Source organism: Parachitinimonas caeni (assembly GCF_030129945.1).
Classification (GTDB): domain Bacteria; phylum Pseudomonadota; class Gammaproteobacteria; order Burkholderiales; family Chitinimonadaceae; genus Parachitinimonas; species Parachitinimonas caeni.
In genome coordinates, this window is record NZ_JARRAF010000005.1 from 1 (window position 1) to 56,569 (window position 56,569).

The following is a 56,569-nucleotide window of genomic DNA, read 5'->3' on the forward strand; positions in this document are numbered from 1 at the left end:
TAAGGATTACCGAGGGCAGCCGGGCGGATTGCAGCCAAGCCCAGGCGTTGATTGAAGGGATTTCGGCTCAGAATCTGATCGGTGATAAGGCTTATGACAATGACGCTATTGTGCAGCAAGCCCGTGAACAAGGGATGAATCCGGTTATTCCGCCACGCTGTAACCGGAAGGAACAGCGGCCGTATGATGAGCACCTATACCAGCACAGGCATTTGGTCGAAAACGCTTTTCTCAAGATCAAGCGATGGCGCGGGATTGCAACCCGCTACGCAAAACGACTGAAGTCGTTTGTCGCGGCCGTTCAAATACGGTGCCTTGCTCTTTGGCTGGAAATCTCATGACGACACCATCTAGAGGGTGTCGTCACAAGAATGTTTTGGCATTAGAATTTAGCAATAACATTCGAATCCACTGCAGTGCAGGCGCATTGTCGCCATGGCATATCCGATGCTACTTGGTAATCCCCCCAAAAAACTGCAGAGATTCTTAAGTGGAATTTTCTCGAATAGAGGGAGTTCCCACAGTAAGCTTAGACGCGAATTTCGGACACCAATAGTAGCCGGTTAAACTTGTCCACAGTGGTTCCGAATGTACGAAATTCTCCAACAAAGCCACACCACCGAATTCAAACAGGAAGCGATCCGTCTGGTTGAGGCTGAAGGCAAGAGGCCGGCCCAAGTTGCACGCGACTTGGGTATCTCAGAGCAGACACTAGGCAACTGGCGCAAGGCCCATAAAGCCGGGAAGCTGGCCACCGGCTCGGGTAAGCCGGGTTTGCCCGAGCAGATGGAGTGTCCCACCTGCGTGCCGAAAGCTCCTGTCTCAAGACGTAGATCGAAATCTTGGAAAATGCCACGGCGTACTTTGCAAAGAAGTCGCAGTGCAGTAAACCGTGATAATCCCGAGGGCATCCGGTGAGTAAGGTGCGTATTGATGCAGAAGCTGGCATCCGGGCACACCACAAGTGGCGCTACAAGGCAACGACCAACAGCAAGCATTCAATGCTGGTGGTGCCCAATGTGTTTAAACGGGAGTTCAACACCACGGCGCCGGGCACGGCCCGCCCCCGATTTCTTTCACTTCAATTGATCGATGCGACAACTAGCTTGACATCAGGGGGCAGCCACTCGTCGATCGGTTACCAAACCCTGGTGCAGCGATGCGCCGAGTCGATGACAACACTAAAAATGGCGGCTTAAATGTAAATATGCCGGCTTAGATGCTACGTTGGTATTCGAAAATCGTGACCAAGCTCAACTGGCCGATGGGCGCCGTTTCTCGTTACTGAACATCATTGATGACTTTTGCTGCGCGGCGCTGGATATTGATCTGTCCTTGCCAGCCGAGCGGGTTGTACGTGCCCCTGGGCAGTCATCGAATGGAGAGGTAAGTCCGTTGCCATCCGCAGTGACAACGGCCCGGAGTGCCTTGGTAAGGCGCTGACCGACCAGGCGCAACAAAGCGGTATCCGGCTGGATCGTATTAAGCCCGGCAAGCGTAGCAAAACGCATACATTGCGCGATTTAACCGCATCGTCCGTTATGATTGGCTGGGCCAGCGCCTGTTCGAGTCGATCTCCGAGGCTCAGGAGTATGCAACTCGCTGACTCTGACTTTACAATCATGAGCGCCCGAACATGGCCTTGGGCGGCATCACCTCAAAGCAGCGGCTGGCCATGGCTACTTAGCTCTACTTCTGACCCCAAAAATGGGGGGATTACTATAAATGTCAGCCTGATTTCTGGATGATACCTTTAAGGGCATCGGCAACTTGTTTTACTACAGTACTTTGCATATCGGTCATCATGGTCCAACTTTGAATCTTTTGTTGCATCCCAAGTAGATCTGCTGTTGACGGGTTGCTACCCAGCGAAGTGATCTGCGTTTTGAGATCCGTCTCGCGGGTTTGAACATAGGTGTTCAAGGTGCTGTTGATGTAGTCAAACGTGAGTGACATTGTGCTCTCCTTTAAGGACGTTGCCGCAGAGCGGAAAGAGGATGAGTTGAGGTTCGGTTGCTGCCGGCTGCTTTCCCAGCGCGTGTTGTAAACACAATCAAGCTCGGATGCTATTTGAAAGGCGCAATTAAAGTATCGAGTGCGGCATTAACTGCCTGGTTTGCTCCAGACCATCGTTCAAAGTCAGCTTTTGCCATGCCATGCGATAGTCGTCGATTGAGTTTGTCCTGCAAAGACGATAGCTGCTTAATCAGTTCGGCTTTTATTTTTCCATCAACATCTCGTTGCAGCTGCTTTTCCAGGTCGCTACTTGCAAAGTGTTCTAGCTGCATATTCATGCTCATTTATTTGAGTAACTGTCATGGGTATAGAGTTCCCAATATTCATGACTATCTTGCCACCCGCACTCTTTCCGGACCTTCAAAAATGATTTCGCTGTCAGAGACCGATGCAAGTCGATAAGCACCGATTTTACCGCCCGCAATTATCTTTTCCCCTGACTGCGTGATCACATATGGCATGTCTCCACCTACTACACTACGAATCCCAAAGGGTAGCGGGCGGGCTAGGCGGATAAAGCTTGCCTTAATCGGCAGCATCGAACCATATCGCTGGGTGAAGTCAGTAAACAATTTCTCCCAGCGGTCAAAGTCGTCTGCAGATAGTGTGCCCGACAAGTCTAGTGTACGTTGGTTGTCTCGTGTCGCGGCGATGAGTTTGACTTTGCTAAGTAGGTCAGCTCGACCGAGTGCAGCCTTTAGCTGACTGATTAGATCGTCAGGCAGCAACACCTGATTGTCGATGTGGCGAATACCGGGTACTTCCTCCTGCAGCGATTGTAAGAGTTGCTCCAACCGATCAGATCCTGGTGCCGCCCCTGTTATTTGAATACTACCGCCTCCCGTTGCTGTCACTTTGATCGGTAGCCCACTTTGCTCAATGATAGGTTGTGCGCCAGCCAGCAGGTTTGCATCCGTGGTAATTCGAAGAGTTGATTTAACCGGTAGTGAGAGCAACTGGCGTGCCAAGGCAGCTCTGGCAGCGTCATCTTTAACGTGAGCGTTTACTATGAATCCATCGCCAACCGCTTGGAGTTTGTAGTGGCTGCTCAGGTGACTAGCCTTGATGGCGTTCAGTAGTTGCTGTTTCGGTTCAAGTTTAGCTTGCTGCGGTTGTTCAGATGGTCGCTTGCTGAATACAACAAATAGCACGGTGCCGATTACAACAATCGCAATGCTTGACAGAAGAATGTGCTGAAAAAATGCCTTCGGCCGCTGGTTGTGTTGATGGTCTGCGGAAGGAGCGGCGAGATCATTTTCCGGCAATGTCCCTAAAGCAGGTTCGGTTCGTGGCGGAGGGGGGAGGGCAGGCTGATCATTGGTTTGGTCGGCTGAGCTATCACGGGTAGCTGAATCTATCGGAGCCGGCGCAATCAATTCAATTGGCGCTGGCCAGGCGGAAGCGGGCTCATCTACGCATAGCCAAATACCCCCCAGACAAAAAGTTGCACCGATTGCCAGGTCGTAGGCAGATTGAATGTGACTGCCATTCGCTAAAGTGATGGGGCCATTGCCGGGTGTTAGCGTAATCTGGTTCGCGGAAATGGTCAGCGTAGCGTGCTCCTCGCTGATTGCTGGGCCGCGCAACACCACGTCCGCTCGTTCGCCGCTACCGAGCAGATAGCTGCCTTCTGCCAGCGGAAGTCTGGCCCCTGCCTGTATGCCGTGGATGACTCTTAATTCTAAAGCTACCGTTGTCATTGAGTTACCTTGTACCACTGCACGGATTCAATTGAATTGCGTATGTGCAGGATCTTGTTGCATCGCTGAGGTCTAAGGGTTGAAGTGATGAGCCAAATGAAATAGCCCTAATCACTCTCACTCCAGCCGTTGGCGCCTATGCGGGAATTAAAACTGCCACTATCGGCTTTGGTTTGAACAATCCCTATGATTCCGGCCTAGGGTTGATACCTGTCTGTTTCGCTGTCGAAACCAGCTAAAATCACAACTGGCTTCATTGGCGCGATGTGTGTCTGATCGTCGCTGATGTCGATGGAGCAATAATTTGATCAGATTCCCTTCAATTTCCGGGGCTAGCCCATGACTATTCATCTCGAACATCGCGATTCTGTTGCAATCTTTCGCCCTACTGGCCGCCTGGATAGCGCCAGCTCCCCCGAATTGGAGCGCATGCTGACTGCAGAGCTGGATGCTGGCACCAGTCGCTTGGTGTTCGACTTTGCTGATCTCGATTACATCAGCTCGGCGGGTTTGCGCGTCGTCCTGCTTGCAGGAAAAAAGCTGCGCACATGCCAAGGTAAGCTGGCGCTGGCGGGTCTGCGCGAAAACGTACGCGAGGTTTTCTCCATGTCGGGCTTTCTGGCCTTGTTTGCCGTGGCACCCAATCTTGAAGAAGCCTTGAAGAGCGTCGCGTAAGCCGGTCACCATCATATTTCTATACGTGACAGGGGCTGAATGTTGATTTCCTGCGTCAGCTCCTGATACGACAGCACGGGCAGGTCGTAAAGATCTTGCTCAATCATCTTGCGAACGTACCGACGGATATCCATTGACGTCAGTAAAACCGGTTTCTGGGCGCTCGCATTTAAATCACCCACAGCTTTCTTGACGTTTTCCACCAAGCGCCGGGTGACTTGCGGGTCCAGTGCCAAGTAGCTACCTGCTGAGGTCTGACGAATCGCGCCGCGGACGGTATCTTCCACATTTGGTGCAAACAGATACGCTGGCAAGATGTTCTGCCCGCTGGAGTATTTGTAGCTGATGTGACGCTTCAGGCTGGTTCGTACATATTCCGTTAGCAAGACCGAGTCTTTTTCCTTCTGGCCCCATTCGATCAGCGCCTCCAGCACGGTGCGCAAATTACGGACGGAAATTTCTTCCGAAACCAGACGCTGCAGAATCTCGGCGATTTTCTGGATGGGCAGAACACGCTGCGCCTCCTTGACCAGATCTGGGAAGCGGCCTTCCATGGCGGTTAACAGGAATTTCGTCTCCTGAATGCCGATAAAGTCTGCCGCGTACTTTTTCAGGACGAATGCAAGGTGGTAGGTGAGCACCTGGCCCGGCTCCATAAAGGCAATGCCCGCTTTGGCTAATGGCTCGCGCAAATTGGCGGGAACCCAGATGGTTGCCAGATTGGGCAGAAATTTCTTGTCCGTTTCAAAGGGGATGGACAGTGCCTTCAGATTGTCGGGATGCTCTCTGACCAAAAGATAACCAGGTCGGAGCTTGCCCTGTGATACCGGAACCTCCGACAGGTGAATTGCATAAGTTTCTGCGGGAAGGCGATCGTTAAACCGAAGCTGGATGCCGGGAAATGGCACGCCCAGATCAAAATACAAAGCGCGTCTTACCTTGATCAGTTCATCGTTAAGCATCTCTGGATCAAAGCTGGACTGCAGGGCATCGGCTACATCCATGATCAAGGGGACGGTTGGGGCAAACTCTTCCGAACCATCCTGTTTGGGCTTGGCTGCGGGCTTCTGACCCGCAGCCGCCATCGCGGGCACCGTGGTGACCTTGCCGGTCTTTTCATCAACAACCTTACGTTCGCCACGGCTTAGCGTGTAACCGACAATGCCAACGAGCGCTGCCAATACCAGAAAGGTAGCGGTTGGCATGCCAGGAATCATGCCAAAGCCGAGCATGACGACCGTGCCGATCATGAACGCTTTGGGTTGAGACAGCAGCTGTGCGCCAATGTCCTTACCCACGTTGGAGGGGCCACCTTCGTCGTTACTGACTCGGGTAACGATCATGCCGGCGGTAATCGAGATGAACAAAGCGGGGATCTGTGCAATCAGCCCGTCACCGATGGTCAGAATCGAGTAGACCTTGACGGCATCGCCAGCCGTGAGCCCGCGCTGCAGCGTGCCGATCAGAATCCCGCCGAGCAGGTTGACGGCCACGATGATCAGGCCGGCGATGGCGTCACCCTTCACGAACTTCATTGCGCCATCCATCGAGCCATAGAGCTGGCTTTCCTTCTCGACGATGTTGCGACGACGACGTGCTTCGTCCATATCGATTACGCCAGCGCGCATATCCCCGTCAATCGACATCTGCTTGCCTGGCATGGCATCCAGTGAAAATCGGGCACCTACTTCCGCCACCCGCTCTGCACCCTTGGTAATCACCACAAACTGCACGATGGTCAGAATCAGGAACACCACCAGACCAACCACCAGATTGCCGCCGACCACGAAATTACCAAAGGTATGGATGATGTGGCCCGCATCTCCCTGTAACAGAATCAAGCGCGTTGTGGCGATACTGATACCCAGACGGAACAAAGTCGTGATCAGCAGTACCGTTGGAAAGGAAGAGAAGGCCAGCGGGGAAGGAAGATACATGGCCACCATCAGCAAAATAGCCGATAGGCACATATTGATGGCGATAAGGCCATCAATCAGCGGGATCGGCAATGGCAGAATCATCATGAAGATGATGCAGACGATGACCGCCGCCAGTACCAGATCATTGCGGCCCGCGATGGCCATGACGACACGTTGGATTTTTTCCACTTCTTTAAGTAATCCTGATCAAGATAGCGTTACGCAAAACACCCGGCCGCCCTCATGCGGGGGGCCGGGTGTCATGACAACTAAAAGTATATAAGGCGCTCAAACCTTGTTGGCCGGGCATTGCTTGATGCCGCCATGCAACCAAACGAACTTGGGCAAACAAGAATCTGCAAAGTACCGGCATGCTTGATGATCCCTTGCGATACATTGCCCTCACGCAGGCGCGGCCAAGGTTGCTACGACGTTTCACGTCTCTATGGCCCTGGCGGACATATACGCCTGCATGGCACGGCTGGCCTCGGACGTGCGATTCAGCTGAGCCAAGGCTTGGCCACGCAGCAAGTGAACCATGGCACCGATCTCTCCTTGATCGAGTAGTCGATCCAGAATCTCCAATGCGGGTTCGGCCTTGCCTGACCGGATCTGCGCACAGGCCAGCCCCTGCGCAAACCGCGTATCACGGGGGGCCAGTGCCGATAAGGCGGCAAAGATGGTTTCCGCTTTGTCGGCCTTACCATGTTGCAGATAGAAATAGCCCAAAATATGAAGAAGGTCGCGTTGTTCTGAATTCACGCTTATCCCTGATAAAGTGCACTGCGGTACATCTGGAGCAAATCGCGCAGGTCGGCTTCTTCCCCCAGCAGGCGGGCGGCCCGATTGAGCTGCTTGGCGCTGGCAGGATCCTGCTCGGCCGCATCGCGTAGCATCTTCAGAGCGCTGTCGAGGGCCTGGCGAAAGCGTGCCGGGGACAGGATGTCCTTGTTCAGCAACTCCGGGCGCAAATGATTTTCCAGATAGTCCGCAAGATTCGGCATGGCCAGCAGCTGTTCCAGCTGGGGCCTTGAGTTGAGCTCGGCCGGGGTCAGATCCTGGTGATCGGGCAGGGTGGTGACAGAGACATCCTGCGTATGGACGATCTGCTCAATACCCCGATCAAAGCTCAGCCCGTTGTAACGTAAGTCGGCCATTTCATGACTCCTTGTTCAGCTCAGCGGCCATCCTGGGCCATCTGATGCAGGCGGTTCAACAGATCCAGCGCCTCCTCCAGCGCGGGTAAGGTAAACGATCGCTCTGGCAGGCGGGTGAGGAAGATCAGTTTGTTGGCTCCCATGCAGCCAACCTGGATGGGCATTGACCAGCCTTGGCGACGGTCTGCCAGCCGCAAGGCTTTTTGTCGGGCTGTTTCACCATGGTAGCCAAGCGGCCGGATCAGGTAAATCAATACCACTTCGCTTTTCAGCTCAATGCCCATGCTGCCGCCATCGGCAAAGTCGAACCTTGCCACGCCATTGTGGTTGAAGGACAGATCTTCCATGCCCATTTGGCGACCGAAGTCAGACAAGGTTTGTGCGGACCAGCTCATGCTTCTTCCTCTTTCTCGATGGCAATATCCAATGCATCCTGCACGGCTGTCAGTAGCGCCTGCCGTGTATCCGTATCTGCGAAAATCTTTACGGGCATGTCTCGCAGAGATTGCTTGACACCGCTGATGAACGATACCTGTGGAGTGGGTTCTTTCGCACCGTGTTGGTCTGCCAGCGCCGTGAAGCGGTTGGAGTTGACCCAGCGCTCGGCAGTGATGTTGACCAGATCTTTCATCAGCTTCAACGAATCGACCGTGGTCAGGCCGTGGTCTTTCTTGAGCGTGGCGGCCAGATCCTTGCACTGATCCAGAATGGTAACGGTGACTTCCAGTTGATACAGGTCTGTCAGAATAGCCTGCAGCCTCGCTGGCTCTTTTGAAGGCCGTGCGGCGGCGAGGTCATCTCCCAAGGCTTTGATCAACCCAGCAACGGCACGCGGGAAGTCATCTTCACCAAAACGCTCCAGCACCGAACGCAGCGTGTTGGCCAAAGTGTCCTGTCCGACGACGATGTCCTGATATGTATTACGCAGTTGGGCGGCCGTCGAGGGGCTGCTGTGAAATTCAGCCGATGCCGCATTGGCACTATTGAGCGTTGCGCGAATCTGGGGGCCGAAATCGGTCTCCATTTCTGCAATGGCGTCATGAATGCGTTCCAGAATGGCCGGATCGGCACCATCTTCTTCCCCCCGCCGTGCGGCGTATTGCAATGCCAAGTATTGGCCAGCCAGATCGCCGAAAGACTGGCGGGCGGTTTGGCGAGGGCTGGCCTGGTTGTTCTTGTCCAGCATCCGTTTGGCGGTGGCGGCTAGCTTTTCCGGGTCATTCTGGTCCTGCATCGCCTGCAGATACGCCAGAATCTCCTCGACCTTCATCACTTCCATCTGGTGATGCGATTCGAGTTGGCGTTCCTTCAAGTCTTTCTCTTCGGCTTTTTCCGAGAAATGCATCGAAATCTCTTCAACTGAATCAGTGTCGAGACCTCCCGCGTCCTGATTCAACGTTACGGCTTCTCCCCGCAAATTGCCGGTTTTCTGGTTGCCGGTCTGCGCATTGGGCGCATTCCCTTGTGAAGCCAATCCGGACATGCCGAGATTGGGGTTATCGATTCGAACCATGATTCAGGCCCTCTAAAAATGTCTGATGTATCGGGTGAGTAACAGAGGCGGCGCATTCATTCCAATACTAATTACGCAAATCTTGGATAGCTATTACCTGGGGCGAATGTGGGTGCTGCTGGACGTGGCCTGAACCGTTACCTGAGCATATGGAGCATATGCAGGATTACGGGCGCGCGTTGGTAACAATGGCGATCCTTGGGTTCCCTTCGGCGCAGGTGTGAAAAATGAAGAATCTATAAAAAACGCCTATAAAACAAAGCAATAAGAAGTTTTTGGCGAAACATTTCATGATTTTTTGCTGATTGTGTGAACTGCCTTCTCTTGGCGGTCACTTACCCGGTGTAGCGTGACTGAAAACGAAATCGGAAACGCTGAAGGCTGACAGTAGGTCCAGGGGCACAACAAGATCTGGATAAATCCAGTAGACCTCCGAACGCTTCTGGTCAGTATGAATACGGCGCAGTGCCTTTTTACTTATGAGCAAGTTTTCAAAGGAGTATTTGAAATGACTACAGGCGTAAACGCAGCAACCGCAGTAGCTCCACAATCTTTCGAGTCACTGAACCTGGAAGCCGAAATGATGGCCATACAGATCACCCGTGCCAATCTGCTTGAGGGTTCGCTGGTTGATCAGTTGAACGAAGTAAAGAACCGTAACGCCGAAATCGCCAAGCTGAATCAGACCCTGAACGCACTGCGTAGCGTTAAGGGCGACAAGAAGGATGATGCGGAAGTCAAGATCAACTCTGAATTGTCGGCCGCAGATCGCGCCAATCTGAATTCCCTGCTGAAGGATGCCAATGTTAAGGATATTCCTGGCTCATTGGCTGCAGGCAGCGAAGTCAAGACCAACGGTGCCACCATCAATACCTGGATCGAAGCGATCAAGGGCAAGATTGATAGCCTGAATAGCACCCAGCAGCTGGCCATGGTTCGTATGCAGAGCCTGATGAACAAGCGCAATGAAGCCTTCGACCTGTTGAGCACCTGCCTCAAGAAGTTCGCAGACGCCAACAGCAGCATCATCCAGAAGTTCTAAAGCAGTGCGGCCGGCCTGGGGCCGGCCCCGCTCGGCTCATCGGATGGCTGGGGTTGTCGATTTTCGGTGTGTGCGGAATTTGCTGTGCTGTGGGTTTGCCCGGGCGGGCTGGATGCTTCGATTGTTTATCGAGGATTGCCACGTGCACCGTGCTAAATCTACAGTGGCGTAGTCTGCAGTCTAATTTCAACAGCTCAACAGGAGTTGAACATGGGCCCAAATTCTGAACAAAACAGCGCTGAAATCATTGCCGCAGCCGAGCGGATGCTGAGCGAAGTAGAGCGTGCCTTGGCTGAAACAGCCGATATTTTCGAGTCGCACGGTACGAGCCGTGAACGAGTGGAGCAGTTCATCGGCCCCTCGGTGCGCAGTACCGGCGAAAACAATGCCCAGAAAGCCTTTGCCGAAGATATGGCGGCCATTGATGAAGAAGTACATCAGGCCAGGTTACGGAATGAATTCAGTGCAGGTGCAAGCGCACCGCCCAAGGTAAAGCGCCCGCGCAACATGGTTTGACCAAACATCACGCGAGACAGTGCCCAACAAGCCGCTGCTCGTACGACCGAAGGAGTATTAGTCATGACAACATCAGTAAGCGGTAACACCGGCACAGCTGCAGTCAATGCAAACAGCTTTGAATCTCTGAATCTTGAAGCCGAAATCATGGCTACCCAGATCATCCGTTCTAACTTGATCGACGCCTCGCTGACCGATCAGCTGTCGGATGTGAAGAATCGCAATAGCCAGATTGCGGCCAAGAACAACGAGATCAATGCCCTACGTGCCAAGGGGCCGCAGCTGGAAGCCAAGATTGCACAGATGCAGGAACTGCAGGCGATTCTGGAAAAAGGCAAGCCGGGTAATGACAATAGCTGGCACGGCATCAGCTATGGCATGGGCGACGATGGTCCCAAGTCATATTCGATGTATGAGGACTTGAAGAAATTGGGCTGCACTGACCCAGGTACTGCTGGTGTACGGAATGTTGACGGTAACCATACCCTCGACGCAAAAGGTAGTACCTTCAATACCTGGATTGCAGAGCTGAAGACCAAGATTCAGGAAGCCAAGACAGAGATTGATACATCCAAGTCGCAGATTGATACTCTGAAGTCAGATGTTGATAGCCTCAACAGCACCCAGCAGCTCGCGATGGTCCGCATGCAGAGTCTGATGAACAAGCGGAACGAGTCGTTTGATCTGCTGAGTACCTGTCTGAAGAAGTTCTCCGACGCAAACAGCAGCCTGATCCAGAAGTTCTAATTTGGCAGCATACCTACACCAGATCGGCCTTCGGGCCGATCTTGCTTTGAAGATCTAGATTTCCAGGGAGTTTTGGCATGAACACAGAACCGATTACCGATGAGCAAATTGAACGTCTGGCATCCGATCTGACCGAGCTATGGTCAATTGGCGGTACGCTCAAGGATGTTTATGGATTCACTCCGGAAGAGTGCGAAGCCGTCTACACCCTGGGTTACAACCTCTACAACCAGGGCAAATTCCTTGATGCGCTCAAGGCATTCGGCTTTCTGTTGATGCATGACCATCTGGAGCGTCGCTACTACAAGTCGTTTGCCTCGGCCTTGCAAATGCTCAAGCGCTACGAGGAAGCAATCAAGCATTACAGCATTGCGTCGATGCTTGATCTGTCTGATCCCGAACCGACATTCCACACCGGTGAATGCATGGTGGGCATCGGCATGATCGAAGAAGCCAAAGAAGCCTTCGATCTCGTGGTGCGTCAGACCGAGAAAAAAGAAGCCTATGCCGTGATGCACGAGCAGGCTAAAGCCTTGTTGGCATTGCTGGAAAAGCGCGAAGAAGCGACGTCGTAACAAAATATGCGATTGGGTTCCCACAATAAATTACGGAACCCAAATCGCTGCCGTGTCACTCAAGCAGTGTGTAGGTTGAGTGAACCCCCAGGAGAAAGAAACCATGACAATCAATAGCGTAAACAGTAATACCCAGCCTTTGACGCTGAACACCACTTCCGTCGATGGCTCCGGTACTCAAACCCAGGCCAACGGTGTTGTGGCGGTTGACCCGGCAAAGCTGCTGGCCGATCTGCTGAATACTGTTGCGCAGATCGCGTCGCAGGGCAAAGACGGCAAGGATGCTGGCCGCCCTGGTCCCAAAGGCGCACCGGCTCTTGAGCAGCCGACAATGGAATTCAGTGCAGACCAGATGTCGTTGTTGCTGGGCGCACTGCAGACCAAGAGCGCAGAAATGCAGCTGGCCACTGCCAAGGAAGGCATCAAGATTTCTGCCGACCAGAAGAAAGCAGCACACAACGACGCCATCAACAAACTGATGGAAGCCGCACAAAAGATTGCAGAGGCAATCGAAAAGCAAAAAGCCAACAAGATTCTCGGCTGGTTTACCAAGATTTTCTCCTTCGTTGCTTCGCTGGTTGCTGTGATTGCAGCTGCTGTCGCAACGGTGGCAACCGGTGGTGCCGCAGCGCCACTGTTGGCCCTCGCCTGTATGGGCCTTGCTGCAACGACAATGGATTTGGCGAATGCAATCAGCAAGGAATGCGGCGGGCCGGATATTTCGATCAGTGGCCTGATGACCCAAGGCATGACCAAGATGCTCGAAGCGTTTGGTGTGGACAAAGAGAAAGCCGAGCAGCTCGGCAAAGTGCTGGCGGGTGCCGTCGCACTGGTGGTGGCTCCGGGTGCTGCCGCCATCATGGCTCCAGATCTGATCGGCAATATGGTTGGCGGTATCGCTGAATTGTGCGGTTGTGACAAGCAGACAGCCCAGTACATTGCCATGGGCGTGACGATGGCCGTGCAGTTGGCAGTCGCTGTCGCCATGATTGCCGCAACGGGTGGTGCCGGCGCGGGCGCAGCAGTGTCTGGCGCAGCGCGCGTGGCGCAGAACATCGGCAAGATCACCAGCATCGTGGCTCAGGGTGTGGGTGGTGCGCTGAACGTCGCCCAAGGTGGCATCAAGATTGATGTAGCCATGGTTCAGCGTGACGCCGAGAACGCCAAAGCCGACAAGGCCGATATCGACAAGCTGATCCTGAAGCTGCAGAAGATGATGGAAGATGATCAGGAGCGGGTGAAGGAAGTGGTGCAGCAGCTCGAGGAATCGATGCAGCTCGTCAGCCAGATGATCAACTCGACCGCATCTGCCAACGTTCAGACGGTTCGCAACTTTGCCTGATCACGCGTGGCGGGAGAACCCGCCACCGCCTGAATCGCACTAGAGATTTGGAGAATTTAAAATGACTATCAATGTAAACAGCTCACAGGCCGCTTATCAGCAACTCGTTACCGATACTTCTGGCGATGTATCGGCCAAGATCGACGAACTTGCCAAAGGGCTCAGCCCGGAAGAGGCGGCCAAGTTCCATCAAATTGCAGATGCCTTCATGGCACAGCTCGCCAAGCTCGGCGATGGCATCAAGCTGGATGAGCCTGAAGTCAACAAGAATGGCAGCCTGGAAGGCTTGAAGGGCGGCTTGTCGAGTGCTCAGGATGGCATCCTGACCGACATCTACGCTTTCATGACCTTGTTTACCAAAATGGCGCAAGAGTCACGTCAGTCCGCCCGCATCATGCGTGAGGCCGATCTGCAATCACAGATCAACGACCTGAAAGAGGCTGCTCAGAAGATTCGGGATGCTGCCCAGCAGCGCTTTGTGTCGGCCGTGGTACAAGGTGCTTGCCAGATTGGCATGGGTGCACTGCAGATGGGTTCGGCAGCAGCGTCGGGCTATCAGATGGGCAAGAGCATTTCCAATTCGAACAACGCAGCTGACTTGAAGCAAGGTGCAAGTTCTATCAAGGAAGCTGCGAAGACCGACTCCAGCCTCAAGTCAGAAGCAGCGAACTGGACAGCGGCCTCAGACAAGGCATCGGCCAATGCAACCAAGTTCAGCAACAGCGCAGAAGCCTACCGTATGGGTGGTCAGGGCCTGGGTCAACTGGCAGATGGTGCTGGCAAGATTGGTGCTGCTTATGCAGACAAACAAGCGGCTGACGAAGAAGCAATGCGTTCTGAGCTTGAAGCTAGCTCCAAGGTTCACGAGGCCGCTCGCGACAAGGATAATGAGCTGATGCAGCAAATGATGGATATCATTCGCGACATCCGCGACAAGTTGGCCGCAATCGAGCAGTCGAACAGCGAAACCAACCGCAAGATCATCAGCTAAGCTGACTGGAAGACCAACCCGGCATGCAGTGCCGGGTTGGTTAATTGGATTGTGTTGAATTGACAATAAGTCCGAGCTATCGGAAAGGACGATCGTATGAGCACCGAAACTGTTACCCCTACGAACTCGATTGATGCCGTATTCGAGGAGTTCGCCAAAGAAGCCGCTCAGTTGCCCGGTGCTCGACGCTTTCATGATGAAGACCTCGAAATGGTTTACATGATTGGTTACAACCTCTACATGCAAACCAAGTACACCGAAGCTCTACGCTATTTTGCCTTGCTGACCACCTACCGCCCGCTGGAAACCCGATATCTGATGGGTCTGGGGGCTACCCAGCAGATGCTGAAGAATTACGAAGGGGCCATCCAGGCCTATGCCCTGGCGACCATGGTCAAGCCAGAAGAATCCGAGCCGACTTTGCATGTTGCCGAGTGCCTGGTGGGCATGGGGCAGTTTGGGGAAGCGCGCGAAACCCTGCGCATGTTGATTCATGTCTGCAATCTTTCCGGCAAAGTTGAGTTGCGCGGCCGGGCGGAAGGATTGCTGACCCTGATCGAAAAGCACTGATAGCCCGATGTGGCTGTCTGCTGCACCTGCCGGCGAGCCGCTGGCACCTGACGAAATCCGGCTTCTTACCGAGCTGGGTTTTGTCGCTTCTGGGGCCGGCAAATTGGTGGAGGCTGCCGCCATATTCAATGGCTTGAAGGCGGTACGGCCCGACCGGAGCTTTGTCTATATTGGACTGGCAGTGACCTTGCTGAATGGTGGCAAAGCGGCCGAAGCCGCGATGCTGCTGGAACGGGAAGGTTTGCAGGCTTGTCCCGATGATCCGGAGATTCGGGTATTCTTGGGCCTCGCCCTGCGGTTATCCCGTAGAGCGCAGGAAAGTACCAAGGTTCTTGAATCGGTGCTGACTGCCGAATGCTCTCCCGAGATCCGGGCGTTGGCCCAGTCGTTGTTAACCACCCCTGTTGTGGTCTGATCCTTTCCACCCGGAGATACCCATGGAGCCGATGCTCATCACCCTGACCGGCGCTGCCGGTGTAACGGCCGCGCCAGCTGCAGTACCCGCCACGGCCAACTCGGCTGATGTTGCGCGCTTTGCCGAGGCCATGGCGCCTCAGGCCGGTACTGGCGCACCACAAGTTGCCGGACCTGTTGCCACCACCGTTACCGAGACGGCCCCTCCTGAAGTCAAAACGGTTGGGGATGCCATTCTGGATAGCCTCCGATCAGTCAATCAGGACGTCCAGTCGAAGTGGGGGCAATTGCAATCCGATCTTTCTGATCCGGCACATATGTCCTCAATAACCGACATGCTGCGCATGCAGATGCAACTGACCCAGATGTCAGTGCAATTTGAACTGGTAGGCAAGGCCATCAGCCGCTCTACCCAGAATATCGAACAGCTCATCAAGATTCAGTAAACCCATGATTGCAACGTTTGCACGCTGGCGAGCGGCCTGCCTGGCCCTGATTGTTACCCTGGTTCTGACGGCCTGTGGCAGCTCGGTCGAGTTGATGGCCGCCATGCCTGAGGCAGAAGCCAATGAAGTCTTGGCTGCATTGCTGGAAAGCGGCATCAAGGCCGAGAAAATTGCGGGCAAGGAAGGTATGGTGGGCTTGTCCATCGACAAGGACAGCGTTGCCAAAGCCGTCGAGGTATTGCGTGCCCGAGGGCTGCCCAAGGAGCGGTTTGCGCGGATGGGGGAGGTTTTCAAGAAGGAAGGCCTGATTTCATCCCCGCTCGAAGAGCGGGCGCGTTATCTGTGGGCATTGTCGCAGGAGCTGTCATCTACTCTGTCACAGATTGATGGCGTCTTGACGGCGCGGGTGCATGTCGTATTGCCCGAGCGGAGTGCGGATACCGATACCGCATTGCCCTCTTCTGCAGCGGTTTTCATTCGCCATCAGGAGTCCTACAGCCTTGATGGGGTGATTCCGCAGATCAAACGTCTGGTTACCAACAGTATTCCCGGACTTTCCACCGACAAGGTGTCGGTGGTGCTGGTGCCGGCTCAAGCCAGCAATCTTGCCGGAACCAGCAAGGTTTCCATGGCGGAGGCGTTTGGCTTCAAAGTGTCCCCCGAGTCTGCCGGAACCTTGAAGGCAGTCCTCATCAGCCTGATCGTCCTGTTGCTGGCTGCTCTGGGCGGGGCAGGCTGGCTGGCTTGGCGTTATATCGGCAGGGATTATTGGCAGACCCGCCAGGCAACCCAGTCCGGCAAGGCAGATCACTGATCGCTATGGCCCAGACCCCGTCCGCAACTGGCAAGGCTGAGCTGCAGCGCTGGCTGGCTCGGCCAGCGCTTTATCCGCGTTACCACGAGCTGATGTTTTTGCCTTCACGCAGTTTGCACGCGAGCTGGTATGCCCAGGTTTTTCCGGAAATGGTCGCGACCTGGCTGCAGTCTGGCGTTGAGCTGGGGCTGGCTTCCCATCGCTGGTTGTCGAGCTATCTGATTGAGCAGACCGCACGACCCGGCCCGGAGCATCCGGTTGATCCGCTGACCTTATTACCAGCAGACCGCCTGCAGCGTTGGGTAGCTCGTCTAGGCGTGCTGCTGGTAGGCCGACATATCCGCCAGGCGCTAAGCCGAGCCGACATTGAGGCGCATCGAAACGCGTTGGGCAAAGAACTCTACGAGTTTACGATGGGGCCGGCCTTGCTGCTGAGAGATAGCGATGTTCCGCTCCGCTTGATTGCGGCTGAGGATACCCGGCAGATGGTAGACCTCGCAGGAATCAATTTTTTTCGTTGGATGCTGGCCGAGCCCGATTGGTTACGCATCCGTCTGTGTTTTCCCAAACCCTTGGTGGATGCGGCGGAAGCCCTTGGCGAAGACAGCCTGCCCTTGGGTGATGATGCCGTCCGTCTGGCCTGGCGCTTACTGAGAGAGACAGATACCCAATGGTATTCATTGCTCGCCCCAATGCGGGCATAGCCCGCACCTTTGCCGGTAGCAAGATCATCAAAGCTGCCGATTACCAGGCATGGCTGGATGCCGAAGCGTTGATCGCCGCCGCCCGGCGTGAGGCAGAAGCCATCATTGCCGAAGCTAAAGCAGCGTATGAGGCCGAGTGCCGACGCGGCCATGAGGATGGCCTGGAAGAGGCGCGCATGGATTCGGCGGAACGCATGATCGAAACGGTCAGCCGTACCGTTGACTATTTCGCCCGCGTCGAAAGCAAGATGGTTGATCTGGTGCTCGAATCCGTAAAAAAAATCGTCACAGACTTTGACGACCGCGATCGGGTGACCATTGTCGTCAAGAATGCGCTGTCGGTTGTGCGCAACCAGAAGCACATGACTTTGCGTGTGGTGCCAGAGCATGTCGATACCCTCAAGCAGCGCATGCATGAGTTGCTGGTCGATTATCCCGGCATTGGTTACGTGGATATCGTCGCCGATGGTCGCTTGTCAGCAGATGCCTGCATTCTTGAAAGCGATATCGGTCTGGTCGAAGCGAGCATGAGTGGTCAGATCGAGGCACTGGGCAATGCCTTCCGCCGGATTTTAGGCAGTCGTACCTGAGCTGAGCCGACATGAAGCAATTTGATTACATCACCGAGATGATGAGCCTGGCACTGCAGGACACTCCGGTTCTGCACATCAAGGGGCGGGTGACGCAGGTCATCGGGACCATCATCAAGGCCGTGGTGCCGACGGTGAAGGTGGGTGAAGTCTGCGTCTTGCGCAATCCCGGTGATACCTTCGAAATGAAAGCCGAAGTCGTCGGGTTCGTACGTGATGCGGCGCTCCTCACGCCGATTGGTGATATGTATGGCATCTCATCGGCGACTGAAGTCATTCCGACCGGGCGTGCCCACATGGTACCGGTGGGCTTTGGCCTGCTCGGCCGGGTACTCGATGGTTTGGGGCGGCCGATTGATGCTAAGGAGCGAGGCCCGTTGGAGGCAGATCGCTTTTACCCGGTTTATCAGGAGGCGCCTGATCCGCTGACTCGCCGCATGATCAATCAACCTGTCCCTCTGGGCGTTCGCGCATTGGATGGCCTGCTGACCTGCGGGGAAGGCCAGCGTATGGGGATCTTTGCGGCAGCGGGCGGGGGTAAATCGACCCTGATGGGGATGTTGGTCAAAGGGGCGGCCGTCGATGTGACCGTCATTGCCCTGATTGGTGAGCGCGGTCGCGAAGTTCGCGAATTTCTTGAGCACGAGCTGGGTGAGGAAGGGCGACGCAAATCGGTGATTGTCTGCGCGACCTCCGATAAAAGCTCGATGGAGCGCGCCAAGGCTGCATATGTGGCGACGGCGATTGCCGAATATTTCCGCGATCAGGGCAAGCGAGTGTTGTTCCTGATGGACTCGGTTACCCGATTTGCCCGTGCTCAGCGTGAAATTGGTCTGGCGGCGGGTGAACCACCGACTCGCCGTGGTTACCCACCTTCTGTATTCGCCACGTTGCCCAAATTGATGGAACGGGTGGGGATGAATGACAAGGGGTCAATCACAGCGTTGTACACCGTGCTGGTAGAAGGCGATGACATGACTGAGCCGGTGGCTGATGAGACGCGCTCGATTCTGGATGGCCATATTGTGCTGTCGCGCAAGCTGGGGGCGGCGAACCACTACCCGGCGATTGATGTGCTGGCTTCGGCATCGCGGGTGATGAACGCCATCATCAAGCCCGAGCATAAGGCGGCGGCCGGCCGTTTGCGCGAGTTGATGGCGAAATATCAGGAAGTGGAATTGCTGGTGAAAATCGGTGAATACAAACGTGGCGCAGACAAGACGACTGATGAGGCCATCGACAAATATGAAGCGATTCGCAACTTCCTGCGACAGCGCACTGATGAGCGGGTGACGTTCGAGGATACGCTCAGCGCCATGCAGGCGCTGGTCAGATGACCATCTTTCGCGAAATGCTGCGAATCAAGCAGCACCGCGAGAACAAGGCTGAGTTGGAAGTCTCCCGCAGCCGGACCGCGCTGGCTGATGCCATTAGCGCGGAAGAGCGGGCAAAAGATGCCCTCAAGCAGTACAAGCAATATGCGATTGACCAGGAACGGGCGGTTTATGCAGAGCTCTGCACCAAGGTGGTCCGCCTGCGGGACATCGAAGATGTGCAATTTGTCGTTAGTGAGCTGCGTAGTGGCGAACGCCAGTATGAGGAGCGTTGTGTGCAGGCCGCGAAGGCCCATGAAAAAGCCATCGAAGTACTAGATGGTGCGAAGTTGGCACACAAGGACGCCAGCAAGATGAAAGAAAAGTTTGTTGAGCTGGCCCGCAGTTTTGATGAAGAACGACTGAAAGAACTGCAGCGCCTGGAGGATCTGGAGATGGAAGAAGTGCGACTGGTTAGCCAGGATCGCGAGGAACGCGAAGAATGGGAACGCGATCACGATGAGCAATGAACGCAAGGTTGATCTCAACATCGGCGGCATGGGCATGCCCCGACTGGATGAAGACCGCCAGATGCCGCGAGAGAAACCGGATGATGCCCTGACCGACCGCTTTCGAGATGCGCTGAATCGCGGCGAGCAGGACCGCGAGCAAGCAGCAAGCGACGATCAAGCCCAGTCATCAGACCAGGGGCAGGGTGAAGAACAGCAGGAGCAGCCAGAGTCCGCGCCAGTGGCCAATCCTTTCAGCCTGTTTGGCGCCGGGTTGTTCAAGCCTGCTGCGGTGGCTGCAACGGAGGGAAAGCCCTTGGCACCCGCCCGTCTCGATGATGTGCAGGACAGCGTACAGAAGCTGTTGGTCTCGCAGGGGGTGGATGGTAGCCGGGAAGTGCGCCTCGAGCTGAAGGCCGAGGTGTTACCCGGCACCGAACTGCGCATCGCTCAGCATGATGGCCGCTTGCAGATCGAATTTGTGGTGACTGACCCGAACAGCCTGAGCTGGCTGACTGCCCAGGCAACCAGTCTGGCCGAGAAGCTTGGCAACCGGTTGAACAAACAGATACGCATCCGGGTTCGCCATCCCGAGGCAACTGGCGATGCCGCGGCGATTGATGGTGATCCGGGCAATGTGCAGGCCACCGAAGAGCGCTCCTTGGGAGGGCCGGCATCCTTGTTTGGCCGCTGGTCGGATGGAGGGCGATCATGAGTTCGCGTCTGGTGTTACCCAAGCTGACGCGGGAGGAAATGGCCTACCGCAATTTGATTTCCCTGTTCGGGGCGGGGTGTCGCTTCAAGCTCGGGGCCGGCGACTGGCGCTTGAGTCTGGAAATCGCACGCGAGGCATCCGGGACTTACTGGCTGGATACAGACTGGGGCGGTGGCCGAGTGCTGTTGGGAGCAGATACCGCCCTGTTCGGCCGCTGGCTACGTCAGATTCTGCCTGAGGCGGAGTTGGCGGTGATGCCGGAAGCACTGGCGTTGGCAGTGCTGGAGCATTTGCTGACTACTTTGGCGGCCAGTTTTGAGAAAGCCGGCAAGCGGGCGCTGAGATTGAATGCCGCAGGCTTCGAGCCCAAGCCATTTCAAGGCGCCCATCACTACCGCTTCCGTCTGGAAAGCCTGACCAACGGCGAAACTATTCAAGGAACTTTGAGTTTTGACATTGTTTCCCTGTCGTTTCTGGCCGCTTGGCTGAAGGTTGGCCAGCTGGACATTACCTTGCAGGACTGGGACACCCTGTCTGTACCCTTGCGCTTTGAAGCCGGCTGGCTGGAGCTCAAGGCTTCCGAACTGCAGGGCCTGGCCGTTCAAGACATTTTATTGCCTGACGAGTGCCTGATTCAGCGCAATCAGGCTACCCAGACGCTGACTGTGCGGGTGGCAGATCGTTTTGCGTTTAACGCAAATCTTGATGGCTCCCGTCTGACCGTAATCGAACCTTTGAGAAACATCATGGCAGAAAATCCGGCCCCGACCGATTCCGAATCCGTTCCGCTAGACCAGCTTTCCGTGCGTATCAGCTTTGATCTGGGCGAGCGCAGCCTGACGTTTGCCGAGCTGCGTGCCTTGCAGCCCGGAAGAGTATTTGATCTTGGACGGGACGTCCGGCGTGCCGTGACCATTCGTGCCAATGGCCGGCCGGTGGGCGAGGGCGAGCTGGTGGAGGTGGATGGCAGGGTTGGTGTGGCGGTACTGCGGCTGAATCCACCCGCTGCGGAGCACGAATGAGTAATTTCGATCCGATTTCACTGGCACTGGCCCTCGCGCTACTGGCGCTGGTGCCAATCCTGGTGGTGACGACAACCGCATTTCTGAAAATCTCGATTGTTCTGTCGTTGGTACGGAACGCGCTCGGCGTGCAGCAGATTCCACCCAATATGGCCTTGTACGGCTTGTCGCTGGTGCTGACGCTCTACGTCATGGCGCCGGTTGGGCAGAAAGTCTACGAGGCCGTTCATGCCGAACCCGCTGGCATGACCACGGTGGATGGCTTGATCAGCGGTGTGCAGAAAGGGGCTGAGCCCATGCGCGCTTTTCTGATGAAGCACAGCAAGCCGGAACAGCGCGGATTTTTTGTTCGTACGACGAAGCGGTTATGGCCTGCGGAAATGTCTGCACAGGTCAAACCCGACGATTATCTGATCCTGATGCCGGCCTTCGTGGTGTCGGAACTGACTGCTGCCTTCGAGATTGGCTTTCTGCTGTACCTGCCGTTTTTGGTGATTGATCTGGTGGTATCAAACATCCTGCTGGCGATGGGGATGATGATGGTGTCTCCGGTGACGATTTCGCTGCCACTCAAACTGTTTCTGTTTGTGATGGTGGATGGTTGGACCCGGCTGATTCAGGGTCTGATTCTGACTTACATATAAAGGACAGACAGATGGAATCCGTTGATCTGGTCAGTCTGATCACCAAGGCACTGATTCTGGTGCTGTGGTTGTCGCTGCCAACGATTCTGGTGGCGTCAGTGGTGGGGACATTATTCAGTCTGCTGCAGGCGCTGACGCAGATTCAAGAGCAAACCCTGTCTTTCGCGGTCAAACTGATTGCCGTGGGCGCAACCATCATGCTCACCGCCCGCTGGATGGGGGGGGAAATTTTTAATTACACGGTGTCCTTGTTCGACGCCTTTCCCATGCTGTCGCGCTAAGGGGGAATGGTGGGAGCGGCCGATTTCAGCCAGTTGAAAGAGCTGACCATGGGCATGGCATTTGCCTTGCCACGCATGCTGGCGATATTTCTGGTGCTGCCGCTGTTCAACCGGCAACTCATTCCCGGCATTTTGCGTATGGGGGTGGCTTGCGCGCTGTGCATCATGCTCGCGCCACTGCTGGCACCCAAGGCGGCACACTTGCAGCTGGGCCTCGGCGTGTTGGGCATCATGGTGAAAGAAGCAATGATCGGATTCATTTTCGGTCTGTTTGCGGCAATTCCCTTCTGGGGCCTGGAGGCTGTCGGCTTCATCATTGATAACCAGCGAGGTGCCAGTATTGCCTCTACAGTCAACCCGCTTACCGGGCACGATAGCTCGCCTCTGGGCATGCTGTTCAATCAGGCGTTCATCGTATTTTTTCTGGTCAGTGGTGGTTTTGTGCTGTTGCTGTCGGCCATCTACAGCAGTTACCTGATCTGGCCGGTCTTTGACTGGTTTCCCAATCTGCGCATGGATGCGGCGCCTTGGCTGCTGGATTTGCTGGATCGTTTGGTCAAACTGGCGATTGTGCTCGCCGGCCCTGTGTTGATTGCGATGTTTCTGGCCGAGATGGGCTTGGCGCTGATTTCACGTTTCACACCGCAGTTGCAAGTGTTCTTTCTGGCGATGCCGATCAAGAGTGCGCTGGCCATGCTGATCCTGGGTCTGTATGCCGGTACCTTGTTCGAGTATGCGCGGGCCGAACTGGCAGGCTATGGCGAGCTGGCAACCCATATCGACCGTTTGCTCGGTTGGGGAGGGGTGCGTGAGCGATAAGACGGAACAACCCACGTCGAAAAAATTGCGCGATGCGCGCAATAAAGGCCAGGTTGCCAAGAGTAAAGACTTTACCCAGACCGTGCTGATTCTGGCCATGTTTGGCTATTTGCTGGCGGCTGGGCCCAGCATCATTCGCTCGATGGCCGAGATGATCGTGCTGCCATCGCAACTCTATGGCATGCCGTTTCGCAATGCCCTGGCTGTGGCGATGGAGAAGCTGATGCGTGATGGCATCACGCTGTTGCTCCCCTTTATCCTGATTGTGCTGGTACTGGGTATTTTCTCGGAGATGGTGCAGACCGGCGTGCTGTTTGCGTTCGAGGCGATGAAGCCCTCCGCCAAAAAGCTCAATGTGGTTGAAAACGCCAAGAATATGGTGTCAAAGAAGAATCTGATGGAGTTCGTCAAGAACTGCCTGAAGGTAGCGTTTTTATCTGCATTGATATACGTGCTGGTCAAGAACGCGATTGACCCCTTGGTCAAGATCCCGCCTGCGGGCATTGCCGGCATTGGGCTGGCCGTCGGATCGTTGCTTGGCAAGATGCTGGTCTACGTGGCGGTGGCTTATCTGGTGATTGGCGTGGCGGATCTGGGATGGCAGCGCTACCAGCACATCAAGGGCTTGATGATGAGCAAGGAAGAGGTCAAGCAGGAATACAAGGAAATGGAAGGGGACCCTCACATCAAAGGCAAGCGCAAGCATCTGGCGCAGGAGCTGGCGATGGGCGGCATGGTTGAGAAAACCCGGAAAGCGAGTGTTGTCGTGACAAACCCCACGCATATTGCTGTTGCCCTGTTCTACGATCAGGAAGAGACGCCGTTGCCTGTGGTGCTGGCCAAGGGCCAGGATCTGGTCGCAGAGCGCATTGTCGCCATTGCCAAGGAAGAGGGCATTCCCATCATGCAGAACATTCCGCTGGCGCGCGCATTGCATGCCACGGCCGAGTTGGACCAATACATCCCATCCGAATTGATAGAGCCGGTCGCTGAAGTCCTGCGGCTGGTACAGCAAATGGCAGCAGAGCGCGATCACTGATCGCCCGGTTTCATCAGGAAAGATCCGAACATGACACAAGTACACCCGACAGTCAGAGAATTCCTCACCCGCCAGGGTTTACCAATCGAGCCTCGGGCGGATGGCAGGATCGTGCTGACGATTGATCAACGCTACCGGATTGCCTGCACCCCTGCAGCCGGTGATTTGCTGCTGGAAACCCGGATCGGCAACCTGCCACTGGATGCCAAACGCAAGGATGAAGTGATCGACCGCATCATGCAGTTGTCGGGCAGCCGGCTGAACGAGCATGCCGATGGCCCGGTACTGCAAGATGATCAATCCACCGTAGCGCTACAGCGCCACGTTCCACGCACCGTCACGCTGTTTGAATTTGAGCGTGCCCTGGGTGAGTTTGCCAATGGCGCCGCCTATTGGAAAAGCGCCATGAAGGGCGAACTGGAATGAGGCTGCACCCATCTGTGCGCCGTCTCTGCGCACCCTGGTTACTCAGCCTGGCCATGGCGCTGCCGGCAGCAGCGGCCACTCCGCCCTGGCCGATGGCGAGTTACTCGTACTATGCGGACAATATTTCGCTGCAGAAGCTGTTGGAAGATTTTGCCACCCAGTTTGGCGTCACTGTTCAGATCAGCGCGGCCGTCAAAGGTAATGTCAATGGCCGTATCGTTGCCGCCAGCCCTAGTGAGTTCTTGAATCGCCTCTCCAATAGCTATGGCCTGATGTGGTTCTACTATGGCGGTTCGCTCTACATCACCAAATCAACCGAAATCGTGACCAAGCCGGTGTCTGCGGCAGGAACCACGCTGCCCAGCCTCAAACAGGCACTGACGGATCTGGGGTTGGTCGATAGTCGATTTGGTTGGGGGGATTTACCCGAACGCGGTGTCGCGCTGGTGTCTGGTCCGCCACCCTATGTGGAGTTGATTGCCAAGGCGGTGGCCGATCTCCCCGCGATACCGGCAGATGAAAATGTGACCGTTTTCAAGCTGAAGCATGCGACAGTGGATGATCGCACCATGTATTTCCGGGACAAGCAGATTACCACCCCCGGTGTGGCGACCATCCTGAAAAACCTGATTTCCGGCAACAATGCCGCCTCCGGCACGCAAACCCAGGTTCTGGAACTGGCCGCTGCGCTACGTACCGCCCCCGGCCTTGCACCCAATGAGCCGGCTCCGGCCAATGGCGCTGCGGCGGGAAGTGCTGCGCCCTCGGGGGGTAGCGCTCTGCCAGCCAAGGCGATGCCCAATGGCGGTGGCGGCAAGCGTGAACCTTCCGTGCAGGCTGACCCGCGCATCAACGCCATCATCGTGCGCGATACCCCGGATCGCCTGCCGATTTACGCCAAGCTGATCGAACACCTCGATGTGCCGGTATCGTTGATTGAGATCGAAGCCATGATCGTCGATGTCAACAGTACCAAGCTGAGTGAACTGGGTATTGATTGGGCTGGCCGCGATGGCAAGGTGGCGGGTGGCTTTGGCGTTGTCGGCAGTGGCAATGAAAAAGGCGGCATCACCCTGAATCGTGGCAATGGGGTCAACCCAAGCACAATTTTGCTCGATAGTGGCAATTTCCTGGTGTCGCGCATCAAGGTGCTAGAGGGAATTGGCGATGCGCGGGTACTCTCTCGGCCGTCGATTCTGACCGTTGATAACCTTGGCGCGTTGCTTGATTTGTCAGAGACCTTCTACATTCGTGTAGCGGGCGAGCGGGCCGCGAACGTGGTACCAATCACTACCGGAGTGTCCCTCAAGGTGACCCCTCATATCACCGAGCGCGATGGGCAGAAGCTGATTCAGCTGGTGATCGATATTGAAGATGGCGCAATCCAGGAGCAGAAGATTCAGGATCTGCCGACCGTGCGCAAGAGTGTAGTGAGCACCCAGGCGGTGGTTGGCGAGAACTCCAGTTTACTGATCGGGGGGTACAACTCGACGGTGGATGTGACGCAGGATGATCACGTGCCAATACTCGGGCAGATTCCGCTGTTCGGGGCTTTGTTCAGCCACAAAAAGACCGACCGGCAGAAGCGCGAACGTTTGTTCATGATCACGCCGAAAATTGTGACCTTGCCGCCTAAAAACTAGCTGCTCCGGCAGGGGTTGCACACCGCAAAGAGCCGTCCCGCAAGGATGGCTCTTTGCATTGGTGTTTGGCGCTGTTGATGTTTTTTCCGGACCGGCGACAAAACATCAACAGTGTCTCAGTCAGAGGGTGGGAGTCAGGGGCAAAAAAATAGCCCCAGCTTTCGCCGGGGCTGTCCAAGTACCCAAGGTTAACGCAGAGAAACAGTGTGTTACAGGTGCAGCGCAAAATGCTCGCTGTCCAGAGCCATCAGTGGCTTGGCCCCAGCCTTGAGCTTGGCGGTGAGGCTCAGATGCTCAGGGAACAGCTTGGCAAAATAGAAACGGGCGGTGGCGACCTTCGCCTGGTAGAACGCATCGCCAGTGTCGGCTTTGGCTTGCGCGGTCTTGACCATGCGTGCCCAGAAATAGCCGTACACCAAATGCCCCAGCAGGCGCAGGTAATCAACCGCCGCAGCGCCGGCTTCATCACGGTTGCTCATCGACTGCATGCCAATCTGCATGGTGATGTCGAGGATCTGCTTATTCAGGCTGGCCACTGGCTCAATGAACTCTTTCAGCTGTTCATCATCGCCATTGGCTTCACAGAACTTGTGGACGATCTTGGTAAACTTGCGCAGCTTGGTGGCCTGATCCATCAGCACCTTACGGCCGATCAGATCCAGTGCCTGGATGCCATTGGTACCTTCATAGATCTGAGAGATTCGGGCATCGCGCACAAACTGCTCCATCCCCCATTCGCGGATATAGCCATGACCGCCAAACACCTGTAGCCCCAGGTTGGTGGCCTCAAAGCCATTGTCAGTCATGAATGCCTTGGCAACCGGGATCAACAACGCCAGCAGGTCTGAGGCATCCTGTTTCTCGGCTTCATCCTGAGACTGGGTTTCAATGTCGAGCAACAGACCGAGCCAGGTCGAAAATACACGGCCGCCTTCGGCGTAAGCCTTCATGGTCAGCAGCATGCGACGGACATCGGGATGGACAATGATTGGATCGGCGGGCTTGTCGGGGAACTTGGGGCCAGCCAGCGCACGCATCTGCAAACGGTCTTTCGCGTAAGCCAAGGCTTGCTGGTACGACACTTCGTTCAGCCCCAGACCCTGCATGCCAACACCGAGTCGTGCCGCGTTCATCATGGTGAACATGCACTGCATGCCCTTGTTCGGCTCACCAATCAGATAGCCGACCGCGCCGTCGAAGTTCATGACGCAAGTGGCATTGGCCTTGATGCCCATCTTGTGCTCAAGACTGCCGCAAGCCAACTTGTTGCGGGCACCTACGCCGCCCTCTGCCGTCGGGATGAATTTGGGAACAATGAACAGGCTAATGCCTTTGACGTCTTTCGGAGCGTCGGGCAGGCGGGCAAGCACCAAATGCAGGATGTTGTCAGTAAGGTCGTGTTCGCCAGCCGAAATGAAAATCTTAGTGCCGGAAATCAGGTAACTACCGTCGGCTTGAGGATCCGCCTTGGTACGAAGAAGGCCCAGATCCGTCCCGCAGTGTGGTTCGGTCAGGCACATGGTGCCGGACCAGGTGCCGTCGATCAGCTTGGGCAGATACAGCGCTTTCTGCTCATCGGTACCGTGGTTGTTCACGGCGGCATAGGCGCCGTGAGACAGGCCTGGATACATGGCCCAAGCCATATTGGCAGAACACTGCATTTCGGAGATCGAGAAGCCCACTACTTTGGGCAGGCCCTGGCCGCCGTATTGGGGATCACAATCCAGGCCGGTCCAGCCGCCTTCAATAAACTGCTGATAGGCTTCTTTGAAACCTTTGGGGGTTTTGACTTCGCCATTGTCGAAGTGACAGCCTTCCTCATCGCCTGTCCGGTTCAGCGGGAACAGGACGTTTTCCGAGAATTTGGCGGCTTCTTCAAGCACCGAATCGAGCACATCGGGTGTGGCATCCTCGTACCCGGGAAGGGTGGCGAGTGTATTGCCGACTTCCAACACTTCGTGCATCACGAACTGCATGTCCCTCAAGGGGGCCTTGTAGCTTGCCATGACCTAGCTCCTCTGCAATCGGCGCCGCTGGGCGGCGAAGTCTTTTGCCTGGTAGTGTGGGGTGCCTGTCGGACAGTCAACCTAGAGCAAGCACTCACTTGACACTATCCTACCAGTTCATACGGATATTTCAAACAATCGTTTAATCGGTAGCGATTGCTATTCAGACTATTGGTACCGTCTCATACTGCTATTCCTATTTTAAACAATAGGTTGATATAAATATTTCTGAGGCTGGCCGCCCGGTGCTCTGGCAAATCTGGTGCAAAAATGGGCAAAAAAATGTTGCTGCACTCATACAACGAGCATAGAAGCCCGCCTTTCCGCCTGCTGAAAATCCTGTCGGCCAAAGTGAGGATGTGGGGCATGGAAGGCAGATGCTGGATGTTGCAGATAAGGCAACAGCGCCTAGAATGGCGGCATTGCTTTTTTGCTGCGGGCCCATCATGAGTGAAGCAGTCAAACAGTTGTCGATTGATCGCAACCCTGTTGCCAAGCCTAAACGACGCTGGAAATCGGTTGCCTTGTTGGTTGGTGTTGTCGGGATTGCGGCAGTCATAGCTGTTGCAAATAGCAAACGGCCAGCAGAGGTCGAAGTCGCCAAAGTGACGCAGGCTTGGCCTTCCGCCCCGCTTACTCTATTGAATGCGACCGGCTACGTGGTTGCGCAGAAAAAAGCCTCGATTGCATCCAAAGCCAGTGGGCGGCTGGAGTGGCTGGGAGTGCGTGAAGGCAGTTCGGTGATGCAGGGCGAAGTGATTGCCCGTATCGAAAATGCTGATCAACAGGCGCAGGTGTCGCAGGCGCTGGCCAATGTCGAGGCTGGGAAAGCCCGACAACGTCAGGCAGAAGCGGAGGCTCTGGATGCCGAGCGCGCTTTTCGGCGGAGTGAGGAGCTACTGCGGCAAGGCTTTATCTCCAACTCCTCGCACGATGCGGCGATTTCCCGATACAACCAGGCCAAGGCAGCGGTAGGGGCTCAGATTGCTGCCGTCAAACAGCTTGAGGCGGCATTGACGGCGGCCAGGGTCGCGCTGGATAGCACCTTCATCAAAGCGCCTTTCGCTGGGGTAGTTTTAACCAAGAATGCCAACGTGGGGGATGTCGTCACGCCATTCAACGCTAGCGCTGATTCGAAAGGTGCCGTGGTCACCATGGCCGATATGGCCACCCTCGAAGTCGAAGCGGATGTCTCGGAATCCAGCCTGTTCAAGGCTGTGCTGAACCAACCTTGCGAAATCCAGCTGGATGCCTTGCCAGATCTACGACTGGTTGGGCAGGTGCAAAGTATTGTGCCGTCAGTCGATCGTGCCAAGGCAACCGTCATGTTCAAGATCCGCTTTGTTGAAAAGGACGCCAGGGTGATGCCCGAGATGAGCGCCAAAGTCGCTTTCCTCTCGCGTGCTTTGGCGGCTGACGAGCGTAAGCCACGGTTGGCGGTGAATCCCAAGGCGATTGTCGATGGTGGGCAGGTTTATGTTTTGAATGCTGGAGTGGTGAAACGCACTACCGTGCAGCTGGGGCCAAAACTCGGTGATCTGATTGAGGTCAGGGGAGGGCTGAAGCTTGGGGATGTGGTGGTGCTGAACCCTGGGCCACTGCAGGATGGCGCCAAGGTTCTGGAGAAAAAGGCGTGAGCGGCCCGGCTGTTTCGTTAAGAGCGGTTGCCAAAACCTATTGGCGGGGCGGGCAGCCCGTGCCGGTGCTCACCGACATCAGTTTCGATATTCAGCATGGCGATTTTCTGGCGTTGATGGGGCCATCCGGTTCCGGCAAGTCTACCCTGCTAAATCTGATTGCCGGGATTGACCAGCCTACTGGCGGTGAAATCCGTGTTGATGATGTCGATATTGCCCGCTTGAGTGAATCGGAATTGGCAGATTGGCGGGCTCGCCATGTCGGGTTCATCTTTCAGTTTTATAACCTGATGCCGGTGCTGACCGCACTGGAAAATGTCGAGCTGCCCCTGATGTTGACCAGCCTGAATCGACGGCAACGACGCGAACATGCCCAGCTGGCGCTGGAGATGGTCGGCTTGGCGGAGCGGGTCGGGCACTATCCGAACGAACTGTCGGGTGGGCAGCAGCAGCGGGTGGCGATTGCGCGTGCCATCGTGACCGATCCGACGCTGATTGTGGCGGATGAGCCCACCGGGGATCTTGATCGCAAGTCAGCCGGGGAAATCCTCGATCTGCTTGATCGGCTCAATGGCGATCTCGGCAAAACCATCGTGATGGTGACTCACGACCAACGGGCGGCAGAGCGTGCCCATGCTATCCGGCACCTGGAAAAAGGCGAGCTGTCAGCGCTGGAAGTGGCGGTGAGCCGGCCCGTAACATCAGAGCGCGAAGGAGGGGGATGAGGATGGATGGAGCAGAGGCGGCAGTGTCGGCAGATCTGGGATTTCGATACCGGACGACCAAGGCCGGTGATGTCATGATCGACCACCACGGCTGCATGGTGACCCAGCTTCGCGGCAAGGGGGCGGCAGAATTCCTGGCGAAAGTCGCCCGTCTGGATGCCAAAGGGCAGCAACAGCTGATGGCTCGGGCAACCGGCAATTACAAGCGCGGCAACGAACGTGGGGCGGCCAGCCATGCCCGCAACCGGTGAGTGCTTATCCACAATCATGAGCAACAGGTCGGGTTGACGACGCATGGTGTTCTTCCTGCTGAAAATGGCTTTCAAGAATGCCGTTCGCCATCGGCTGCGGGCGATGCTGACCCTGTCTGGCATTGTGGTGGCGATTCTGGCCTTTGGCCTGCTGCGCACCGTGGTGGGGGCCTGGTATGCGGGGGCCGATGCCGCATCGGATAAACGCCTGATCACTCGCAGCTCGATTTCCCTGGTATTCAGTCTGCCGATTGCTTATGGCGAGCGTATCCGACAGGTGCCAGGGGTGAGCAGTGTCAGCTGGGCGAACTGGTTTGGCGGTGTTTACATCGAAGAGAAGAATTTCTTCCCGCAGTTTGCGGTCGATCCGGTGACTTATCTGCCGCTTTACCCGGAGTTTGTGCTGGACGAAGCCAGCCAGAAAGCCTTCATCCGCGACCGGCGCGGTGCCATGGTGGGCCGCAAGCTGGCTCAGCGCTTCGGCTGGAAAGTCGGCGATGTTGTCACGCTGCGCGGCACGATTTTTCCGGGCAGCTGGTCGTTTGTGGTGCGGGGCATCTACAAGGGACGCAATCAGAGTACCGATGAAAACCAGTTTCTGTTCCACTGGGATTACCTGAACGAGAAAATCCGCACGGTTGCTCCGCGTTACGCAGATCGGACGGGGGTGTTCGTAGTCGGAATTCAGGACGGCAGCGCTGCCGCTGAAATCAGCCAGCAGGTGGACGCCCTCTTCAAGAACTCGCTGGCTGAAACACTGACTGAAACTGAAAAGGCGTTCCAGCTTGGATTTGTGGCGATGACAGAGGTGATCGTGCAAGCCATCGAGATCGTTTCCTTTGTGGTGATCCTCATCATCATGGCGGTGATGGCCAACACCATGGCCATGTCGGCACGCGAGCGAACTGCAGAATACGCCACCCTGAAGGCTCTGGGGTTTCAGCCGATGTCGGTGGGCAGCCTGATTTTTGCCGAGTCGATGGTGCTTGGTCTGGCTGGCGGGGCGATGGGCATTGTGCTGACCTATCCCGCTGTGCGGGCGATTGGTGGGGCGCTCGACAATATCTTTCCCATTTTCAATGTCGCCGATAAAACCGTGTGGATGCAGCTGGGTGCTTCGCTGGTGATCGGGCTGTCGGCGGCCTGTGTGCCATCAATCCGTGCCATGCGGGTACGGATTGTTGATGGCTTGCGGGCCATTGCCTGAAGAGCCTGGACGTGAAATTCACCAACATTCCTTTTCATTACATCTGGCGCAATCTGCTGACCCGCAAGCTCACCACACTGCTGACGGCAGGTGGCATGGCGCTGGTGGTGTTCGTGTTTGCGGCGGTGCTGATGCTGGAAGCCGGCCTGCGCGAAACCCTGATTTCAACAGGCCAGCCTGACAATGTGGTGGTCATCCGCAAGTCCGCCCAGACCGAGGTGCAAAGCGGTGTGCAGCGACGTGAGGCCGCCATTGTCGAGAGTGAGCCGAATATTGCGGTCGATGCGCAGGGCGACAAGCTGATTTCGAAGGAAACCGTGGTGCTGATTTCCCAGCCCAAAAAATCCACCGGTCGCAAGTCGAATATCGTGGTGCGAGGTACTGGCGCCAAAGGTCTCGCCCTGCGCCCACAGGTTGTGCTGACGGAAGGACGGTTGTTCCGGCCGGGCAGTAGTGAGGTCATCGTCGGGCGCAGCATTCGCGATGGCTTTCACGGCGCCGCCATTGGCGACAGCTTGCGGTTTGCCCAACGCGACTGGACCGTGGTGGGGGTGTTCGATGCCGGCAAAACCGGTTTCAGCTCGGAAGTGTGGGGCGACTCGGAACAGATGCTGCAGGCTTTCCGGCGGACTGCGTATTCGGCTGTCGTGTTCAAGCTTTACGACCCGTCCAGCTTCGAGGCAATGAAGACCCGACTCGAAGCCGATCCGCGGTTGACCCTGGAACTGAAGACCGAAACCCGTTTTTATGCTGATCAATCTGAAGCGCTGGCCACTTTCATCAAGATTCTGGGCACAGTGCTCTCGATCATCTTTTCGATTGGCGCAATTATTGGTGCCATGATCACCATGTATGCTGCTGTCGCCAATCGGGTTGGCGAAATCGGCGCCTTGCGCGCGCTCGGATTTCAGCGACGTGCCATCATGGCCGCATTTTTGCTGGAGTCCCTGTTGCTGTCTCTAACAGGAGGTGTGGTGGGATTGTTGGCGGCTTCAACCATGCAGTGGTTTCAGTTGTCCACCACCAATTGGCAGACGTTTTCCGAGCTGGCGTTTTCGTTTTCGCTGACATCCGGCATCACAGTGCGTGTATTGCTGTTTTCGCTGGCAATGGGCTTCATTGGTGGGTTCTTACCGGCGGCACGCGCTGCGCGTATGAATATCGTCGATGCCTTGCGGGAGGGATAAATGCGCATCCTGCAAGTGACCGCCGAGGTCTTTCCGCTGCTGAAAACCGGTGGGCTAGCTGACGTGCTCGGCGCCCTGCCGGTTGCCCTGCAGCAGGCAGGATGCGATGTCCGGCTATTGTTGCCGGGCTATGCACCGATACTGGATGGCTTGCAGGATGTTCAGCCGCTGTTGCATCTGCCGGGCCGCTTTGGCCTGGCCGAAGTGACGCTGCGGCAAGGTCGGCTGCCAAATGGCCTGCTGGCTATCGTGATTGATGCGCCGGCGTTTTATTCGGGTGTGACGCACCCGTATCTCGACACAGAGCGGCGTGATCACCCCCTGAACCCCCTGCGGTTTGCACTGCTGGGCTGGGTGGCTGCTCAACTGGCTGCCGGCAGCCTGCCCGATTGGCGGCCCCAGATCGTGCATGGTCATGACTGGCATGCCGGGCTGGCGATGGCTTATATGGCAGATATGGCGCGCTGGCTTGGTTATCGTCCGGCTGGGGGCGTTTTTTCAGTCCACAACCTTGCTTATCTGGGTTGCTATCCGGCAACGATTTTTGGCGATCTTGGTTTGCCCGGCGCTTTCTACGGCATGGATGGCCTCGAATTCTACGGGGCTGTGTCGTTTATGAAAGCCGGCCTGTATTACGCCGACCGCATTACAACGGTAAGCCCTTCCTATGCCCGAGAAATCCAGTCGGGCGAGCAGGGGTGTGGCTTGCATGGATTGTTGCAGCGGCGGCGTGGGGAGTTGACCGGGATTTTGAATGGTGTCGATTACACCGTCTGGAGTCCTGAAGACGACGTTTGGCTGCCTGCGCGCTACGGCTCAGCCAACCTGGCCGGCAAGTCGCAGTGTAAAGCGGCGTTGCAAGCAGACTGGGGCTTGCAGCCCGATGCCTCGGCGCCGTTGTTTGTGGTGGCCAGTCGTCTGGCGGAACAGAAGGGCTTGCATCTGGTGCTGGCCGGGTTGCCACAGTTGCTGGAGCGCGGCGGACAACTAGCCGTGCTGGGGCGGGGCGAAGCGGCGCTGGAGCGGGCTTTTCAAGCGGTGTCGGCCGAATACCCAGGACGGGTGGCAACACGGATCGGTTACGACGAAGCCAGCGCCCATCGGCTGTTTGCTGCTGCTGATGTCGTGCTACTGCCCTCGGTCTACGAACCATGCGGGCTCAGCCAGCTGTATGGGCTGCGTTATGGCGCGCTACCCCTGGTCCGGCATGTGGGAGGGCTGGCGGATACCGTGGTCGATTGCACGCTCGAAGCACTCGATGATGACACGGCTACCGGCTTCGTCTTTCAGTCCCTCGACTTGTCAAGCTATCTAGCCGCCTTGCGGCGCGCCTTCTCGCTCTACCGCCGGCCCGCCGACTGGCTCGTTGTTCAGCAAAGAGCCATGCAACAGCGCTTTGACTGGCAATCCGCCGCAGAACGCTATTTGGCGCTGTACGCCGAGGCGATACCGCCTTGGGCGGTTGCTGGCCGGCAGTAGCGTTTGTTTTGCCACGGCACGCCTGTCAATGTCACGTCAACAGAGCCTAGCCATGCCCCAGTAACTTCACTCAACCTAAAAACGGCATTGGTGATTTGCTGAGGGCAACCAGGACGATATAGCCAAAGCACATCAAAGCACCAACGAAGGCGGTTAGCCTGATCTGGCGGGTTTTGCCACGTTTGAGGGCGATGGTGCCGAGCACGATATAAACCAGCAGCGCCAGTATTTTTGCCATCAGCCAGCTCTGCGCCAAGGGGTTGAAGCCGAAGCTGACCGCCATACTGATCGCGGCGGCCAGCAGGACGGTGTCGTTGATATGCGGCACGATCTTGACCCAGCGCGCCTGCAGACGCGGGTTATCGGTCAGCATCCAGGCCCCTCGCAGTAAAAACAGCAGTAGGGAGAGGGCTGCAGCGGTCATGTGAAGGTGTTTGAGGGCAACGTAGGGCATGGTGGGTTTCCCAAGTGCAAAGTCCGCCATTTAAGCCCAGAAGCCCGCTGTCGCAAAGCGCCTTGCTGCAGAGGGCCGGGCGTTGTCGCGGCAATGGCCGGAGCCAGCTGCTGCAATCCGGCTATAATCGGCGGGTTTCCCTCAAGTGACTGCCCCATGACTGCATCTCTGTATCGCGGCCGCCGTGAGCGATTGGCCGCCACTCTGAAAGAAGGCATCGTGGTGGTGCCGACTGCGCCACTGAAAACCCGTAATGACGATAGCGATTACCCCTATCGCTTCGATAGCAACTTTCACTATCTGAGCGGCTTTCCCGAGCCGAATGCGGTGCTGGTGATGGTGCTGGGGGATCGGCCCCGGTCCATTCTGTTCTGTCAGCCCAAAGACGAAAAAAAGGAAATCTGGGAAGGCTATTTGTACGGCCCTCAGGTAGCGCGTGAACAATTCGGCTTTGACGAGGCGTATCCGATTGCCGAGCTGGATCAACGGCTGGCCGAGTGGCTGGTGCATCAGCCCGTGCTGCATTTCCCCCTGGGTGCCGATAGCAGCTGGGATGGCCGGATGATTACGCTGATGAACCAGGTTCGGGCCGCCGCCCGCAATGGGGAGCGTGTACCGGATCAGCTCTCGGATGTGCGGGGAGCGATTGCCGAGATGCGTTTGATCAAGGATCAGACCGAGATTGGGTTGATGCGGCAGGCCGGGCAAATTTCTGCCGAGGCGCATCGACGGGCGATGCAGGCCAGTCGCCCCGGCATGATGGAATATCAGCTGGAAGCCGAGCTGCAATATACGTTCTACCGCCACGGCAGCCGCTTCCCGGCCTATACCAGCATCGTGGCCTCCGGGCTCAATGCCTGTGTACTGCACTACGGCGAAAACAACCGGCAGATGCACGATGGCGAGCTGGTGTTGATTGATGCCGGCTGCGAATTCCAGGGTTATGCCTCGGATATCACCCGTACATTTCCCGTCAACGGCCGGTTCAGCGGGCCGCAAAAGGCCATTTACGAGCTGGTGTTGGCTGCGCAGCATGCAGCCATCGACTGCATTCGCCCCGGCACACCGTTCACCGAGCCGCATGACGTGGCACTAAAGGTGCTGACGCAGGGTCTGATCGACCTGAAACTCCTGACCGGTAGCGTTGAGAGCGCTATCGAACAAGGCAGCTACCGTCAGTTTTATATGCACAAAACCAGCCACTGGCTGGGGCTGGATGTGCATGACGCCGGATCTTACAAAATTGATGGCGTGTCACGTCGCTTGCAGCCTGGCATGGTGCTGACCGTGGAACCCGGGCTGTATTTCCGCCCGGCGGCCAATGTGCCGGCCGAGTTCACCCACATCGGGGTACGTATCGAAGATGACATTCTGGTGACGGCCGAAGGCTATGAAAACCTGACCATCGATGCGCCGAAAACCGTTGCTGATATCGAATCCGTCATGGTCCGCTGATGAAAACAAATGCCATCCCGCGTCATGTAGACGTGCTGATTGTCGGAGGCGGGCCAGTAGGTGGGGCGCTGGCCTTGCTGCTGGCCAAGTCGGGGGTTGATTGTCTGCTGGTCGAAGCCCGGCGCGCCCGTCCCAAAGATGCCAGGGCACTTGCAGTGTCCTGGTCGAGCCGGCATACGCTGGACGGCCTCGGCGCCTGGAGCCGTCGCGCAACCGCCATCAATGAAGTGCATGTGTCGCAGCAAGGCGGCTTTGGCCGGGTGCGGTTGCGGCGTAGCGATCTGGGTTTGCCGGCGTTGGGATACGTGACGGGCTACAGCGATCTCGCTGCAGCGATCGACCGTGAGCTGGAGTCCTCTGCGGCGGTTTGTCTGTTCGGTGCCAAGGTCAGCTCACTCCGCATGCTTGATCGATATGGCGTGGCGGAAATTGAAACCGAACAGGAACGCGAACTGGTAACGGCACGACTGGTGGTGCTGGCCGAAGGCGGGCGCCTGGCTGAGGAGGTCGGGCTGATTGCCAATAGTCACGATTATGGGCAATGCGCCGTCGTGTGCGAACTGACCACTGATCGACCCCACGACCATGTGGCCTACGAGCGCTTTGCTCATGATGGCCCGCTGGCCTTACTGCCCAATGGCAACGGCTTTTCGCTGGTCTGGACCCGCCCCCTGGCACTGGCTGAAGATACATTGAACCTGAGCGAGGCGGCGCTGCTGGCGGCCCTGCAGGCGCGCATGGGGGATCGTGTCGGTTGTTTTGTTTCGGCTGGGCCGCGTAGCGTGTTTCCGCTCAAACATCGCTGGCTACGCGAAACCGTTGGGCGGAGACTGGCGGTTATCGGCAACGCGGCGCAAACCCTGCATCCTGTAGCGGGTCAAGGCTTCAATCTGGGGCTGCGTGATGCCTTGGCGCTGGCACAGATACTGGCTCAGGGGGGCGACCCGGGTTCGCCAGAGGTGCTCCGCCGCTATGCCAACGCACGCAAAGGCGATAGTACGGCGACCAGCTTGTTTACCGATGGCCTGGTGCGGCTGTTCTCGCGCCCGGATAGTCTGTTCGGACAGGCCAGCGCTGTAGGCATGACGCTTCTCGATAATCTGCCGCTGGCCCGCAAGGGATTCGCGGCGCGGATGGTTTTTGGCAGCCGGGTGGTGCCACGATGACGCAGGAATTTGATATCGCCATTTGTGGCGGTGGATTGGTGGGGGCCACCTTGGCGTTGGCCTTGGCTGATAGCCCATTACGGGTTGCCATGATCGAAGGTCGCCAGCCAGCTCCGCCAACGGGAGAGGCTTGGGATAGCCGCATCTATGCCGTCAGCCCACGCAATCGCCATTTGCTGCAGCAGCTAGGCGCCTGGCAACGCTTGCCGCTTGATCGTATCGGCAATGTGCAGGATATGCGGGTGCGGGGCGATGCCGGCGGTACGTTGCACTTCAGTGCGGTGGATGTGGGCAGTGACGAGCTGGCAACAATTATCGAAAACTCGACTTTGCAGACCGCTATCTGGTCCGCGCTGGCTGATCGTGGCAATGTCAGCCTGCTCTGCCCGGCCCGCCCTCAAGGGGTCGAGTGGGGACAGCAGGCTGCAACGCTGATCCTGGAAGATGGCCAGACGCTGAAAACCCGCTTGCTGGTGGCAGCAGATGGGGCGGAGTCATGGTTACGGCAGCAAGCCGGCATTGGTATTAGCCAGGCGCCCTACGAGCAACAGGGGGTTGTGGCGAATTTCGAGTGCTCGCGACCGCATGGCTTTGTTGCCCGGCAATGGTTCCGGCAGGATGGGGTGCTGGCATGGCTGCCCCTGCCAGGGAACCGGATCTCGATTGTCTGGTCAACGCATGATGCCAAGGCCGCCGAACTCAAAGCGTTACCTGCTGACGCGCTATGCGAGGCGGTCGCTGCCGCTGGAGGGCGGGAGCTCGGTGAGTTGCGTCTGATTACCCCGGCGGCTGGCTTTCCGTTGCGGCTTACCCATGTCAAATCGCTGGTATCACCACGGCTGGCGTTGATTGGCGATGCTGCCCATACTGTGCATCCGCTGGCGGGGCAGGGCGTCAACCTGGGCTTTCAAGATGCTCGGGTGTTGGCCGATGTGCTGTTGGGGGCTGGCAGACGAGACCCTGGGGATTACCTGCTGCTGCGGCGCTATGAGCGGGCGCGGCGGGAGGACGTCATGATGATGCAGGCTGTTACGCATGGTTTGGATCGTCTGTTCCGACCACAGCAAGCCCCCATAGCCTGGCTCAGGAATGCCGGTTTGACCTTGACGGACAAGATGGGGCCGCTCAAGCGCTTGCTGATCAGACAGGCCTTGTAGTCGATGTAGCGATAATAAATTTGATTGAAAGCAGTAATCAGGACTGGGTTCGGGCCGTTGGCCGCAGGCCCGATATATCTACCAACTGGCAAACTGTCACCGACAGAGACCCAAACCAACTTAGGAAATTCAAGATGAAACGTTCTTTTGCGCCTCGTGCCGTTGTAGCGGCCTCGGCAGTCATTCTGGCGCTGGCTGCCTGTGCCAATGCAGCCAATGAAACCGACACGGTCAAAGCCGAGTTGAAGAAGAAATTCCCTGGCCGCGAAGTACAGAGCGTCCAGAAAACCCCGTTGAAAGGCATCTATGAAGTCGTGATGGTGCCCAAGCAGATCGTTTATACCGATGCCAAGGGCGATTACGCCTTTGTGGGAGGGGATCTGGTTGACATCAACAAGAAGCAGAGCCTGACGGAAGCCCGTTATGCCGAGCTCAACAAGACCGACTTCTCCAAGCTGCCGTTTGAACTGGCTATGAAGACGGTGCGGGGCGACGGCTCGCGCAAGCTGGCGGTGTTTACTGACCCAGATTGCCCATTCTGCAAGAAGCTCGAGCGCGAAGGACTGAAAGAACTGGATAACGTCACCATTTATTACTACCTGTACCCGATCCCGACCCTGCATCCTGATGCCGCACGCAAGTCTGCACTGGTATGGTGTTCGGGTGAGCAGCAAGTACAAAGCTGGAACAAGCTGATGCGTGAAGACGTTCAGCCCGCAGGTGACGGCAAGTGCGATAACAACCCGATTGCCAAGATCGACGAGCTGGCGAAAAAGCTCGATATCACCGCAACACCTACCATGGTATTCGAAAGCGGTGAAATCGCTGCGGGTGCCATGGATAGCAAGATGCTGGAAGCCAAGCTGGCGGCCAAGCCGAAGAAACAGTAAGGCAAGGAATGGGGTAGGGGGCGATGCAGTCATACCGTCAACTTGCCCTGGGACTGGTGGTGGCGTTGTCCAGCCACGCCATGCTGCTGCTGTTGCCAGCGGCTGGACCGCACAGCCAGTCCTCTCCACTCACCGAATTACAGTTGAAAGTCAGGCGTTCGGCCGCTACCAGCACTTTCCAGTCCGTGGCACGCGAAGCCACCACCGAATCCGCTGCAGCCGTTGCCCCTCCGCCAGAGCAGAAAGCGCCTCTGGTGCCCAACCAGGTGCAACTGGCCGCAAACCCGGAGATAGGTCCCCCGGTCCCTCAGCCGCCTCAGCTGACTGAAATTATTGAAGAGCCAGGTAATCGCAAGTCGGTTGAAATGCAGACGTCGGGTCGGTCCTCCCTGCCAGACTGGTTGCGCGACCTGGCAAAGCTGCCCGAAATCGACACCCACTACTACGAGTCGCGCGAACTGGATACCACTTCTCGTCCAATCGACGCCATGCAGCCGGAAGAGCCTGCCGATTACGCCGACAACCCGCAGAATGGACTGGTCAAACTCCGTGTGCTGATCAACGAGAAGGGTGAAGTAGACGACATCATCATTCTTGATAGCAGCCTGCCCGATGCCTACACCAAAGCGGCACTCGACGCTTTCCGAAAGGGCCGCTTCACTCCGGCTATCCGGGGCACTGAATACGTGCGGAGCCGCAAGGATATCGAAGTCTGTTTTGGCTTTTGTCCCGACTAGGCTCTGCGCGCATCGCCTGTCCGGGTTGAAAATCCCCGCACATGTCATCAAGTCCCCTCAAATTGACCGTAAGAAGGATGGTCAATGACCTTCTCGGTTACCGACCCTTTGCGCTGTAACAAGGATTCCCGTTTCTGCGCTTTCTAAACTGATGCGTTTGGCTGCATGCGCCAATCCAGCGCAATGTGATCAGTCGATGAAATGTCCTTGGCACCGGGCCCTCTCCGGCGTTTGGGCAGGTACAATCCCGTCGCCTTTGTTGTCCGCTGAATTTCTGGAGTATTCATGTTGAGATTTCTTCCAGCCCCGCTGAAAGGGGCATTGAATGCCCTGGCCCTGGCACTCAATACCATCCTATGGGCAATCATGATTTTTGCGATGGCTATCGTAAAACTGCTGCTGCCATTCAAAGCGGCACGCAAACCTGTTGATCGCATTCTGCAAAACCTGGCCAGCAACTGGATTACCGGCAATGGCATCTGGATGCATCTCACCCAGAAAACCCGTTGGCAAGTCTCCGGTGTGGATGATCTGCAAGCAAAGGGCTGGTATCTGGTGAATTGCAACCATCAATCCTGGGTGGATATTTTTGTCCTGCAGCGTGTATTCAATGGCCGTATTCCGTTCCTCAAATTCTTTCTCAAACAAGAGCTGATCTATGTGCCGGTGATGGGGCTGGCCTGGTGGGCGCTGGATTTTCCATTTATGAAGCGACATTCCGCAGCCTATCTGGCGAAACATCCAGAAAAGCGGCTTGAAGACCAGGAAACCACACGCAAGGCTTGCGCCAAATTTGCGCTGATTCCAACCAGCGTCATGAGCTTTGCCGAAGGAACGCGGTTTACACCGGGCAAACATCGCCATCAGCAATCACCGTATCGTCATTTACTGCGGCCCAAGGTCGGTGCCTTGGCGCTGGCACTGAATGCAATGGGCGAACGATTCCAGGCTCTGATCGACGTCACTATTGTCTACCCCGAGGGCGTACCCAATTTCTGGCAGTTCATGTGCGGCAAAGTGGATCGGGTGGTTGTTCATGTGAAGAGCCGCCCCATCCCTGCCAATCTGATCGGACGGGATTACGGTGCCGATGCAGAATTCCGCACCAGCATCCAGCAATGGGCGAATGAAATGTGGGATGAAAAGGACAGGCTGATTACGGAACTACATGAAGAAAAGGAAGCACTACCGGTTTGAGGATCGGTATTTCTATGATGTTGATTTAAAAATATCGCGCATTTTAGATCGTTGGGCTGATTTTTTGAGTTGTAACTATGCGCTAGAATTTTGCCTTGTTTTTGATTGCAAAATAAAAAACTAGCAAGTGATTGGCGCGGTGTGGTGTTGGATGTACTGCGAGACAAAATATGGGGTCTGTGCGTAGCTATATTGTAAGAGGTGTTTATTGAGCAGAATTATTAATTCGTTCGACAGGAATGGTAATCCTCGCCTTTCTACCGACCAGTATTATTTTGGTTTGGTGCAAGCATCTTATGGGCGCCTTAGCGTTCGGCATGGCCTTCCTTTCGGTGGGACCGGGGCGGCGGCTATTCTTGGGCCAGATCTGAAATTGTCCGGCGCCTCACAGGTAAATTCTCCGATTGCTACACACCAACTCTGGAGCGCTGGATTTTCTGCAATTGGCAACGGCCGGCCAAATTGTGGGTTTAGATCAGATCCAAACAATCTGAGCTGGATACGCGGGCATTTAATCAATGGCAGTTGGGGTGGGCCTGGTCATGACTGGTGTAACCTCACTCCGCTTACCAGCGTAGCAAATAGCAACCATAAGTTGATTGAAAGTTTTATCAATGCCTATCTGGAAGCCTGTTTGAGGTATGAGCAGGCGGATTATCGTGACCGCTGGTATGGTGTGTATTACATGGTTACGTGTTCGCGAGATCCCTTTGCCGACAATGCAATTGATAATCGCGGCGAGTTGTATGCCTATGCGCCGGCTTATATTAAAGTGAGCTGGCGTGCCATTGAAATTCTCAAACCGGTTGGCATGCCCATTTCCGGTGCACTGATGAATAGTCTGCCATTTAATAGTGTCTTACATTTCCCAAATCAGTTTGGTGTACCCGTCTTACCGGCCGCTGTACTTGCGGCAGGCGTATTGCCAATTCCTGGGAACGTACCAGGCACCAGTCAATTGTTGTTTGCGCCACCTGCTAATTTTCCCCCTCGGCAAATCAATGGGTTTGATGGGGATATTGAGATTCATCAGAGCTAAGTGCCTTGCGTCTGGCGCGTGAACGTCGAGACTTGGCCTGCGCAAGAAAGATTGCATGACTCCCCGAAAACAAACAGCCCGCTCATCAAAGCGGGCTGTTTGTTTTGGTGGTGCAGAGACTACTTCGCCAGTTTGATGATCTGGGTGGCGGTGAAGTTGGTGGTGACGGGTTGAGACATCTTGCCGGACGAAATTTGCGTGCCATCAAGTGTGCCGCTATCAAAGGCCAGACGCGACGTCAGGTTGGCGTTCATTACCGATGTGCCGGTAAAGACGTTGTTGTTGGTAATACCGGCGATCACGTCATATGAGTAGTTCAGCCCCGGATCAATCGTGATATCGAACTCGATCGGCAACTTGCCATTCCCCGCTGCCAGCGTAAAGAAGGCGATATACGACTGTGAACCGGTGTCTGTCGGGCGTTGCCAGATTCCGTCGTTGGCGCTGCCGCTGTAAGCCAGCGAGAACTGTGCGGAGAACGGTGTAGTGGTACCCGATTTGATGATCCGGCCTTCCAGCGAAGTGGCGGTGGTGAAGGTTGCGTTGATCGAATTTGCAGAGTTCGCGACTTCGGTCAGGGTCAGCGTGGTGTCGGTTGCGCTACCTGTCCACACGGCTAGCGAGGTATAGCTGGTATCAATCTGTAAACCGACAACCAGTCCGCTGTTCACATCTTGCATCAGCACCAGATAGTCGCCGGAACCAATCGTCCACAGGCCATTGATGGCTGCCAGTGCCGGTTGGGCAAAAGCCATCAGCGACAGCGTCAGCATACCGAGCAGTAACCTGAAGCGATGGGTGATGGGTTGGATTGCTTTCATGTGAGTTTCCCTCTGTATTATGGAAAACCCCAATACTAGCGTTAGCGGTGAAAAGGCGGCAAACGTGAAATATCTGATTACAGATAAATGCCCGATTGTCGCCTGATTGCAGTCAATGCAAGTAGTTGACTACATCTGCTTGAAGAGATGGTTGAATGCCCGGCTCACTGGCAGCTTATGGCCAAGGTGCTTCAGTGACAGGGTGATTTTGCCAGTCAGGTCGCGGCTGGCTTCGCGAATCTCTCGAACATTCACCAAGGTACCTCGATGCACTTGCCAGAACGCATCGGGATCGAGCTGGTCGGTCAGTTCCTTGAGCGACATGCGAATCAGGTATTCCCCCTGGGTGGTGACAACGCTGGTGTATTTGTCGCTGGCCTGAAAATAGCAGACTTCCTCTACCGGAATCAGTTTGACTTCCTGGCCAATACCGGCACGGATCCACTTCAGCCGCTCAATAGGTGTTGCTTGGCCTGCAGGGGTGTTCAGCAGCGCTCTGAGCTGGCCCAGCAAGGCATCGCTCAGCGCATGGTCGCCATTGGCCAGCTTTTGTTTGAGGCGGTCGATCGTGGCGGCCAGCCGTTCGTCTGCAACGGGCTTGAGCAGATAGTCAGTGGCATTGCGCTCAAAGGCTTCGATGGCGTATTGATCGTAGGCGGTGATAAAGACGCAGTGCGTGTCATTGGCGCTACGGGCGACTTCCAACCCGGTCAGGCCCGGCATCTTGATGTCGAGGAAGGCGACATCCGGCTGATGGGTGGACAACATGGCAGCGGCTTCGATGCCATTGCGGGCGATGCCGATGAGGTCGAGTTCAGGCCAGAGCAGGCCGAGGCGTTGTCGCAGGTATTCGGCCAACAGTGGTTCGTCGTCAGCGATCAGGGCGGTGGGTTTGTGCATGGCAGGGTGATTTCAGCGATGACCCCAACGGGTTGATTTTCATAGAGTGCCAACTGGCCCGCCGGGCCGTAGATGGCAGTCAGCCGCTCCTGGACATTGGCGAGACCCAGACCCGAGCCTCCTTGGCTTTTGCCCAGGCCCAGACCATTGTCACGAACCGAAAGTTTGAGCAAACCTGCTTCGCGGCGGGCGGTGATTTTGATTTCACCCCCATCCAGCTTGGGTTCCAGTCCATGACAGATGGCGTTTTCGACCAGAGGTTGCAGCAGCATCGGTGCAAATTCGATGTCTTGCAGCTCGGCGGGGCAATCAATACGAAAGCGCAAGCGATCTGCCATCCTGATCTGCAGGATAGACAAATATGCGCGCAACAGGTCGCACTCCTGCTTCAGGGTGCCATGCTCATCACGGCTGCGGGCCAGCGAGGCGCGTAGATAATCGTTGAAATACATCAGCATGCGCTTGGCTTCAGCCGGAGCGATGTCGATCAGGCTTTGTACATTGGCCAGGGTATTGAATAGAAAGTGAGGCTCGATCTGGGCTTGTAGCATCTTGAGCTGGGCTTCGGCGAGCTGGCGGGCCTGAGCGGCAGCCAGTGACTGCTCGGCATGGAAGGCCGCTTCGAGACGTGCAGCGCGAATCCGTGAGTAGAGGAAGATCGTGATCATCCCGGCGACAACCATGAACAGGCCGAGAATACGAAACAGGTGACGAGGTTCTTCCAGCGCCCATTCGAGTTCTTCGCGGGTGAAGCGCATCGAGAAGTTGATGCCCAGTCCCAGCATCGTGCCGGCTACAACCGCGCCAAAGTACACATAGATTTCACGATTCTGGCTGGGTTTGATCAGCCACATTGCCGTCAGCGTGACGGCCAGAACGGTGAAGCCGATGGTGTGCGTGGTCACCATCGCTCGCACGATGGGCGAGCCCTGCAGGGCAAAGAAGGTGCCGACCAGGGTGTTGATGATGGCGCATAGCAATACATCGCGCTTGAATCGGGCGCGGCTGAATGCCGGTGTGCTGGCTGGGGGTGTTTGAGGCATATCGGTTGCGACCAGGGGTACTGGCCTGCGTGATGCGGGAGCCTCTAACTTGAATGAAAACACGGCCCGCTTCAACAGGCGTGTTGTTCAAGCGCCATGCGGCTATGGGGAAGCGCCCAGGCTTCGTCGCCGACCGGGCCGGACCATTGGCTGCGTAACAGGCGCCACTCACCATCGCTTCCGCGCTGCCAGATGCTGCTGTAACTCAGGCCGGCTTCGGCAATCTGCCCGACTTCCATCACCATATCGAAACCGCTGGGCCACCATTCCTGAGTCTGAATGGCATCAGCCAACCCCGACAAGCGCCGGGCCAGCCAGTGGGCGGCAATATTGCGGCCACGTAGCACATCGCCATTGGGGCAGATCACGACGGCGTCAGTAGTCAGGCAGTCGTTGAGTGTCCCGATCTGGCACAGCTCGCGATGGCGCCGTGTAATCGCCACCCGAAATGGTTCGCTTCGGGGCAAGGGGTTGGCAGGTTGACTCATTCTGGCAAGAAGCATGGCCCAATCCTCTTTCTGCTTTCTTTTGATAGGACGCAGCCTAATCGGCTTGCTGCGCCAGCTCTAACGGCTTGCGATGGAATGCGTCAATTGCGGGATGAATGGTGAATTCAGCCGATGAAATTGTCCGGCAACAAGGAAGGCATTGGCGTTATATGCCGCGAGGGGGGCAGAAGTGGCGGGTATTGCTGTAGAAGGCCGTATCCTGCTGTGGCCACCAGCCGGGGATGCCCAGCACCGGAAGCGGTGGTAGATCGCGCGGGGCCTGCAGGCTGTTCCGAGCCAGGTGGCTAGCAATCTGCGCGTCGAGCTGTACCAGCTGCGTGGCAAGGGACTGCGCAAAGAAATCCGCCTGGACCGGCACGATCATGACTTTTGCGGTGATGCCGATAAATGGTGTCAGCAGTTTTTCGAGCAAGGCATGGCCAAACACATAGCCGTTGATGGTCTGGCCCCAGGCCGTACGGGCGGTTTGAAACAGCTGGTGCCAGTTCTTGTGTTGCAGCGCTTGGGCCAAAGCATGGTCGGCGCAGGCAAGGATCAGGCCTGATTCGTCGAACAACGTGGCGGCATCGCGTTGCGGGCCGCGTTTTGACTGATTGTGTGGCGCTGCCGGCAGGTGTTCGCTGTGCAGGGTATTGAGAGCGGCCTTGCTGCGCGGATAAGCCAGCCAGATCAAGGCATTGAAGGTGTCATGCCAGTTGGCTGGGCGGGTCGGTACTTCGCCGAGTGTGGCAATCGTGTATTCGTAGCCGGGTTCCAGTGGCTGGCGGTCAATGAATTGCACTGGCAGACCCGAAGCCAGGCGCGGCCGCAAGGCATCGGGCAAGGTCTGCCACTGGGCAGTCGTCGGAAAGTGCTGCCAGCCCAGTTGCTGCAATACCGGGCGGATGCAGGCATAAGCCGGGTGCTGCACCAGCCAGTCAGTGGGCCAGTCTGGTTGGCGGACATCGGGCGCGGCAGGGGGGCTCATGGCGTTGAAGTTCTTCGACGGAACAGGCGATAAGGCTCCTTCTTTTCATCGCCAGGGCGGGCACCGTGCCAGATTTCCTGCCAGGCCTGTCGCTGCAGGGTGATGGCCATGGGTAAATCGTGCCCCTGCACCAGAATGGCATCGCAGTTGGTACCACCGTCGATTTCCAGTCGGTGCAGGCGGAATTGGCCGTAGTAGTCGAACATGGCCCGCTGTGGCTCACCCAGATGCCAGGAGGTCGTGCAGCGGGTATCGGCTGGCATGGCGGCTCGTATCTGCTTGACCAGCGGTCCGAAGCCGCTGCCCCATTCCAGCCAGGGCAGCCAAAGCAGCATGAAACACAGCCAGACGGCAGCCAGACCGGAACACCAGCTGGTAATGAAGCCGCTTAGCCCTTGTCGCCAGTGTCGTCGCGCCAGCCAACCCAAGGCCACGGCACCAAGTAGTGCCAGCATCGGGCGCCATAACTCGAATTGCGCGACAAAGCCCGGTCGCATCGCCAACCAGCGTGGGCCTTTCAGTGCCGGCATGCCCGTCTGCAGGCCAATCCAGCCCAAAACCAAGAGCACCCAGACCAGCCCGAACAGCAGCCAGGGAATCAGGGCAAAGCTCAGCCGCTGTGGTTGGCGTTCCTGGCCATACAGGGGGGTAATCAGCATGACGAGCGGCGGTAACAGTGGCAGTGCATAGAGTGCTCGGGCATCTGAAGCCAATGACAAGACGGCCAGCGCCAACACGAAATACAAGGTGGGCACCAATAACTGGCTGTCTTGCCGTAGCTGCTTGCGCCGGGTCCAGACCGTCCATAGCGCAATCGGCCAGAGCGGCAGGGCAAACCAGGGCAGGATGGCAAAATAGCCACCTGGCTCTGGTTTGGGGCCGAGCGTATTCAGACCGAGGAAGCGGCCAATATTGTTATCCCAGGCCCATACCGCAAAGAGTTCGGGATGACGCAGCCACAAGGCGATGGGCCAGATCAGCAGCCACGGCAGCGCGGCATAAAATGCCTGACGCATGGCTTGCAGGTAGAGGCGACTGCGTGCCGGTGCGTGCAGGATGGGCAGCGCAGCGGCAGTGACGCCAAGCAGGCCCGGGCCGAGCAAGCCTTTTGACATGAAGGCGATGCCCATGCCGGTGCCAAACCAGATGCCAGCCCAGCGTGGCTGCCGCCAGATCAGGCTCAGTCCAGTCAGACCGCAGGCGATACCGGCCATCAACGCCAGATCAGTAATCAGTTGGTGGGCATGCACCAGTAAGCCCAGGCTGCTGACCAAGCCCAGTACGGCCAGGCGGCCCGTTCCGGGGCGGGTTTTATCGTGTGTCGCGCATGCCAGCGCGGCCATGCTAAGGCCGATGAACAAGGCGCTGGCAAGGCGGGCTGCATCATGAAACGGCAGCAAGCCACCGAAGGCCCAGCCCATCAGGGCGGCCAGCAGAAAGAAGATCGGAGGCTTTTCCATGAAAGGCTCACCCGCCAGGGTGGGCACAATCCAGTCCCCAGTGGTGGCGATATGGTGAACCAGGCCAACCGTATACGCTTCGTCTGGCTTCCATGGGGTGCGACCGAGCAGGCCGGGGATCAACCAGCAGGCGATGATCAGGATGAGACCACCGTGCTGGCGAAGGAATGGCGCGACACGCATTTCGTTGGCTTCTACTTTTGTGGGTCGGGGGCGGCGATTCTAGCAGTCTGTCGGATTTTCGGGCGCACAGGTGAAAGCGTAGGAACGAGGGTTCGGATTGGCTGGCTTTGAGGCACATGGCGGATTTAGGCACCAGAAATCCGCCGAAACGCGATCTGCAAACCTTACGTCAGCAGAACCAGGGGTGTCGCAAATCCACCGCTTCTACCGTGCCAATTCAGGCTCAAAGTGACCGAGTGCCAGTTCCGGGCTGGCGCCGTCAACGCGAGGCGGTATGATCAAAGCCGGTATCTACTACTCACAGGTCAAAACCATGAATCGCGGCCTTGCGTCTCCTCGTCAGTTTCCCAATCCGGACAACCTGGTAGCCCTGCAGATTGCCGATGCGTTGCTGGATGGATTCAACAAGCACTATCGTCTGTTCCGGGAATGTAGCCGTCAGGCAAAAGACCGGTTTGAAGTCGGCAACTGGCAGCAGGTGCAAAGAGCTGCCAAGGAGCGTATCCAGTTTTATGACGATCGGGTGCAGGAAACCGTAGAAAGGCTGCAGAATGAATTCCATGCCGGGTCGCTGGAGGAGCCGGTCTGGCAGCAGGTGAAGCTGCTGTATATCGGTCTGCTGACCGATCACAAGCAACCGGAATGTGCAGAGACTTTCTTCAACTCGGTCTGCTGCCGGATTCTGCACCGCGAGTATTTCAACAACGACTTCATCTTTGTGCGGCCGACGATCTCGACCGAGCATATCGAGTCCGACCCACCTACCTATCGCAGCTACTATCCCAACAAATTCGGCCTGCGGCGCACGGTCCGGCAGATTATCGAGGATTACGGCTGGCGCCGACCCTTTACCAATCTGCAGCGCGACATCACCTGTCTGATCGACGCGCTGCGTGAACACCTTGGCGGTACTTGGCCGCATGCGGATGCCAATTATCAGATTCAGGTGCTGTATTCGCCGTTCTACCGCAATAAGGCGGCCTACATCATTGGCAAAGCAGTCAATGGCAATCAGGAATACCCATTTGCCGTGCCGGTGTTGCATGACAGCGAGGGCGGCTTATATCTCGACACCATTCTGCTCGACGCTCGCCGCATTGGTGTGTTGTTCAGCTTCAGCCGCGCTTACTTTATGGTCGATATGGAAGTGCCATCCGGCTATGTACAGTTCTTGCGGGCGATGCTGCCAACCAAATCACGCGCTGAGCTTTACACCATGCTGGGCCTGCAGAAGCAGGGCAAGACTATGTTCTATCGCGATTTCATGCACCATTTGCGCCATTCGCGGGATGACTTCATTGTGGCGCCGGGTATTCGTGGTCTGGTGATGCTGGTGTTTACGCTGCCGTCCTATCCCTACGTGTTCAAGATCATCAAGGACGTCATCGCCCCGCCCAAAGAGATCAACAAGCGCGTGGTGCTGGAGAAATATCTGCTGGTTAAACAACATGACCGGGTCGGGCGGATGGCGGATACGCTGGAGTTCTCCAATGTGGCTTTTCCCAAAGCCCGCTTCACCGAAGAGTTGTTGCAGGAGCTGCGGGAGCTGGCGCCTTCGGTCATGGAAGAAAGTGACGATACGGTGGTGGTCAAGCATCTGTATATCGAGCGGCGCATGGAGCCGCTGAATATGTATCTGATGAATGCCGACGAGGAGATGCTGGAGCATGGCATCCGTGAGTACGGCAACGCTATCCGCGAACTGGCTTCTGCCAATATCTTCCCTGGCGACATGCTGTTCAAGAACTTCGGGGTGACGCGCTACGGTCGAGTGATTTTCTACGACTATGACGAAATCGAATACATGACCGACTGCAAGTTCCGCAAGATTCCGATTCCGCCTACTCCCGAGTATGAAATGATGGCGGAGCCGTGGTACCCGATTGCCCGCAACGATGTATTCCCTGAAGAATTTGCCACTTTCCTGCTAGGCGAAGCCAAGGTGCGGCAGATCTTCATGCGGCACCATGCCGACCTGCTTACCGTCGATTTCTGGCGCGACAAGCAAAAGAAAATCGCCCAAGGGCATATCGAAGATTTCTTCCCTTATCCCGAGAATCTGCGCTTCTCTTCACGGGCTCAGGAAAAACTACGCGACTAGGCTCTGTTGACATTTTATTTCCGGATCGCGTTTCGTCGGATTTGGGCCTGATGCAAGGCGAAAAGCGCGCCGCTTAGTGGTAAGCCACGCGATTTCCCGGCTGGGCGCACAGGCTGTAAGGCTTGCATTGCAAGCCTTACAGCCTGGCAGTCAACACCGCAGCAGGCCCAAATCCGGCGAACCCCTCCGTCCCCGCAAGGGGGATGCCGTGGCTGTAAGCCGCTTTGCGGCAACAGCCACGCAAGGCCAGGTCGATTTTTGGGGCATGGCGTCGTTAGCGTTCGCTTATTTAGCTCGCTAAACTGCGCTCACCCTGCCTAGCCCTGCCCCAAAACTCGGCCCGGCGCGACCGGAAACAAAACGTCAACAGAGCCTAAGGGGCGTCAGTAGATTCACGGTTCACCCGACTATCGCTTATAACCAAGTGTGCGACCGGTACCAGCTGGTACCGGCCAACTTCAGATCGGGTGGATAGGACGCACTATGACAATCGGAAAGCGGATTATTGTTCTGCTGGCGGCAGCCTTGCTGGCGCTGTTGATCGTGGGCGTGGTGGGGATCACGCAGTTTCGAGTCATCAATGAAGAAGTGGGCGAGCTAGCCGATGACAACTTCCCGGGTCTGATGGCGGTTGGTGATATTGCTGACTCCTACAAAGAGCTGCGGGCCCTGTTGCTGGAGCATCTGCTGGAGAAGGATGCCGGCAAGAGAAAGGCGCTCGAAGGCCAGATCAAATCCGTCAGCGAGTTATTCGACAAACAGGTTGAGAGCTATAAGAACTTCGTCTCGGATAAAACTGAAGACGGCATCTTTCAGGAGATGCTGGCGCGCTATACCGACTACCGCAAAATTTACAATCAGCTGCTTGAGCAATCTATCAAGGGCGAAGTCGAACAGGCTCAGTCTGCCGTATCGACCAGCTTGAGTCCGGCTGGCACGGCGCTGGATGCCGCGATAAAAAAAGTCGCCAGCCATAACCTCAAGGATGAAGAGTCGGCACGGCAGGTTGTTGATACCTCATACCACAGTGCCGTGACCTGGTTCGGGGCGGTCAGTGCGGTATTCATCATCCTGTTGCTGACAATGGGCTGGATGTTGTATCGCGCTATCAAGCACCCGTTGGCAGTCATGGAAAAGATGGTCGAAACCGTCGAAAGGAACCTCGATTTCACCCTCCGGGTGCCGATCCGCAGCCATGACGAAGTCGGCCTGACGGTCGCGGCCTTCAATAATTTGCTGGCAACTCTGCAGAACAGCCTGGGCGAAATCAGCCAGCGCATCCATAAAGTGGCCTATGCGGCAACCGAGATGAATCGCACCGCTGCGCAGATGTCGGATAGCTCGGCACTGGCCAGTGATTCGGCATCCAATATGGCCGCGACGGTGCAGCAGGTAACGGTCAGCATCAACCATGTGGCAGACCGGGCCAGTGAGGCAGATACCATTTCCCGCCGTTCTGGCGAGATTGCTGCGGATGGCCAGCAGGTGATCCATGCGGCGGTTGATGAAATCAATGGTATTGCCGGGGATGTTCATGGCGCCGCCAGCCAGATCATTGATCTGCAAAAGGAAAGCGGTCGGATTACCTCGGTGATCCAGGTGATCAAGGAAGTGGCTGATCAGACCAATCTGCTGGCGCTGAATGCCGCCATTGAAGCTGCCCGTGCCGGTGAAGCTGGCCGTGGGTTTGCGGTGGTGGCCGATGAGGTGCGCAAGCTGGCGGAGCGGACTACCTCCTCTACCCGGGAAATTGCCCAGATCATTGCCAGCATCCAGAGCGGTTCTGATGCAGCGGTATTGCGTATGCAGCAGATGGTCAGCCGCGTTGAGGGAGGGGTGCATAAAGCCGAGCGGGCCGGGCAGTCGATTGAAGAAATTCAGGCCGGCTCGGCACAGGTGGTTGATACGGTTGGCGATATTTCACATGCCATCCGCGAACAAAGTGCCGCCAGTCTCAATATTGCCCGCCAGGTGGAGCGAATTGCTCAGATGTCGGAGGACAATAGCCAGACTGCCGAGCAGACATCGACGGCGGCCAAAGAGCTGGAACTGCTTTCCCGCCAGATGCAGGACATTGTGGCGCGCTATCGGATTGCCTAAAACCGGCTTTACAAAGGGGCGTTGGTCGCAAATGTAAACAAGGCCGACGGTACTGACCGTCGGCCTTGTTTATTGACGCAAGGGTTTACTGAACCAACGCTGGCTTGATGTCGGCCTCGCCGCCAGCATCAGGCGGGGTCTGCCAAGGCAGCGGAAACTCGGTGCCATTGACGGTGAGCTTGCCATCTTTCCAGCTTGCCGAGGTGATCAAGCTTTCGCCATCTACCTGAATCAGTTTCTGTTCGGCCAGTTTCTTGATCTGATTTTCCATCAGATTGCGGGCCAGCTGGTCCAGCTCGGTGGTATCGGGTTGCTGACCATCTGCGGTGTCGGTCGCAATCTGGCTACGGGCTTTCATCAGGACCAAGGTCTCGATGACCTTCTTCGGTACAGTCAGGTCTGCCTTGGCCGTCAACTTGTTGATGAGCTTGAGCGGTTCGCTGATGTCGGCATCCACAAAGCCTTTCATCGCAACATCGGCACGCAACGAGACTTCGCCTTCCGGCAATTTGACCGACAGTTGGCGCAATGCCAGAGCCGGATCATTGCGCAGCAGTGGCAGGCCTTCTGCCTTGACCACGTCGAACATCTTGGTATTGAGTTCGGCTGCATCTTTGTATTGCTGCTTCTGCAGGGCATTTACTGACTTGTTGAGCTTAGCCAGTGTTGGCGCATGCAGATGGTTGGCTTCTACCGCCAGCTTGGCAGGGCCATAGGTTTTGTCATTCAGCTCCAGCTTGGTCAGATCAACCGTTGCGGCACTGTTGATGAAATCCCCTTGGGCTGCGCTTTTCACCACATAGGTGAGGCCAGACAGTTTGGCGCTGATCTTGTGCTCGTCCTTGAGTTCGAACTGGGCTGCTTCCAGCGACAGCTTGCCGTCTCCCAACATGATGCCGCTGGCGCCGCGCTGGTTATGCGTGACAAAGGTGATGTTGCGAATCTCGCCACTGCCGTGGGTACCGGCATCAAGTTTGATGCCAGGCGCCTTGGCTTCGATATCTACCGAGTTGAAGTCGGCACCGTAGACGATCTTGGCATCAAAACCCTGCCAGGTAGCCTTGCCGATGGTTTCTTCATAGGTAAAGCCCGGCACTTTGATATTGAACTCACCATCTTCCTTGAAGCGGATACGGTTTTCGATTTCCAGAGGCTTTTGTTGGCCGAACAGTTTGGTCAGCCACTTGTTGGCTTCGGGCGAAAACACAAACTCGGTTTTGACTACCGCCTTGAGAGGAGTGAAATCTCCCTTGCCGATCAACGGGAAGGGACCATGCTTGATTTCCTGTGTGTAGGTGAATTCAAGCTCGGGAATCTCGCGGCCGGCCAGCTTCAGCATTTCGGCATATGGGCGCCACAGATTGGGGTTGAGTGCCAGCGTCGTGCGCTCATGCGAGGTGAACAGGCCCGATTGGTAGTTGTGTTTCTTGACGACGAAGTACGGGAGGTCGGCCAGCATCTTGTGCTGCTTTTCCAGGGTTTCCTGAGCGGTTTTACCGGCCCAGGCAGTTGCGCCCAGCCAGCCTGCCCCGGCAAGAACGATGACGCCAGGGATGATCAACAGAGATTTTTTCACGGGGTTTCCTGCAAGCAATAAGTTGGGCAATCAGTTAAATGCGGCGTGCCAGTTCGCTGGCGTAACCGGTATAGCTGGCTGGTGTCAGCGCCAGCAGCCTTTGCTGCTCTTCGGCGGGAATTGCCAGAGAGCGGATGAAGGTATGCAGGGCGTCACGCGTAATCCCGCCCTTGCCGCGGGTCAGCTCTTTCAGCTGCTCGTAGGCATTGGGTACCTGATAGCGGCGCATGACGGTCTGGATGGGTTCGGCCAGGACTTCCCAGTTGGCGTCGAGATCGGCCAGCATGGCGGCACCGTTGACCTCAAGCTTGCCCAAACCCTTCAGGCTGGAGGCATAGCCCAGCAGGCTGTAACCCATGGCAACTCCCATATTGCGAAGCACCGTCGAGTCGGTCAGGTCGCGCTGCCAGCGTGAAACCGGCAATTTCTGAGACAGGTGGCTCAATACGGCATTGGCCAGACCCAGATTGCCTTCCGAGTTCTCGAAGTCGATCGGGTTGACCTTGTGCGGCATGGTTGAGCTGCCCACTTCGTCAGCTTTGACTTTCTGCTTGAAGAAACCCAGCGAAATATAGCCCCAGATGTCCCGGTTCATATCAATCAGGATGGTATTGGCACGGGCCACGGCATCGTACAGTTCCGCCATGTAATCGTGCGGTTCGATCTGGATGGTATAGGGGTTGAAGCCGATACCGAGAGATTCTACAAAGCGGCGACAGAAGTTTTCCCAGTCCACTTCGGGGTAGGCGACGGTATGGGCGTTGTAGTTACCCACAGCGCCATTGATCTTGCCCAGGATTTCGACTGCGGCGATCTGTTTGATCTGGCGTTGCAGGCGATGGGCAATATTGGCCATCTCCTTGCCCAGCGTTGTGGGTGTCGCGGGTTGGCCGTGGGTGCGCGACATCATGGGCTGGTCGGCTAGGGCATGGGCGAGTGTGCGCAGGCTTTCTTCGATCAGCGACAGGCGGGGCAGCAGCACGGTATCGCGGGCGTTCTGCAACATCAGCGCATGCGAGAGGTTGTTGATGTCTTCAGAAGTGCAGGCGAAGTGGATGAATTCGACAACCGGACCGATTTCCGGGTTGCCGGCCAATCGCTCTTTCAGCCAGTACTCAATGGCTTTGACGTCGTGATTGGTACGCGCTTCGATGGCTTTGACTTCTTCAGCATGGGCTTCCGAGAAGTTGGCAACCACTTCGTCCAGCTCTGCCAGGGTTGACTCGGAGAAAGCCGGGACTTCGCCGATGGTGGGCTCGGCAGCCAGTGCCTTCAGCCATTCGACTTCCACCTTGACCCGATAATGGATCAGCGCGAATTCGCTGAAATAGGGGCGCAGGCTGGCCAGTTGGCTGGCGTAACGACCATCAAGCGGAGAGAGTGCAGTGAGGGCGGACAGATTCATGGCGCGCAAGGAAGGCTGTGGGAAAAAACGCGGCATTTTAGCACAAGCGGTCCCGCCGGCTTTGGGATGACCACTTACCGAGAAGTCAGGAAAACCCCCTCTGCCGCCCCGGATGGGACAACTGTCTTGGCGAGGGGGATCGTCGCAGGTGCTCGTGATATCGAATTCAGCTTTATTTGTTGAGCTTCAGTCTTCCGGTGTAATTGCCGGATTCCGAGGTGTAATGCAGCGGACCGGAAAAGCGTAGCTTGCTGTCACGCTCAGTCAGCGTGAGGGCATAGTCGGCGGATTTGTGTTTGACCAACATTTTGGTGCCATCAAAAGTGGCTTTGACAAAGGTCTCGGTCATGTCGCCATAGGGGGTGTCAGACATGATAGCCACGCCGAATACTTCATTCCCTTCAACCCGTTCGATCTTCAAGACAGCCTTGCCTTCGTAGCCCAGGTTGTCGATTTCCCACTTGCCTTCCCAGGTGCCAACCAGTTTTGATTGGCTGGCTGCCTTGGCTAGCATCTCTGCCTGGGTTGGAGGGGTGTAGGCCTCCATGCCGATTGCCGGTGTCGCTGGCTTGGGCGCAGGTTCTGGCCTCGGTTCCGGTTTGGTGGCCTGGCTGGCCGCGCTGACCGGCTTGGCCGAAGCGGTGGGTTCCTGATTCGTCGCACAACCCGCCAGTGCGGTGGCGACCAGTGCGGCGGTCAGGATGGATGGGCGGGAAGCGGCAAACATGGGTAGATCTCCTGATCAAAATGGGCGCCAACGGCGCATACCGGTTGC

60 protein-coding genes and 1 pseudogene are annotated in these 56,569 nt (G+C 56.5%); 42 read left to right on the plus strand and 19 right to left on the minus strand.

The window, feature by feature from the left end; all coding sequences use genetic code 11:
- The 4 genes and pseudogenes from PZA18_RS05350 to PZA18_RS05365 form a co-directional block, all read left to right on the plus strand.
- A partial coding sequence (locus PZA18_RS05350; protein ID WP_284099773.1) for a transposase occupies positions 1-341 on the plus strand: 341 nt, incomplete at its 5' end.
- 247 nt (positions 342-588) lie between these two features.
- Complete coding sequence (locus PZA18_RS05355) at positions 589-918, plus strand: transposase (RefSeq protein ID WP_284099774.1); 330 nt, start codon at positions 589-591, stop codon at positions 916-918.
- A 5-nt stretch (positions 919-923) separates the two neighbouring features.
- Positions 924-1,199, plus strand: coding sequence for a hypothetical protein (locus PZA18_RS05360; protein WP_284099775.1), 276 nt, complete (start codon positions 924-926; stop codon positions 1,197-1,199).
- A gap of 55 nt (positions 1,200-1,254) precedes the next feature.
- Positions 1,255-1,687 (plus strand): annotated as a pseudogene (locus tag PZA18_RS05365) (integrase core domain-containing protein); the annotation flags it as partial.
- Positions 1,688-1,728: 41 nt separating this feature from the next.
- Here PZA18_RS05365 and PZA18_RS05370 read toward each other — a convergent pair.
- The 3 genes from PZA18_RS05370 to sctD form a co-directional block, all read right to left on the minus strand.
- A complete protein-coding gene (locus tag PZA18_RS05370; protein ID WP_284099776.1) occupies positions 1,729-1,956 on the minus strand; it encodes an EscF/YscF/HrpA family type III secretion system needle major subunit in 228 nt (75 codons plus the stop codon).
- Positions 1,957-2,066: 110 nt separating this feature from the next.
- On the minus strand, positions 2,067-2,294 hold the full coding sequence (locus tag PZA18_RS05375) for a hypothetical protein (RefSeq protein ID WP_284099777.1): 228 nt from the start codon (positions 2,292-2,294) through the stop codon (positions 2,067-2,069).
- 51 nt (positions 2,295-2,345) lie between these two features.
- Positions 2,346-3,716 carry a type III secretion system inner membrane ring subunit SctD gene (gene sctD / locus PZA18_RS05380; RefSeq protein WP_284099778.1) on the minus strand — a complete coding sequence of 457 codons (1,371 nt, stop codon included), beginning with the start codon at positions 3,714-3,716 and terminating at the stop codon, positions 2,346-2,348.
- 339 nt (positions 3,717-4,055) lie between these two features.
- Here sctD and PZA18_RS05385 point away from each other — a divergent pair, with 339 nt between their 5' ends.
- Positions 4,056-4,391 (plus strand): STAS domain-containing protein, encoded by a 336-nt coding sequence (locus PZA18_RS05385; protein WP_284099779.1) that lies wholly within the window; start codon positions 4,056-4,058, stop codon positions 4,389-4,391.
- 11 nt (positions 4,392-4,402) lie between these two features.
- Here the strand turns inward: PZA18_RS05385 and sctV are convergent, their stop codons facing one another.
- From sctV to sctW, 5 genes are all read right to left on the minus strand, one after another.
- Positions 4,403-6,499, minus strand: a complete 2,097-nt coding sequence (sctV, locus tag PZA18_RS05390) for a type III secretion system export apparatus subunit SctV (protein ID WP_284099780.1) — start codon at positions 6,497-6,499, stop codon at positions 4,403-4,405.
- Between the two features lie 246 nt (positions 6,500-6,745).
- Entirely contained in the window at positions 6,746-7,072 is a 327-nt protein-coding gene (sctY, locus tag PZA18_RS05395; RefSeq protein WP_284099781.1) for a type III secretion apparatus assembly chaperone SctY, read from the minus strand.
- Positions 7,073-7,074: 2 nt separating this feature from the next.
- Positions 7,075-7,467: a type III secretion apparatus assembly protein SctX gene (gene sctX / locus PZA18_RS05400; protein WP_284099782.1), complete on the minus strand. Its 393-nt coding sequence runs from the start codon at positions 7,465-7,467 to the stop codon at positions 7,075-7,077.
- Between the two features lie 20 nt (positions 7,468-7,487).
- Entirely contained in the window at positions 7,488-7,862 is a 375-nt protein-coding gene (gene sycN / locus PZA18_RS05405) for a type III secretion chaperone SycN (RefSeq protein WP_284099783.1), read from the minus strand.
- Positions 7,859-8,980, minus strand: coding sequence for a type III secretion system gatekeeper subunit SctW (gene sctW / locus PZA18_RS05410; RefSeq protein ID WP_284099784.1), 1,122 nt, complete (start codon positions 8,978-8,980; stop codon positions 7,859-7,861). Before sctW ends, sycN begins: the two co-directional genes overlap by 4 nt.
- A 508-nt stretch (positions 8,981-9,488) precedes the next feature.
- Here sctW and PZA18_RS05415 point away from each other — a divergent pair.
- The 22 genes from PZA18_RS05415 to sctC all read left to right on the plus strand — a co-directional run bounded on the left by PZA18_RS05415 (position 9,489) and on the right by sctC (position 26,142).
- Entirely contained in the window at positions 9,489-10,022 is a 534-nt protein-coding gene (locus tag PZA18_RS05415) for a hypothetical protein (protein WP_284099785.1), read from the plus strand.
- A 210-nt stretch (positions 10,023-10,232) separates the two neighbouring features.
- Positions 10,233-10,538, plus strand: a complete 306-nt coding sequence (locus PZA18_RS05420; protein WP_284099786.1) for a hypothetical protein — start codon at positions 10,233-10,235, stop codon at positions 10,536-10,538.
- A gap of 63 nt (positions 10,539-10,601) precedes the next feature.
- Complete coding sequence (locus tag PZA18_RS05425) at positions 10,602-11,285, plus strand: hypothetical protein (protein ID WP_284099787.1); 684 nt, start codon at positions 10,602-10,604, stop codon at positions 11,283-11,285.
- 77 nt (positions 11,286-11,362) lie between these two features.
- Positions 11,363-11,860 (plus strand): SycD/LcrH family type III secretion system chaperone, encoded by a 498-nt coding sequence (locus PZA18_RS05430; RefSeq protein WP_284099788.1) that lies wholly within the window; start codon positions 11,363-11,365, stop codon positions 11,858-11,860.
- A gap of 103 nt (positions 11,861-11,963) precedes the next feature.
- Positions 11,964-13,202: a type III secretion system translocon subunit SctE gene (sctE, locus tag PZA18_RS05435; protein ID WP_284099789.1), complete on the plus strand. Its 1,239-nt coding sequence runs from the start codon at positions 11,964-11,966 to the stop codon at positions 13,200-13,202.
- Between the two features lie 61 nt (positions 13,203-13,263).
- Complete coding sequence (gene sctB, locus PZA18_RS05440; RefSeq protein WP_284099790.1) at positions 13,264-14,193, plus strand: type III secretion system translocon subunit SctB; 930 nt, start codon at positions 13,264-13,266, stop codon at positions 14,191-14,193.
- A 96-nt stretch (positions 14,194-14,289) separates the two neighbouring features.
- A complete protein-coding gene (locus tag PZA18_RS05445) occupies positions 14,290-14,763 on the plus strand; it encodes a SycD/LcrH family type III secretion system chaperone (RefSeq protein WP_284099791.1) in 474 nt (157 codons plus the stop codon).
- Between the two features lie 7 nt (positions 14,764-14,770).
- Positions 14,771-15,178: a hypothetical protein gene (locus PZA18_RS05450; RefSeq protein ID WP_284099792.1), complete on the plus strand. Its 408-nt coding sequence runs from the start codon at positions 14,771-14,773 to the stop codon at positions 15,176-15,178.
- Between the two features lie 22 nt (positions 15,179-15,200).
- On the plus strand, positions 15,201-15,623 hold the full coding sequence (sctI, locus tag PZA18_RS05455) for a type III secretion system inner rod subunit SctI (protein WP_284099793.1): 423 nt from the start codon (positions 15,201-15,203) through the stop codon (positions 15,621-15,623).
- A 4-nt stretch (positions 15,624-15,627) separates the two neighbouring features.
- Positions 15,628-16,437, plus strand: a complete 810-nt coding sequence (sctJ, locus tag PZA18_RS05460) for a type III secretion system inner membrane ring lipoprotein SctJ (protein ID WP_284099794.1) — start codon at positions 15,628-15,630, stop codon at positions 16,435-16,437.
- A 5-nt stretch (positions 16,438-16,442) separates the two neighbouring features.
- Positions 16,443-17,141, plus strand: a complete 699-nt coding sequence (locus PZA18_RS05465) for a SctK family type III secretion system sorting platform protein (RefSeq protein WP_284099795.1) — start codon at positions 16,443-16,445, stop codon at positions 17,139-17,141.
- A complete protein-coding gene (locus PZA18_RS05470) occupies positions 17,108-17,731 on the plus strand; it encodes an HrpE/YscL family type III secretion apparatus protein (protein ID WP_284099796.1) in 624 nt (207 codons plus the stop codon). The genes PZA18_RS05465 and PZA18_RS05470 overlap by 34 nt, the downstream gene beginning before the upstream one ends.
- An 11-nt stretch (positions 17,732-17,742) precedes the next feature.
- Positions 17,743-19,068 (plus strand): type III secretion system ATPase SctN, encoded by a 1,326-nt coding sequence (gene sctN / locus PZA18_RS05475; protein WP_284099797.1) that lies wholly within the window; start codon positions 17,743-17,745, stop codon positions 19,066-19,068.
- Entirely contained in the window at positions 19,065-19,574 is a 510-nt protein-coding gene (gene sctO / locus PZA18_RS05480; protein ID WP_284099798.1) for a type III secretion system stalk subunit SctO, read from the plus strand. The genes sctN and sctO overlap by 4 nt, the downstream gene beginning before the upstream one ends.
- Positions 19,564-20,268: a type III secretion HpaP family protein gene (locus tag PZA18_RS05485; protein ID WP_284099799.1), complete on the plus strand. Its 705-nt coding sequence runs from the start codon at positions 19,564-19,566 to the stop codon at positions 20,266-20,268. The genes sctO and PZA18_RS05485 overlap by 11 nt, the downstream gene beginning before the upstream one ends.
- Complete coding sequence (gene sctQ / locus PZA18_RS05490) at positions 20,265-21,290, plus strand: type III secretion system cytoplasmic ring protein SctQ (protein ID WP_284099800.1); 1,026 nt, start codon at positions 20,265-20,267, stop codon at positions 21,288-21,290. The genes PZA18_RS05485 and sctQ overlap by 4 nt, the downstream gene beginning before the upstream one ends.
- A complete protein-coding gene (sctR, locus tag PZA18_RS05495; protein ID WP_284099801.1) occupies positions 21,287-21,934 on the plus strand; it encodes a type III secretion system export apparatus subunit SctR in 648 nt (215 codons plus the stop codon). Before sctQ ends, sctR begins: the two co-directional genes overlap by 4 nt.
- 11 nt (positions 21,935-21,945) lie before the next feature.
- Positions 21,946-22,215, plus strand: a complete 270-nt coding sequence (sctS, locus tag PZA18_RS05500) for a type III secretion system export apparatus subunit SctS (protein WP_284099802.1) — start codon at positions 21,946-21,948, stop codon at positions 22,213-22,215.
- Between the two features lie 6 nt (positions 22,216-22,221).
- The gene (gene sctT / locus PZA18_RS05505) at positions 22,222-23,034 is read left to right on the plus strand and encodes a type III secretion system export apparatus subunit SctT (protein WP_284099803.1); all 813 of its coding nucleotides are present in this window, start codon (positions 22,222-22,224) and stop codon (positions 23,032-23,034) included.
- Complete coding sequence (gene sctU, locus PZA18_RS05510) at positions 23,024-24,073, plus strand: type III secretion system export apparatus subunit SctU (RefSeq protein WP_284099804.1); 1,050 nt, start codon at positions 23,024-23,026, stop codon at positions 24,071-24,073. The genes sctT and sctU overlap by 11 nt, the downstream gene beginning before the upstream one ends.
- A gap of 30 nt (positions 24,074-24,103) precedes the next feature.
- Positions 24,104-24,499 (plus strand): CesT family type III secretion system chaperone, encoded by a 396-nt coding sequence (locus tag PZA18_RS05515; protein WP_284099805.1) that lies wholly within the window; start codon positions 24,104-24,106, stop codon positions 24,497-24,499.
- Positions 24,496-26,142: a type III secretion system outer membrane ring subunit SctC gene (gene sctC / locus PZA18_RS05520; RefSeq protein WP_284099806.1), complete on the plus strand. Its 1,647-nt coding sequence runs from the start codon at positions 24,496-24,498 to the stop codon at positions 26,140-26,142. Before PZA18_RS05515 ends, sctC begins: the two co-directional genes overlap by 4 nt.
- A gap of 209 nt (positions 26,143-26,351) precedes the next feature.
- On the opposite strand, the gene PZA18_RS05525 is transcribed toward sctC, so the two are convergent.
- Positions 26,352-28,148: an acyl-CoA dehydrogenase C-terminal domain-containing protein gene (locus PZA18_RS05525; RefSeq protein WP_284099807.1), complete on the minus strand. Its 1,797-nt coding sequence runs from the start codon at positions 28,146-28,148 to the stop codon at positions 26,352-26,354.
- A gap of 446 nt (positions 28,149-28,594) precedes the next feature.
- On the opposite strand from PZA18_RS05525, the gene PZA18_RS05530 reads away from it, so the two are divergent.
- From PZA18_RS05530 to glgA, 6 genes are read left to right on the plus strand one after another with little or no spacing between them, the layout of a single operon-like run.
- Positions 28,595-29,785, plus strand: a complete 1,191-nt coding sequence (locus PZA18_RS05530) for an efflux RND transporter periplasmic adaptor subunit (protein ID WP_284099808.1) — start codon at positions 28,595-28,597, stop codon at positions 29,783-29,785.
- On the plus strand, positions 29,782-30,510 hold the full coding sequence (locus tag PZA18_RS05535; protein WP_284099809.1) for an ABC transporter ATP-binding protein: 729 nt from the start codon (positions 29,782-29,784) through the stop codon (positions 30,508-30,510). The genes PZA18_RS05530 and PZA18_RS05535 overlap by 4 nt, the downstream gene beginning before the upstream one ends.
- 2 nt (positions 30,511-30,512) lie before the next feature.
- Positions 30,513-30,761, plus strand: coding sequence for a hypothetical protein (locus tag PZA18_RS05540; protein ID WP_284099810.1), 249 nt, complete (start codon positions 30,513-30,515; stop codon positions 30,759-30,761).
- A 43-nt stretch (positions 30,762-30,804) separates the two neighbouring features.
- Entirely contained in the window at positions 30,805-31,968 is a 1,164-nt protein-coding gene (locus PZA18_RS05545; RefSeq protein ID WP_284099811.1) for an ABC transporter permease, read from the plus strand.
- 11 nt (positions 31,969-31,979) lie between these two features.
- Entirely contained in the window at positions 31,980-33,155 is a 1,176-nt protein-coding gene (locus PZA18_RS05550) for an ABC transporter permease (protein ID WP_284099812.1), read from the plus strand.
- The gene (gene glgA, locus PZA18_RS05555) at positions 33,156-34,634 is read left to right on the plus strand and encodes a glycogen synthase GlgA (protein WP_284099813.1); all 1,479 of its coding nucleotides are present in this window, start codon (positions 33,156-33,158) and stop codon (positions 34,632-34,634) included.
- A 70-nt stretch (positions 34,635-34,704) separates the two neighbouring features.
- Here glgA and PZA18_RS05560 read toward each other — a convergent pair whose 3' ends face one another.
- Positions 34,705-35,088, minus strand: coding sequence for a SirB2 family protein (locus PZA18_RS05560; protein ID WP_284099814.1), 384 nt, complete (start codon positions 35,086-35,088; stop codon positions 34,705-34,707).
- 156 nt (positions 35,089-35,244) lie between these two features.
- Here PZA18_RS05560 and pepP point away from each other — a divergent pair, with 156 nt between their 5' ends.
- From pepP to PZA18_RS05595, 7 genes are all read left to right on the plus strand, one after another.
- The gene (pepP, locus tag PZA18_RS05565; RefSeq protein ID WP_284099815.1) at positions 35,245-36,543 is read left to right on the plus strand and encodes a Xaa-Pro aminopeptidase; all 1,299 of its coding nucleotides are present in this window, start codon (positions 35,245-35,247) and stop codon (positions 36,541-36,543) included.
- The gene (locus PZA18_RS05570; protein ID WP_284099816.1) at positions 36,543-37,709 is read left to right on the plus strand and encodes an FAD-dependent monooxygenase; all 1,167 of its coding nucleotides are present in this window, start codon (positions 36,543-36,545) and stop codon (positions 37,707-37,709) included. The genes pepP and PZA18_RS05570 overlap by 1 nt, the downstream gene beginning before the upstream one ends.
- The gene (locus tag PZA18_RS05575) at positions 37,706-38,866 is read left to right on the plus strand and encodes a UbiH/UbiF family hydroxylase (RefSeq protein WP_284099818.1); all 1,161 of its coding nucleotides are present in this window, start codon (positions 37,706-37,708) and stop codon (positions 38,864-38,866) included. Before PZA18_RS05570 ends, PZA18_RS05575 begins: the two co-directional genes overlap by 4 nt.
- Positions 38,867-39,000: 134 nt before the next feature.
- On the plus strand, positions 39,001-39,756 hold the full coding sequence (locus PZA18_RS05580; protein ID WP_284099819.1) for a DsbC family protein: 756 nt from the start codon (positions 39,001-39,003) through the stop codon (positions 39,754-39,756).
- A gap of 23 nt (positions 39,757-39,779) precedes the next feature.
- Positions 39,780-40,493: a TonB family protein gene (locus PZA18_RS05585; RefSeq protein WP_284099820.1), complete on the plus strand. Its 714-nt coding sequence runs from the start codon at positions 39,780-39,782 to the stop codon at positions 40,491-40,493.
- A 285-nt stretch (positions 40,494-40,778) separates the two neighbouring features.
- Positions 40,779-41,690 (plus strand): acyltransferase, encoded by a 912-nt coding sequence (locus PZA18_RS05590; RefSeq protein WP_284099821.1) that lies wholly within the window; start codon positions 40,779-40,781, stop codon positions 41,688-41,690.
- Between the two features lie 208 nt (positions 41,691-41,898).
- Positions 41,899-42,729, plus strand: a complete 831-nt coding sequence (locus PZA18_RS05595) for a hypothetical protein (protein WP_284099822.1) — start codon at positions 41,899-41,901, stop codon at positions 42,727-42,729.
- A gap of 119 nt (positions 42,730-42,848) precedes the next feature.
- Here PZA18_RS05595 and PZA18_RS05600 read toward each other — a convergent pair whose 3' ends face one another.
- The 6 genes from PZA18_RS05600 to PZA18_RS05625 all read right to left on the minus strand — a co-directional run bounded on the left by PZA18_RS05600 (position 42,849) and on the right by PZA18_RS05625 (position 48,612).
- On the minus strand, positions 42,849-43,550 hold the full coding sequence (locus PZA18_RS05600; protein WP_284099823.1) for a hypothetical protein: 702 nt from the start codon (positions 43,548-43,550) through the stop codon (positions 42,849-42,851).
- A gap of 129 nt (positions 43,551-43,679) precedes the next feature.
- Positions 43,680-44,450 carry a LytR/AlgR family response regulator transcription factor gene (locus tag PZA18_RS05605; protein WP_284099824.1) on the minus strand — a complete coding sequence of 257 codons (771 nt, stop codon included), beginning with the start codon at positions 44,448-44,450 and terminating at the stop codon, positions 43,680-43,682.
- The gene (locus PZA18_RS05610) at positions 44,429-45,493 is read right to left on the minus strand and encodes a sensor histidine kinase (RefSeq protein WP_284099825.1); all 1,065 of its coding nucleotides are present in this window, start codon (positions 45,491-45,493) and stop codon (positions 44,429-44,431) included. Before PZA18_RS05610 ends, PZA18_RS05605 begins: the two co-directional genes overlap by 22 nt.
- Before the next feature lie 71 nt (positions 45,494-45,564).
- On the minus strand, positions 45,565-45,996 hold the full coding sequence (locus PZA18_RS05615) for a Cif family virulence factor (protein ID WP_284099826.1): 432 nt from the start codon (positions 45,994-45,996) through the stop codon (positions 45,565-45,567).
- Positions 45,997-46,147: 151 nt separating this feature from the next.
- Positions 46,148-46,969, minus strand: a complete 822-nt coding sequence (locus PZA18_RS05620; RefSeq protein ID WP_284099827.1) for a DUF3025 domain-containing protein — start codon at positions 46,967-46,969, stop codon at positions 46,148-46,150.
- Positions 46,966-48,612, minus strand: a complete 1,647-nt coding sequence (locus tag PZA18_RS05625) for an ArnT family glycosyltransferase (protein ID WP_284099828.1) — start codon at positions 48,610-48,612, stop codon at positions 46,966-46,968. Before PZA18_RS05625 ends, PZA18_RS05620 begins: the two co-directional genes overlap by 4 nt.
- 313 nt (positions 48,613-48,925) lie before the next feature.
- Between PZA18_RS05625 and aceK the strand changes: the two genes are divergently transcribed.
- Together aceK and PZA18_RS05635 are read left to right on the plus strand one after the other, a co-directional pair.
- Entirely contained in the window at positions 48,926-50,713 is a 1,788-nt protein-coding gene (aceK, locus tag PZA18_RS05630; protein WP_284100018.1) for a bifunctional isocitrate dehydrogenase kinase/phosphatase, read from the plus strand.
- A gap of 483 nt (positions 50,714-51,196) precedes the next feature.
- Entirely contained in the window at positions 51,197-52,813 is a 1,617-nt protein-coding gene (locus tag PZA18_RS05635; protein WP_284099829.1) for a methyl-accepting chemotaxis protein, read from the plus strand.
- Between the two features lie 85 nt (positions 52,814-52,898).
- On the opposite strand, the gene PZA18_RS05640 is transcribed toward PZA18_RS05635, so the two are convergent.
- The 3 genes from PZA18_RS05640 to PZA18_RS05650 all read right to left on the minus strand — a co-directional run bounded on the left by PZA18_RS05640 (position 52,899) and on the right by PZA18_RS05650 (position 56,521).
- Entirely contained in the window at positions 52,899-54,389 is a 1,491-nt protein-coding gene (locus PZA18_RS05640) for a YdgA family protein (RefSeq protein WP_284099830.1), read from the minus strand.
- A gap of 34 nt (positions 54,390-54,423) precedes the next feature.
- Positions 54,424-55,794, minus strand: a complete 1,371-nt coding sequence (purB, locus tag PZA18_RS05645) for an adenylosuccinate lyase (RefSeq protein ID WP_284100019.1) — start codon at positions 55,792-55,794, stop codon at positions 54,424-54,426.
- A gap of 172 nt (positions 55,795-55,966) precedes the next feature.
- Positions 55,967-56,521, minus strand: coding sequence for a hypothetical protein (locus PZA18_RS05650; RefSeq protein WP_284099831.1), 555 nt, complete (start codon positions 56,519-56,521; stop codon positions 55,967-55,969).
- Positions 56,522-56,569 lie beyond the last annotated feature (48 nt).

Coding starts and splice junctions, on each gene's coding strand:
- PZA18_RS05355 (WP_284099774.1), top strand. CDS start 589: ATGTACGAAATTCTCCAACAAAGCCACACCACCGAATTCAAACAGGAA.
- PZA18_RS05370 (WP_284099776.1), bottom strand. CDS start 1,956: ATGTCACTCACGTTTGACTACATCAACAGCACCTTGAACACCTATGTT.
- PZA18_RS05375 (WP_284099777.1), bottom strand. CDS start 2,294: ATGAATATGCAGCTAGAACACTTTGCAAGTAGCGACCTGGAAAAGCAG.
- sctD (WP_284099778.1), bottom strand. CDS start 3,716: ATGACAACGGTAGCTTTAGAATTAAGAGTCATCCACGGCATACAGGCA.
- PZA18_RS05385 (WP_284099779.1), top strand. CDS start 4,056: ATGACTATTCATCTCGAACATCGCGATTCTGTTGCAATCTTTCGCCCT.
- sctX (WP_284099782.1), bottom strand. CDS start 7,467: ATGGCCGACTTACGTTACAACGGGCTGAGCTTTGATCGGGGTATTGAG.
- sycN (WP_284099783.1), bottom strand. CDS start 7,862: ATGAGCTGGTCCGCACAAACCTTGTCTGACTTCGGTCGCCAAATGGGC.
- sctW (WP_284099784.1), bottom strand. CDS start 8,980: ATGGTTCGAATCGATAACCCCAATCTCGGCATGTCCGGATTGGCTTCA.
- PZA18_RS05415 (WP_284099785.1), top strand. CDS start 9,489: ATGACTACAGGCGTAAACGCAGCAACCGCAGTAGCTCCACAATCTTTC.
- PZA18_RS05420 (WP_284099786.1), top strand. CDS start 10,233: ATGGGCCCAAATTCTGAACAAAACAGCGCTGAAATCATTGCCGCAGCC.
- PZA18_RS05425 (WP_284099787.1), top strand. CDS start 10,602: ATGACAACATCAGTAAGCGGTAACACCGGCACAGCTGCAGTCAATGCA.
- PZA18_RS05430 (WP_284099788.1), top strand. CDS start 11,363: ATGAACACAGAACCGATTACCGATGAGCAAATTGAACGTCTGGCATCC.
- sctE (WP_284099789.1), top strand. CDS start 11,964: ATGACAATCAATAGCGTAAACAGTAATACCCAGCCTTTGACGCTGAAC.
- sctB (WP_284099790.1), top strand. CDS start 13,264: ATGACTATCAATGTAAACAGCTCACAGGCCGCTTATCAGCAACTCGTT.
- PZA18_RS05445 (WP_284099791.1), top strand. CDS start 14,290: ATGAGCACCGAAACTGTTACCCCTACGAACTCGATTGATGCCGTATTC.
- PZA18_RS05450 (WP_284099792.1), top strand. CDS start 14,771: ATGTGGCTGTCTGCTGCACCTGCCGGCGAGCCGCTGGCACCTGACGAA.
- sctI (WP_284099793.1), top strand. CDS start 15,201: ATGGAGCCGATGCTCATCACCCTGACCGGCGCTGCCGGTGTAACGGCC.
- sctJ (WP_284099794.1), top strand. CDS start 15,628: ATGATTGCAACGTTTGCACGCTGGCGAGCGGCCTGCCTGGCCCTGATT.
- PZA18_RS05465 (WP_284099795.1), top strand. CDS start 16,443: ATGGCCCAGACCCCGTCCGCAACTGGCAAGGCTGAGCTGCAGCGCTGG.
- PZA18_RS05470 (WP_284099796.1), top strand. CDS start 17,108: ATGGTATTCATTGCTCGCCCCAATGCGGGCATAGCCCGCACCTTTGCC.
- sctN (WP_284099797.1), top strand. CDS start 17,743: ATGAAGCAATTTGATTACATCACCGAGATGATGAGCCTGGCACTGCAG.
- sctO (WP_284099798.1), top strand. CDS start 19,065: ATGACCATCTTTCGCGAAATGCTGCGAATCAAGCAGCACCGCGAGAAC.
- PZA18_RS05485 (WP_284099799.1), top strand. CDS start 19,564: ATGAGCAATGAACGCAAGGTTGATCTCAACATCGGCGGCATGGGCATG.
- sctQ (WP_284099800.1), top strand. CDS start 20,265: ATGAGTTCGCGTCTGGTGTTACCCAAGCTGACGCGGGAGGAAATGGCC.
- sctR (WP_284099801.1), top strand. CDS start 21,287: ATGAGTAATTTCGATCCGATTTCACTGGCACTGGCCCTCGCGCTACTG.
- sctS (WP_284099802.1), top strand. CDS start 21,946: ATGGAATCCGTTGATCTGGTCAGTCTGATCACCAAGGCACTGATTCTG.
- sctT (WP_284099803.1), top strand. CDS start 22,222: ATGGTGGGAGCGGCCGATTTCAGCCAGTTGAAAGAGCTGACCATGGGC.
- PZA18_RS05515 (WP_284099805.1), top strand. CDS start 24,104: ATGACACAAGTACACCCGACAGTCAGAGAATTCCTCACCCGCCAGGGT.
- sctC (WP_284099806.1), top strand. CDS start 24,496: ATGAGGCTGCACCCATCTGTGCGCCGTCTCTGCGCACCCTGGTTACTC.
- PZA18_RS05525 (WP_284099807.1), bottom strand. CDS start 28,148: ATGGCAAGCTACAAGGCCCCCTTGAGGGACATGCAGTTCGTGATGCAC.
- PZA18_RS05530 (WP_284099808.1), top strand. CDS start 28,595: ATGAGTGAAGCAGTCAAACAGTTGTCGATTGATCGCAACCCTGTTGCC.
- PZA18_RS05540 (WP_284099810.1), top strand. CDS start 30,513: ATGGATGGAGCAGAGGCGGCAGTGTCGGCAGATCTGGGATTTCGATAC.
- PZA18_RS05545 (WP_284099811.1), top strand. CDS start 30,805: ATGGTGTTCTTCCTGCTGAAAATGGCTTTCAAGAATGCCGTTCGCCAT.
- glgA (WP_284099813.1), top strand. CDS start 33,156: ATGCGCATCCTGCAAGTGACCGCCGAGGTCTTTCCGCTGCTGAAAACC.
- PZA18_RS05560 (WP_284099814.1), bottom strand. CDS start 35,088: ATGCCCTACGTTGCCCTCAAACACCTTCACATGACCGCTGCAGCCCTC.
- pepP (WP_284099815.1), top strand. CDS start 35,245: ATGACTGCATCTCTGTATCGCGGCCGCCGTGAGCGATTGGCCGCCACT.
- PZA18_RS05570 (WP_284099816.1), top strand. CDS start 36,543: ATGAAAACAAATGCCATCCCGCGTCATGTAGACGTGCTGATTGTCGGA.
- PZA18_RS05575 (WP_284099818.1), top strand. CDS start 37,706: ATGACGCAGGAATTTGATATCGCCATTTGTGGCGGTGGATTGGTGGGG.
- PZA18_RS05580 (WP_284099819.1), top strand. CDS start 39,001: ATGAAACGTTCTTTTGCGCCTCGTGCCGTTGTAGCGGCCTCGGCAGTC.
- PZA18_RS05585 (WP_284099820.1), top strand. CDS start 39,780: ATGCAGTCATACCGTCAACTTGCCCTGGGACTGGTGGTGGCGTTGTCC.
- PZA18_RS05590 (WP_284099821.1), top strand. CDS start 40,779: ATGTTGAGATTTCTTCCAGCCCCGCTGAAAGGGGCATTGAATGCCCTG.
- PZA18_RS05600 (WP_284099823.1), bottom strand. CDS start 43,550: ATGAAAGCAATCCAACCCATCACCCATCGCTTCAGGTTACTGCTCGGT.
- PZA18_RS05605 (WP_284099824.1), bottom strand. CDS start 44,450: ATGCACAAACCCACCGCCCTGATCGCTGACGACGAACCACTGTTGGCC.
- PZA18_RS05610 (WP_284099825.1), bottom strand. CDS start 45,493: ATGCCTCAAACACCCCCAGCCAGCACACCGGCATTCAGCCGCGCCCGA.
- PZA18_RS05615 (WP_284099826.1), bottom strand. CDS start 45,996: ATGCTTCTTGCCAGAATGAGTCAACCTGCCAACCCCTTGCCCCGAAGC.
- PZA18_RS05620 (WP_284099827.1), bottom strand. CDS start 46,969: ATGAGCCCCCCTGCCGCGCCCGATGTCCGCCAACCAGACTGGCCCACT.
- PZA18_RS05625 (WP_284099828.1), bottom strand. CDS start 48,612: ATGCGTGTCGCGCCATTCCTTCGCCAGCACGGTGGTCTCATCCTGATC.
- aceK (WP_284100018.1), top strand. CDS start 48,926: ATGAATCGCGGCCTTGCGTCTCCTCGTCAGTTTCCCAATCCGGACAAC.
- PZA18_RS05635 (WP_284099829.1), top strand. CDS start 51,197: ATGACAATCGGAAAGCGGATTATTGTTCTGCTGGCGGCAGCCTTGCTG.
- purB (WP_284100019.1), bottom strand. CDS start 55,794: ATGAATCTGTCCGCCCTCACTGCACTCTCTCCGCTTGATGGTCGTTAC.
- PZA18_RS05650 (WP_284099831.1), bottom strand. CDS start 56,521: ATGTTTGCCGCTTCCCGCCCATCCATCCTGACCGCCGCACTGGTCGCC.